Origin of the sequence: Vibrio sp. 1F169, assembly GCF_041439605.1 — a bacterium.
GTDB classification, from domain to species: Bacteria; Pseudomonadota; Gammaproteobacteria; order Enterobacterales; family Vibrionaceae; genus Vibrio; species Vibrio tasmaniensis_A.
Window position 1 is genome coordinate 1 of sequence record NZ_JBGOOI010000012.1, and the last position, 57,671, is coordinate 57,671.

Below are 57,671 nucleotides of genomic sequence, written 5' to 3' on the forward strand. Positions count from 1 at the left end.
AAAAAAGAGACATTTTAACTTTGCTAAAAAGTGACATTACAACTTTGCGCCTACACTCTTAGTGCGTATTATGTACGTTATGTTAAATTGAGTTTGGTGTTTATAAGGCAGGTATCTTTATGCGATGCCCTGCCTTTATGTTGTATCGGTACTCTCTGAATTCTACTGTGTATTTAACCAGAGTGGCTATTTACCATAAAATACCTAATAACCAGTGATAATAATCTTCGATTTTACCCCTGGCATTAGTTAGAGCTTAACCGCCAGCAAATTTAACTTTGTAGCCTTTCTTTTCAAGATGCGCTTTGAGCTTGTCACGAGCGTCGCCTTGAATCTCGATGTTGCCATCTTTTACTGAGCCGCCACAGCCACATACTTTTTTCAGTTCCGCAGCCATGAGTTTTAATGGTGCGTCATCTAGGTCTAAGCCTGTTACGATAGAAACGCCTTTACCTTTACGGCCTTTTGTTTCTTTTTGGATTCGAACAATACCATCGCCTTTAGGGCGCTGGATTTTCTCTTCTTCAGGTTTAATACGACCTGTTTCAGTTGAATATACTAGGCTCATAATTTTACTTCTTTTGCTGTGCTGCTTTTTGTTTTGCGAGTAAGAAAGCCTCTATATGACGCTGGATTGCAATCTTGCCACCTTTAATTAGGCGCCCGTTAAACATGCAATACCAAGCGTTAGGCTCACCGCTATCATTTTTAATTTGGTAACCATGGAAGTTTTCAGCTAAGCCACCACCAGACGCCCTCGACTTGTTTAACGCTGTGAATTCTTTCGGGTCAATAAGGGTCGCAGTATCAATCCACCAATCAATACTCTTTTTCACAGCAGGTAAATTACCTTGAATAATGTTGTTTTTTAGCTTGGCACGCCAAACGGTGTTGTTTGCATCCGCTGATTGTAGAGGAACGCCTCGGTAAACTGAATTTGCCATATCCATTGATCATCGTTTTGTTTTCATTACGTTAATCATAAGTATACTTCTAATGATATCAAGCATAATATGGCAAAAACACCTGTTGAGGTACGGTAATTTGAGAAAAAAAGTCCCTATTTTATCGGACTCTGTGATAATTAATTCATTTGTTGAAAAATTAAACAGCCACGCGACAATTGAAATTATAGATGAGTTAACAGGATATCAGTACTCTCGAAACTCCTTGTTGGGTATCTCCAGTGATTGGAATCGCTACCATGCATTCTGTACTAAAAATCGTATTAACACACTTCCAGCATCCATCACTGCTGTTCGGCGTTTTCTTGAGACTGAATCCAGTGAAAGAAAATTCGCGTCTTTGAAACGTTACACTGCAACACTTAGCTTGTTGCATACTGTGTTGAGCTTTGCTAACCCAATCAAGCATAGGCAAGTTCGTTTTACCCTGCTCCACTTGCAATCTCGAATGGCTGGCGACGCTAAACAAACCAATGCCATGACATCCGCACACCTCACAGAGTTAAACACGTTACTTTCCCATGAGAAATCGAGCTTAAAAGAGATCAGAGATATCGCGATTTATAATGTGATGTTCGAGTGTGCTTTAAAGCGGTCTGAACTAAAGGCGTTGTCGATGGATAATGTGGAGAGCGTTGAGAATGACTACCAGATTACAATAAAAGGTTCAGTGTATAGGCTATCGCGAGTAGCAAGCGCCGCACTTGAGCGTTGGTTTTCGTTTACCGGAACACAAGACGAGTTGCCTGTATTTCGTGCGATAGATAAACATGAAAATATCAGTCTGCAAGCTTTAGATGATTCGTCGATCTACAGAATATTGAGAAGAGCAAGTGACTTACTTCAATTGGCTGACAACCACCATTTCTCCGGGAACTCTATTCGTGTAGGTGCCGCACAAGAACTATCGAAACAAGGCCTTAAGGTGAGAGAAATTCAAGATTTTGGTCGTTGGCTCAGCCCTGCAATGCCTGCGCAATATGTGGGTTATTCGGGTACCTCTGAGAGTGAGAAGATGAAGTTTAAAGCACTAATCCCTTGGCAATGAGCTGATGGCTTTGTTAAGAGGCGGCTTGTTTATCTACGGTTTTTTTATAGGCAGATTGTTAAGTCAATCAACTGACTTTGCAAACCAAAAGCTTCCGACTTAAAAACAAATAGCGCCTTGGTAGATAAGCTCAAGTCGCTATTTGTTATCTAATGAGTTATATAAAACGGCTAAGATATTTTGGGTGAACTAAAAAATGCTTGTTCTCACGCAGTTTTCTAAGAACTGGCTGAATTTGTGGCCGTCATGTTCAACCATTTTTGGGAACATGGAAATTGGCGTCATACCTGGGAAGGTATTCACTTCGTTCAGGTAGATCTCATTGTCTTGTGTTAAGAAGAAATCGATACGAGACAAGTGACGAAGCTTCATCTGCGTGAATACCTTGCGGGCGCTGTCTGCAATCAATTCACGCTGTTCATCGGTTAAGTTAGTTGCTTCAACTTCAGTAATTGAGTGGCTGTCTGCACTGTACTTCTCTTCGTAAGAGTAAAATGCGCCATTAGGTGCAATCACCTCGCCTGGCTTGCTTATCTGTAGCTCGCCATCGATTTCATAAGCGGCAACTTCTAGCTCTCTTGGCACCACGGATTTCTCAATAAGCACTTGATCAGAGAAGGTAAATGCCTTGTTGATTGCTCCGCTTAATTCTTCTGCTTGATTGACTTGGTAACAGCCAACGGAAGATCCCTGACGAGCCGCTTTGACGAACACTTTCCCCCAACTTTCAAAGGCTTGTGTCGCCTGTGCATGAGCTAGTTCAGTGTTGTCGGATAAGAACAGATAAGGCGTATTTGGGATACCCAGAGCGTCGTACCAAAGTTTTGATGTGATTTTATTGAAGCTGTTGTTGCTTGCTTCAGAACCACAACCTAGGTACGGAATCTTAGCCATTTCAAACAGTGATTGAATGTCACCTGTTTCGCCCGGGAAACCATGAATACATGGAACAATGAAATCGACTTTTGATTCTAAGTTGTCGCCACGTAAGGTTTGATCGTTAATATCAAGATAAACCAACTCACCAGAATCAAGACACCAGCCTTCGTTTTTAATTTCAACTCTCACAACGTTAAAATCTGCAACGCTATTAAGTTGTTCAAAAAGGTAATTGGCTGAAACGATCGACACTTCATGCTCTGAAGATCCACCGCCGCAAAGTAGAAGGATGTTTGTGGTGTTCATGGGTAAATTCGGTCCTTGAAACTAGGAATACTGACTTCAATGATAAACAAAAGTCGAAATAGGTACAGTGTTTTGAATGCTAAAATCGTCATCTAAGGAGTGAGCGATTAACTATTAAACAAAACTAACCGTCATAAAACAAAAGAAGGAGCATTTGCTCCTTCTTTATGATTTAAAACTTAGTTTAACTTGTTAAGCGTTGGGTATTCAGAGTTCTTGATATCATCAATGCTCTTAACGAATGGCTTTAAGTTTTGAAAACTGCTCGGCAAAGATGAAATCGCCTTTTTAGCGTCTAAGCGTGTCGCGTAGTCACCGTAAAGTACAGTGAACCACTTCGTGCCGTTAACCATTTTGTAGTTTTCCCAAATTGGCTGGGAAGTGGTTGGTAGCATTTTTACAAAAGAATCGACTTTGGCTTGGCTGCCAACAGCAACAACTTGAACTGTGTAACCAAAGCGTTGGTTCATGTCTTGTTGCTTCTTGGTTGGAGCTGTAATTGTTGCAACCGGCTTAGCTCTAGTCGTGTGAGTGATTTTTTGTTCTACAGGTGTGGTTCTGACAACGTTGACCACGTTCTCTTCAACAACGGCAGTCTGCTCAGATTGAGATACAACTGGAGCTTCAACTTTAGCCGTTTTGAACTCTTCTTGATAGCTATCTGACGTTACATTGGTAACGTAGTTGTCAGATACACATGCAGCCAAGAGCAGTGGCAAAGTCACAATTGCAAGTTTTTTCATGGAAAGCTCTATATCCTTAATAATAATTACTATAAATCATGCCGATACGTCGGTTTAGAATCAAGTTAACTTTGAGATTATACACCATTAGTGGGTGACCTATTTCACAAACTTTATGCAGTGTCTGCTTATTCATCTTAATTCGGTGAATTTGCCATCAACCCGTGAATGAAAAGTAAGTTACGATGAACTTACGTGCATTGCTAGGATATGTCTATGAATCATCTTGATCCCCTACTTAAACCCCGTTCAATCGCTGTTGTTGGTGCATCTCAACGAGAAACGCGTGCAGGATATATCGTCATGAACAATCTGTTACACGGGGATTTTAAAGGTGCGGTGATGCCGGTAACACCAAAATACGATTCTGTCGCAGGCGTCCTCTCTTACAAAAACATCTTGTCGCTACCTATCGTGCCTGACCTTGCTATTTTGTGCACTAATGCGACACGCAATGTGGCTATTTTTGAAGAGTTGGCCGAGAAAGGTATCGCTTCCGTCATTGTGCTCTCCTCCGACATGCAACAGCAAAGTGATAGCGGTGAAACGTTTGATGAGAGATGTATTGCAATAGCCAAAGCAAACAATATTCGGGTACTTGGTTCCAATAGCTTGGGAGTTATTGTCCCGTGGTTAAATTTGAATGCCTCTTTTTCTCCGGTGACGGCGCTGCCAGGTAAAATCGCCTTTGTTTCTCAATCCGCTGCAGTGTGTACAACGATTCTAGATTGGGCGAACGATAAAGAGATCGGCTTCTCGGCGTTTATCTCGATAGGTAATGGCAGTGACATAGAATTCTCAGAGCTGTTGGATTATCTGAGTACCGACTCTCACACCGAAGCAATATTGCTTTATGTTGATAGTATTAAAGATGCGAGGCGCTTTATCTCTGCTGCGCGTGCTGCGTCACGTAATAGACGAATTCTAGTGTTAAAAGGCGGGCGAACCGCTAAAGGCCGGGCGGCGGCCATGCTACATACTGGCGGTGCCGATACGTTAGATATTATCTATGACTCAGCGATCCGACGCAGCGGCATGTTGCGAGTTAAGAACTTACATGAACTGTTTGCAGCGGTAGAGACTCTGACTCATTCAGTACCACTACGTGGAGAGCGCTTGGCTATTGTGACCAATGGGGGCGGCCCAGCGATCATGGCGGTGGATACCCTTTTTGACCGTGGTGGTAAACTTGCCGAGTTTTCTGAAGATACGCTAGAGAAACTCAATAAGGTTTTGCCATTGAGTTGGTCTCAGAGTAATCCAATCGATATTGTTGGTGACGCCGGTGAGCAACGTTATATCGATACGATAAACATCTTGTTAGATGGTGATGAAGCGGATGCGATTCTTATCATGCACAGCCCTTCTGCGATCGCACATTCAGCTAAAACAGCTGAACGAATTATTGAAGCCATTAAAAAGCATCCTCGCCACAAGCGATTTAACATTCTAACGAATTGGTCTGGTGAGCTAACAGCAAAGCCAGCACGAAAGTTGTTTACCGAAGCGGGTTTCCCAACCTATCGAACACCTGAAAGTTCAGTAGTCGCATTCATGCACTTGGTCGAGTACAGACGTAACCAACGTCAGTTAATGGAAACGCCAACCACGGCAGAAAAAGTCCATATTGAAGATCTAGCAGATGCAAAAAATTGGATAGAACGACAACTACTGGATAAAGACACAGTTAGCCTTGATACGCATCAAAATAGCCAATTTTTCAAGCACTTCAACCTAGATGTATTACCAACTTGGATAGCTTCTGACCCAAGTGAAGCGGTACATATTGCCGAAACGATTGGTTACCCAGTCGCAGTTAAACTACGTTCGCCAGACATTGCACATAAGTCGGACGTGCAAGGAGTCATGCTTAATTTAAGAAACAGCAATGAAGTCGCCAATGCGGCTCAGGCGATTCTCGATCGCTCTCAACTGTCGTTCCCTACTGCGCATATTCATGGCTTGTTAATTCAAGGAATGGCCAAACTCGCCGGCGGGCAGGAGCTACGTGTAAAAGTGACAACGGACGAAACCTTTGGTCCTATCATTTTACTTGGTCAAGGAGGTTCTGAATGGGATGAATCCATTGACGCTGCTGCAGCCTTTCCACCACTCAATATGACACTGGCGCGTTACTTGATCATTCGAGCGATAAAAAGCGGCAAGATTCGTCTGCAAAAACTACCTAACCCGATTGATATTGAAGGTCTCTCTGAATTGTTGGTGCGTATATCTCAGATGGTAGTAGATTGCCCTGAAATACATGATTTGGATATCCATCCAGTACTGGCCAACGGAGACAAGTTCACGATATTAGATGCCGATATCATCTTGAAAGCATACCAAGGCGATCCTCAAGAACGTCTTGCGATTCGCCCTTATCCAGTCGAATTGGAAGAGAATATCGTACTTAAGGACGGCACTGAGGTGTTGTTACGCCCGCTCCTTCCTGAAGACGAGCCGCTTCATGCTGATTTTATTCATCGTGTATCCAAAGAAGACCTTTACAAGCGTTTCTTTAGTGATGTGGGTGAATTCAATCATGAGGCGTTGGCTAACTTTACTCAGATTGACTTTGATAGAGAAATTGCATTTGTGGTCGTTCGAAAGGAACAAGGCGTACCCGCGATTATTGGCGTATCGAGAGCGCTGATTAACCCAGAGAACACCGATGCAGAGTTTGCTATTCTGATACGTTCCGATCTGAAAGGCGTCGGATTAGGTCGCATTTTGATGACTAAGGTTATTGACTACTGTCGTACAAAGCAGACCAAGCAGATGTCGGGTATGACGATGCCGACCAACCGAGGGATGCTGACACTAGCCCAGAAGTTGGGCTTCGAGCTAGATATCAGTTTTGAAGACGGCACTGCAGATATGGTGTTGCCGTTACTTTAACGCCCATGTTTTTTTTAGGTGTTGAATACACCAAGACTTGGCGTCGCCCATTTTGTTACGTCGCCAAGCCATTACGATGTCGATAAGCTGTGGTTCGGTACCCGAAATCTGTTGTAGAACGCCAGATTCAATCAAAGGTTTAGCTACACTATTCGGTAAGGTGCCGATCCCTAACCCTGCAGTTAGAGCCTCTACCTTGGCTGGGAAGCTTGTTACGGTTAAACGTGGCTGCTTTTCTAGAATATTGATGCTTAATGCAGGTTGGTCACGCGCTGTATCTGCAATTGCGATAACCCTGTAACTTTCTCTCGCCTTTTGGTCGAAATCACCAGAACGCTTATGAACGTAGTGATTTGATGCTGCAACCCATACCATTTCCATCTTACCGATAATGTCACTTTTCATATCGTTTGGTATGGTGTCAACCTTTGGGCACACCAATAAATCAGCTCGGCCGTCTGAAAGAGATTCCCAACATCCAGCTAGAATCTCTTCTTGTAATCGAACCCTAGTTTTACTTATTTTTCCGAGTTCATCGACTAATGGGAAGAAATTAGCAATCGGAATAATGCCATCAAAGGCAATCGTTAAATCCAACTCCCAGCCATTGGCAAGAATACTCGCGTCATTAACGAGCTGTTCAGTGGCACCAAGAATGATCCTTCCTTGCTCTAATATTAACTGCCCCGCTTCCGTGAAATTTGCACGGTGGCCTGAGCGATCAAAAATCATAATATCTAAGTCTTGTTCTAGCTTCTGGATTTGATAACTCAATGAAGAAGGTGCTCGGTCCATTTCATTAGCCGCTGCCGCGAAGCTTCCACGACGATCAATGGCATCTAATATGTGTAAGGCTTCAAGTGTTATTGGGCTATGCATAACTTTCCTACTTTGTAAGTGAGATCTTAATCACAAAAAGAGAAGCATTCACGTAGTGAATGGAACTGAAAAACTCTTTTTAATACATGTGTTTAATGACGCTAATTATGAATTAGTTGATAATATTGAAAATTATTTAAATGCAAATAATAGTAATTATCATTTAGATCCAATATCATCTTTCGCAAATCAAGATGATATTATGGAACTAAGGTAACTATCAGATGTATAAGCAATCCCTACTCTCTGCTTCAATCGTTTTAGCGCTTTCATCAACATCAGCCTTTGCTGAAGATTATGCCCTATTTGACGAGGTTGTTGTATCAGCAACGCGTACTGAACAAAACAAAGAAGACGTTTCAAGCTCAATTGAGTCTGTATCTGCAAAAGATATAGATAATCAAATGTCTAGCGACATAAAGCAAGCTCTTCAATACACGCCAGGAGTAGAAGCTCAAGGCGGTGGCCGTTTTGGTATTTCAGGCTTTAACATCCGCGGTGTTGAAGGTGATCGCGTTAAACTTATGGTAGATGGAGTTCAACAACCTACACCATATAACCCTGGCGCTTCTGAGCAACGTAAATATTCGAATGCGATCGAAGTCGATACATTAAGTGTCATAGAGGTGAATAAAGGCCCTGCTTCTACGCTTTACGGTTCAGATGCCATTGGTGGTGCAGTACTGCTAAGAACTAAAAATCCAGAGGATATGCTTAGAACTGACGGGGATGAAAACCGTTTTGGCATCAAATCTACCTATACATCTGCAGATGAACAGTTCAAGAACACAGTTTCTTGGGCGATGCGTAAAGATAAGTTAGAAACGATCGTTATGGCGACATACGCTCAAGGCCACGAGACAGAAACTCATTCATCAGGAAGCGAAGTTCAAGGTCCAGATCGTGGTGCAGAGAACCCAGCAGATACGGAATTAAGTAATATCCTAGCCAAAGCATTCTACAATGTATCAGATTCAAATAAGGTTGGTATTACGGTTGAGCATTACCAACGTCAATATGATGAAGATGAGCTAAACTACAATGGCTATCAGCTTATGCCGGGCTTTGTATATACTGATAATTACAACAAAGACACCAACAAACGTTTTCGTGCAACATTGGAACAACAGCTTAAGCTAAGCTCTTCAATTGCTGACTCTTTAGACTGGTCTCTAAGTTACCAAGACTCAAGTACTCTGAATAAAAACTACGATACAACTCGCTTCAACGGACGTCGACTTCGTGAGCGTGATGCTTCTGATGTAAACATGCAAGTTGATACACAGCTTTCTAAGCTAGTGAATATTGATGGTGCGGATCACGAATTCACATATGGTTTCACATACCTGAAGAATGACTTTGAGCTCGAAAACTACGACCATAAGTTTGACCGAGGCACTGTTACACCGGGTAGCACTGGTATCCCTGATGCAGAAATAACGCAATGGGGTGTGTTTGTTCAAGACCAAGCATTTTTCATGGAAGACAAGTTGATTGTAACTGGCGGTCTTCGTTATGACTCATTTGTTGCTGCCCCATCAACGGATGAAGGCTACAAGACTCAATATGAGAAGAATAAAGATGACGCCGTCACAGCTAAGCTAGGTTCAGTTTACCACATCAATGATAACCTATCGGTATTTGGTCAAGTTGGGCAAGGGTTTAAAGCACCTTCAGTTTACGACCTCTACTACTTCTATACTCGAGGTGCCATCATTGAAGCTAACCCTAACTTGAAAGCCGAAAGAAGTATCTCTTACGAGCTTGGTCTTCGTGGCAATAATGAACATGCTCGCTTTGAACTAAGCACTTTCTACACTGATTACTCTGATTTCATTAACCAGACGAAAACGGGCAAACAAGGCGGTAAAGACGTATACACCAAAGAGAACTTAGATAAAGTAACTATCTATGGTGCAGAGCTTTCTTCAACGATTAATCTAGACACTTTGTTAGACGCACCATTTGGTACCTACACTCGTTTAGCGGTCGCTTATGCTGATGGTGAAGATAAATCTACAGGTAAATCCATTGATTCAGTAGCACCACTAACGGGTACGCTAGGTCTTGGTATCGAACGCGAGACTTTCGGTTCAGCTTTAAATATTAAAATGGTTGCTGCGAAAGATGAGTGGAACTCTGATGACAACGTAAACGTGGCTGGATACACAGTTGTTGATTTGACTGCTTATTACCGCCCTGTCACGGATTTAACCTTGCGAGCGGGTCTATTCAACGCATTAGACAAAAAATATTGGCTGTACAATGACATGTCAGGCCGTGGGCACGATTCTAAGTTCAACACCGATATTAAGTCTCAGCCGGGTCGTAACTGGGGTATATCTGCAAACTACGAGTTCTAACTGGTTAGAAATCTAGTTCGTTGTAGAGCTAAGTTTATTGAGGACCTAGGTGATTAAAGATCTAGGTCGTTCCAAAATAAAGCCATACAAAAAAGACTGTAGAAATTAAAAAGCCAGCTTACGATAAGCTGGCTTTTGTTATTTCACTAAAAGTTGTATCAAAAAGGGGTAAAGTGAAATTATTTCTCTGCCATTTCTTTCTTAACCATTACTGCAGCAGCAATGATGAAAGTGATGATTAGGCCTAGTTCCATGATTAACTCCAAAGAAAATTAACATTAAACATATAATTCGCGAGCATGATAACAACAACCGATACAGAATGATACTTTTTAACCACCAAATCATTTTTTATTCGATTTAGATCAAAAAAGATGCCCTAGAGCATCTTTTTGTACGTTAACTATTCATGAAATCACTTAATTAACCAGGGAAACCATCAGGATTTGTTGATTGCCAGCGCCATGTATCTTCACTCATTTCAGCCAGTGTGCGTGTCGCATTCCACCCCAGTTCTTTCTGAGCTTTCGCTGGGTCGGCCCAACACTCTGCGATATCACCAGGACGACGCTCAACGAGTTTATAAGGTATCGCTTGGCCGCTCGCTTTCTCGAAGGCTTTAACCATATCTAATACACTTGAACCGTTGCCAGTACCTAGGTTATAGATGTGAAGACCGTTTTTACGCCCTACTTTCTCAAGTGCTGCAATGTGTCCATCAGACAGATCCATAACGTGGATGTAATCACGAACACCAGTGCCATCCTTTGTTGGGTAATCACTACCAAATACAGATAGGAATTCACGTCGGCCAACTGCAACTTGAGATACAAATGGCATTAGGTTGTTTGGAATACCACTTGGGTCTTCACCGAGTTCACCACTTGGGTGTGAACCTACGGGGTTAAAGTAACGTAATAACGTAATGCTCCAATCGGGGTTAGCCTTTTGGAAGTCAGTTAAGCACTCTTCAACCATGAGCTTGCTACGACCGTAAGGATTGGTTGCGCTTGTGGGAAAATCTTCTGTGATAGGAACACTAGCAGGATCGCCATAAACTGTTGCTGAAGAGCTGAATACTAATGTCTTTACGTCAGCGTCACGCATTGCATCGACAAGGACTAACGTGCCATTTACATTGTTGTCGTAGTATTCGAGAGGTTTGGCAACAGACTCGCCAACCGCTTTCAGGCCCGCAAAATGAATAACAGCTTCAATATTGTGTTTCTTCATAGTTTCAGTTAAAAGCGCTTTATCACGAATGTCACCTTCAATGAAATCAGGACGAACGCCAGATACTTTTTCGATACGTTCTAAAACGCTTGGTTTACTGTTGTATAAGTTATCGAAAAGCACAGGTGTCATACCTGCGTTAATCATCTGGATACTTGTGTGGCTACCAATGTAGCCCATGCCACCTGTAACTAAAACATTCATGTTTAGCGGACCTTTTAATTAAAAACACTCAACCTACCTCTTATGATACAACAGCTTAGGGTTGAGTCACAAACGCCTATGGCAGATACACCGCACGAGAGAACGAAAACTGACCTTTACCTTGAATTTCACTTAGACGTACACCTCAGCGCCAACCTTCAGAATTACATCAATGTCGCCATATGATTCATCACCTTACGTTTGCTCCCTAAACCGGAAACAAAATAGATGAAGCGCTGTTTGTCGAACACTTGTTTTTCAATTATCTTTAACCATAGTTTCTATACGTCATTGATGAAAGGAAGCATTTTTCACAATCCATTCTTTAGCGGGTTTGATACATGCCGTGACCTCATAGTAAATGCAGTTCTTGGTGTCGAAAATTTGAGTTAGGTCACTGTTTATTTATGGTATTTATAAGACCGTCATTACTCACCTCAACGTAAAGGGTTAGCACCACGTGACAACGAAGATTTTGCTTAATTGCGACATGGGAGAAAGTTTCGGCAATTGGAAGATGGGCGATGACGAGTCGGTCATGGAATGGGTCGATATGGCAAACATCGCTTGTGGCTTTCACGCGTCTGATCCGCACGTTATGTCTAAGACCATAAAACTGGCGCAGTACTATCACACCCAAATTGGTGCCCACCCTGGTTATCAAGATTTAGTTGGGTTTGGTCGCCGTTCTATTCCTCATACCATGGACGAGATCAGTGAGCTGGTTTGCTATCAAGTTGGCGCACTACAGGCTCTTTGCCGCTATCACCACACCTCTGTTGGTTATGTGAAACCTCATGGTGCCCTTTACAACGATATGATGGCGAACATTGATGTGTTTAATGCCGTTGCCCAAGCCGTTGCTGAATTTAACATCCCCCTAATGATCCTCTCTTCGTCAGACAATCAGCAGTATTTAGATATTGCTGACGATCATGACTTACCCCTCTTGTTTGAAGCGTTTGCTGACCGTGCATACTTGAATAATGGGCAGTTATCGCCGCGAACTCAAAAAGGCTCGGTTTACGTCAACCAAGACGACATCTACAACCAAGTCATGCAAATCATTAACTACGGTTCGGTTACGACCATTGAAGGTGAAAGACTGCCTATTGAAGCCGATACCATCTGTGTTCATGGTGATAACCCCCAATCCATCGCATTAATTAGAAAAATCAGACAAGACCTTAACGCTTTTAATTAGTATTGCGAAAGCTAGAAAGCGGTTAGCTAAAAGAAAGCGATAAGATAAGACCACAAAACAAGAAACCATGGCCAATTACCAAAGCTCATTACGCTGTGATTGGCACGAATGGTACTTTAAAGCGTATTTCTTCGTATCAGTATGGAAGCGAAATGAAGATGAACAAGATTGAATTCAATATCGACCCTGTCGCAGAGTGCAGTGTTCTCGTTACATTAACTTCAAGCGTGACGCAAAGTGTAGAGCACAGTTCAAGTGCAGATGATTCTCGATACATGGCCCACTTTTCTGAGGCCATTCGACAACATTTCGCGTCAGTATTAATGAACGTGACACCGGCTTATCACACAATATTGGTGGATTACCTACCTTATCGAATTTCAGAACATCAGCTCATTGAACAACTCAACTCTTTGTTGAGTCATGCTATTTCGTCCTTCTCTAGTGTTAGTAACACGCGTAACACTATCGAGCTTCCCGCTTATTACTCACCAGAAACAGCACTCGATTTAGACCGATATCAAGCCAAAGGCATGTCGCTCGACGATATTATTCAATATCACACCTCACAGACATACAGCGTCAGTGCGATTGGATTTACCCCTGGCTTTGCGTTTATGTCTGATGTGGTCAACGAGCTTGCTTTGCCTCGTCATTCAACCCCTCGCTTAAGAGTACCGAAAGGCAGCATCGCCATCGCGGATACGAAAACGGCGGTGTATCCTTCGGACTCACCGGGCGGTTGGAATATTATTGGCAATTGCCCGCTAGCACTGTTTGATCACAGCCAATTGAAGAACGCTGATACCACGCAAACGCCGCTGTCTCGACTTAATGTCGGTGACACAGTCCGTTTCATCGCGATTTCAAAACAAGAATTTGTTGAGCTTAGTTTTATGGAGATTAGTGGAGATGTCGCTAATGGTTAATACAATAGCTAAACCAACACTAACAGTGATTAAACCCGGCCCGTTGAGTTTGATTCAAGACTTCGGACGATTTGGTGTCGCTCATCTCGGGTTGACACAAGGTGGCCCTGTTGATGATTACTCGTATAGCTGGGCCAATCACCTGCTCGGAAACCCAGTCAACCAAGCAGTGTTGGAAATCACGCTTGGGCAATGCGCGTTACGAATCGATTTTGATTGTGAGATGGCATTATGTGGTGGCGATTTACAAGCGCAGCTCGATGGTAAACCACTGTCGAACTGGCGTACTTTTCAAGCTTTCTCAGGGCAAGTCCTCTCATTTGGTTTACCTAAAAATGGTCTAAGGGCGTATTTAGCCGTTAAGGGTGGCTTCGATGTTCCATCAACTCTTCATAGCTGTTCTACGGTGACTCGTGAAAAGATTGGTGGATTAACGCAAGATGGACAGCCATGCCAGCAAGGGCAACACATTGCTTTTACCCAACACCAACTCTCTCGCCCGTTTAAAGCGTTGAGTGTCACCTTCCGATACACGCCTAATTACAACCTACCAGTGAACCTGCGAGTGATTGAAGGCTATCAAAGCGAGCTGTTCTCAGAGTCAGCAAAAGCGACTTTGTATAACGTACAGTATCACGTTGACCAAAATTCTAATCGCATGGGTTATCGACTGAGTGGCGAATCGGTTGATTCACCTGATATTTCGCTATTGTCAGAAGGCATTGCCTTAGGTGCGATTCAAATCCCCCAAGATGGGCAACCTATCGTGTTGCTTAATGACAGACAGACCATTGGTGGCTATCCGAAGATTGGATGTGTTGCCAGAATCGATTTACCGCGCTTAGCACAAGCCAAACCTGGACATAAAGTCTCGTTTAGTAAAGGCGATCGCTTAGGATTACAAGATGTTTGGTGCCAATGGGCTCAGTTTTTCGGCTATTAGTTCTTGCTCTGTAGCTAAAAGTAATTGCCTAAAGATGTAGTTCGGTTGGTTTTCGGTATATTAGCTGGCGTTTGAATGAAGGTTCGGCTTACCTGTCAAAGTAAGCCGAATTGAAGATGTTTAGCGTAGTAGATTATGACTGAGTATTAAGCGTGATCTTGGCCTGATACCTTTGCAAGGGCTTCTGGGTATCCGCGTTCTTGTGTCAAATCTATCGCTTTATTCTCAATATTCTTTAGATTAAGTGACATTGTCACTGAGTGTGTATTTTCAATCGATACTGACTCTGCGACATCAAACCAATGCTCAGCGACCTTTTGCGCTGCCTCTAAGGTTGAAGATGCTTTGACTACTTCAAGTCGAGCATAGCGATCACCACAGAATGACACGTCTGAAGCTCTTAAGCTCGGATCGGTTCCCGGAATCTGCTGTGCACCGAACAAAGGCTTACCACCTACCAGTGCAGAGCTAAAACTTGGGATGAACTGAGACATATGCGTTATCGCAGCGCGAGTTCTTAATTCGAGCTGCTCTTCACTCCAACCTGATACGATTTTCTTAAGAAGCTTAGAAGGCAACTGAGGCTGTGATGAATCTGTTGATGATGAAACAAGCCCACCCTCAAATAGAGTAATCCCTTCTGTCATACCGTGAAGTTGGAATACACCATCAGCGTACGGTGTTAACTGAGCCATGCCTTGCGGTGTGCCTCTCGGGCCATGGAAGATAACCTCTGGCCACTCTTCCTTACATTCTTGCGAATACGGCCACTGCGTAACGTATGCGGCTTTGAACTCAACAAGCCTTTGTTGCTTAGAACCGACAAAGTCATCCACGATGCCCGTTTCAAAGCCACTTGCATTAATCAAGTAGTCGGTCGTTAGGTGACAGCTTTGGTTCTCAGCGTCTGTATAAGTCAAAGACCAACCTTGCTCTAACGATTCAACAGATTGTAATCGGCTGTTGGTTAACACGGTACAATTAGATTGTTGCCCCAAAGAGAGTTGAGCGGTTGCTGATAAGCGGAATACGCTCCAGCCATACTCTTGAACCATAGCAACAGGATACTTAAGGGTTTCTAGATCCGTATGTTTAGCGAAAGGAATACACCATTCATCAAGCGATGTTGGTTTCAGAGGCTGTGTTTGAGCAGCAAGTGCTAGTAACTCTTCTTTACTATACAGCTTGTAATACTCTTCCGGTTTACCAAGCACTTGGTTGCTTTTATCTTGATTAACAAGCTCAGCATAAGCGTTCTTGATTATCTTTAGGCGCGGAAGAAGATCCAACGGCTCTCCACCATCACTGTGTGGAACAGCGATAATTGTCGGACGAATATTGATCGTATGGGGAAACAAGCGGACGGTATCAATTGACTGAGTGAGCAACTGAAGACACTGCTCTACAGAAATATCTCGATACAAATTGCCACCAGCATGCAGATGGCAAATTGGTGGACCATTAACCAAACTCGGTCCTTTTTCCAAAATAGTGACCTTATAACCCAACTCACTAAAATGAATTGCGCTCGTCGTTCCGGCAATACCACCACCAACAATGGCAATAGAAGGCTGATTTGTATCCGTTTTGTTGTGGTTCATCGTGTTCTGTAGAATATGATTAACTGCCGCTATTCTACTTTTGTTCTGCTACGAATTAAAACACATTTTTATCAAGGTCTTAGATAGGCAGTATTTAATATCTATGTAAAAAACCTAAATAATCTCTTGACTCAATAACTCCAGATTGAGTTTTAAAGGTTATTATAACCGTCACATTTGTCCTAAGTGACGCCACATAAAGGCTGCCTCAGTACTCTTAAAACATAGATGTTAACTTATCCCTAAAGTTATCCACCGTTTTTGTGGATAACTGTTGATAACGTTCTTGCTAAGTTGCGCAAACCCTTTGTTTACAGGGACTGACCGCTGTTCATTAAATCGGCATTATTGCGCAATTAATTTTAAAAAATACTAAAAAAACGGGAAATTAAGGTGCGATGTTCGTAACTTGTGCTACGCATTGGTCAAATAAAAAGCGGTCTAAAGAGACGTCTTATAAATAGTGAACGACTAAGTATAAGTAATGTCACTTTTAGACCGTTTTAAGCATTTGTGAGATCTCGCTAGCGACTAGCCAAAATCCTTGTTTACTGGTGCCAACAAACGTTTGATTAAGCTATTCACTACCGCGGCCAATGTGATAAACGTCAGCACGGGTAGCGCTATCCACAGTATTGGGTGGAGTGAAGGTTCTAACTCAAAGCCAAAGTTCATTACCCCTGCAACACTGAGTTCAGAACCTAGCGCAGCAATTGAGCCAGCTACTAACGCCATCACCCCGTATTCACACCAAATAGTGTTAAGAATACGCTTCTTACTCGCGCCTAAGGTTCGGTACAAGCGTATCTCTTGTTGTCTTTGAGATAAGCTCAGTCGCAACAGAGTGAAGATAAGCAATAGCCCCGCCACTACACCTAACGCGGCAAGTACGGTTATCGACCAAACAATCTGTTTGAGCAACTCTTGGATCTTGCTACCCATTTTACGAATGTCCATCAAACTCACGGTCGGGTGATTTCGAGATAATTCGTTGAGCATTTGGTTGTGTTGCTCTTCTAATCTGAAGCTCACCAACCAAGTAGAAGGAATAGCGCTCAAAACATCGGGAGTAAAAATGAAATAGAAGTTTGGCTTCATTTCACGCCATTCTACTTTTCGGATGCTGTTCACCTTGGCAGAGACGTTCTGGCTGTTGATTGTGAATGAAAGATCATCGCCAATTTTCAAACCAAGTTGCTCTGCGACATCGGATTCCACAGATACGCCCTGCTCTTGTGTCCAGCTGCCTTCTAATACTTCATTGTACTCAGGCAGGCTATCTCCCCAAGTGAAGTTGATCTCACGACTTAGTGCATCTGTTTCTTCTGAGGTCTCGCTGTATTTCGCCGCCTCAACGCCGTTAATGGTTGTGAGCCTTCCTCGTATAATTGGAAACGCTTGAGTACGCTCTACTTCGTTTGCATCAATCGTCTCGAGATAACTGTCTTTCTCATAGCTCGCAATATTCAGCGCAAACGCATTTGGCGCGTTTTCAGGCAAAGTTTGCTGCCAATCTGACAACAAGTCACTTCTCACTAGCCATATGATCGATAACAGCATCAAAGACAGCGCTAAAGAACCAAATTGAATCCCTGTTGCTAATGGTGTGCGATTAATTCGGCTCAATGCCAAGCGCATAGATGTCGACGTCGGCAGTTGACCCACCAAACGCAGAACAAACGTACTGACAATCGCGAGTACTAAGAACAGGCAAGCGATACCCGCTAGAACTATCCATACCAACAGATTGTCACCGTACATCAGCATCATTGGAATAATAGGTACTAGCAACAACAGGTATTTCTTGTAGCTTTCATTAGACTGGTGACTTGATTGAATCACGCTGATTGCCGAAGTGCTTACCAAGCCAATTAACGGAATACCAAGAGCAGGCACACCAATGAGAATGCTTGATAAAATCGCCAAAATGACAGGTTCAATACCATAGCTAGGAAGTGGTGTTGGTAATAAGTCGCCCAGAGGTATACGAAGCAAAAATTCTAAGCCGATACCGATGGTAATTCCCAGTACTGCACCAATAACCACCAACAGAGACACCTGTATAGACAACCATTTAATGATCCATTGTTTGCTTGCCCCTAAACTCTTAAGCATCGCAATGGTTTTACGACGACTCGCAACATAATGTTGGCAAGTGAGTACCAAAGTGGTCGCAGCCATGATCACAACGATAGCAACCGTTAGCGATAAGTATTGAGTCGTACTTTCGAACATCTCGTTGGTACGACTGGCTGAGTCTTGTGTACGCCAGCGATCACTTGGTGTCAGTTCGATACTGTCTTGTGCTGCTTTGAGTTTCGATTCATCACCATTTAAAAACAATCTAAAGCTAACGCGGCTACCTGGTTGGATTGCGCCTGTCGCTTCAACATCATTATTGTGAATCAGAACAGCAGGCATTTGTTGGAAAGGGTTAAAACTCAGGCCCGGTTCTTGCGCGATACGCCCTGTAATTCTTAAATCGGCATCGCCAATAGTGACATTGTCACCAATTTCAACCTCTAGCTGCGCAAATATACGCTCATCAAGCCACAATTCACCCGGTTCAACATGATTGCTTACCGCGCTATCTGCTCCTTGCAGTATCATTTCGCCGCGTAAAGGATAATTGCTCTCTACGGCTTTAACGGTAACCAACTGCATCGAGTTATCACTGAATGCCATGGTTGAGAAGCGAGTTAACTGAGAGCTTTCTAACTGTTCAACCTGAGTCAGATCTAACAAAGGTTGTGGGATTGGGTTTGCCGATACAAATACACTGTCGGCGGTTAACGCATCTTTGCCCTGCTTTACGATCACTTGTTCCATACGCTCAGCTAAAGCTGAAAGCGCGAACACACAAGCTATAATGAGCGTTAGAGCGATGGATACCGGCCATAGCTGACCATGTCGAATCTCTTCGATACTCCATGAAAACAGTCGTTTGTTCAGTCCGTGTGATGAATTCAATTTACACTTCCTCTATGTGACCGACATGCATTTTCAAGGTTCGTTGGCAACGCTGTGCGAGCTTAGGGTCATGCGTGACGAGAACAAGCGTTGTACCGTGCGATGAATTAAGTTCGAACAACAGCTCGACGATTTTCGCTGCCGTTTGTTGGTCTAAGTTGCCTGTAGGTTCATCAGCAAAAAGGATTTTTGGCTTGATCATAAACGCGCGAGCTAAAGCGACTCTTTGTTGTTCACCGCCTGATAGCTGAGATGGCAGGTGATCAAGCCTGTCTTTCAAGCCCACTGATTCAAGCAAAGCCGTCGCGCGTTCGATGTCTTCGTCTTCACCTTTCAACAAACAAGGCAGCGTGACGTTTTGCAGGGCAGAAAGGCTTGGGATCAATAAGAAGCTTTGGAAAACAAACCCAACGGATTCACTGCGGATTTTGGCTCTCGCTTCGTCATCAAGCTGTGATAGAGGTTGGCCTAACAAACTGATTTCGCCAGAAGTTGGCACATCGAGTCCTGCAAGCAGTGTCATTAACGTGGATTTACCAGCACCTGAAGTACCGACGATCGCAACCGTTTCACCCTCACGAATATCGATATCAACATGCTCTAAGATTGTTAAATGTTCTTGATTAGTAGACACTGTCTTCGAAACAGCTTCTGCTTTAATGATGGATGTATGCATGACTCGACTAATTTCCTTTTTATTCTTAATTATATTTTCAACCGCTTCTTTGGCTCAAGATACCGAGTTAGATTCTAAGTTACTGGTGCTTGGTGATAGCTTGAGTGCTGGTTATAACATGGACATCAAACAGAGTTGGCCAAGCCTGTTACCAGACGCGTTAGCAAAGCATGACAAAACGGTAACCGTGGTCAACGGAAGTATTTCTGGTGACACAACTGGCAATGGCTTAGCTCGTTTACCACAATTGCTTGAAGAACACGCCCCAGACACTGTTCTTATCGAACTCGGTGCGAATGATGGTCTTCGTGGATTCCCACCTAAGCTGATGTCTGCGAATCTTGATCAAATCATTAAGCAGATAAAAGCTGCGGGCGCGAAACCTATTATGATGAAGATTAAAATCCCACCGAATTACGGTAAGCGTTACAACCAACAGTTTGAGTACGTTTTTGCAGCGCTTGCTGATCAACAAAACGTGCCACTTTTGCCGTTTTTCCTAGAGCATATCATCCTCAAACCGGAGTGGATGATGAACGATGGACTGCATCCAAAACCAGAAGCTCAGCCTTGGATTGCTGAATTTGTCGCCAAAGAATTATATCAGTATCTTTAGGTTTTAATGGTCTAGCTCAATAAATTTTACACAGCTTTACGTTAGCCTGAGTGCATATCACCGTTAACTGTAAGGTTATTTATGCTGATCGAACCTATTATCAAGGGTGTGGTAGCCAAAAGCGCTCACCCTCTAGGCTGTCAAGAAGCCGTAAAGCAACAAATCAAGTTTGTTAAGAGTACGCCGCAGATCAAAGATGGCCCTAAGCGAGTACTGATTATCGGTGCTTCCTCTGGCTTTGGACTTGCCGCTCGCATTGCCCTCACCTTTGGCGGTGCAAAAGCTGACACCATCGGCGTCTCATTCGAGCGCGGTCCTAACGAAAAATCCCTAGGCAGCGCTGGTTGGTACAACAACATTTATTTCAAGAAAGAAGCCGAACGAGAGCAACGCACTGCTATCAACATTGTTGGCGACGCATTTTCACAAGAAACACGTTCACAAGTTGTCGAAGCCATTGAAACCTACTTCGAAGGTGAAGTGGATCTAATTATCTATAGCTTAGCCGCTGGCGTAAGACCCAAACCAAATACCGAAGAATTCTGGCGCTCTGCCATTAAGCCAATCGGTGAAAGCGTGACTGGTACGACTATCTCACTAGAGCACGACAACTGGGTGACCAACACACTTGATGCTGCAACGGAAGAAGAAGCCGAAAGCACACTCAAAGTCATGGGCGGCGAAGATTGGGAACAGTGGATAGATGAGCTGATCAATGCTGAATCTATTGCCCCAGGTTGCAAAACCATTGCTTTTTCTTACGTTGGTCCAGAAGTCACGCACCCTATCTACTTAGACGGTACTTTGGGCCGCGCTAAAATAGACCTTCATCAAACAAGTCACGCACTTAACCTTGAACTAGCTAACTTTGGCGGTAATGCTTACGCGACCGTGTGTAAAGCATTAGTGACCAAAGCGAGTGTGTTCATTCCGGGGCTAAGCCCTTACCTACTCGCTTTATATAGAGTGATGAAAGAAAAAGAGACCCACGAAGGTTGTATCCAACAAATGCAACGCTTATTCAGCAGTAAGCTGTATGGACAAACCAAAGTACCACTTGATGGCGAGCGCCTAATTCGGATGGATGAATGGGAACTCGACCCAGAAACCCAAGCTCATGTGACTGAACTACTTGAAGCTATGGATGAAAACAACTTCCAATCAATCGGTGACTATCAAGGTTTTAAAGAAGAGTTTTTACAGTTGAACGGTTTTGCTCAACCATCGGTAGACTATAAAGAGAAACTTAACACTGATGATTTTATAAAGTTAAAGCCTTAATCGAAACTTATCTCATTACTGAGACCCAGATTCACATTTGAAAACCTCCGCAAAATTGCGGAGGTTTTTTTGTGCAACATTTCTTATACTTAGTTAATGTAATATTCACAGTTTATTTGGTTCATCTTAATTAACACAGGATGTGTTGATGCATTTAGCATAATTGACTCGGAGTCATATGAAGAAGATAAAAACGATAGACTTAGATATCCCTGACGATATGGCCTCCAGCTGGCAAAATATTGTCGACCTCTTAGCTCAAATCACTCAAGTGCCTGCTGCACTTATCATGCGTGTTCATACCAACTACATTGAAGTTTTCTCTACCAGCCACAGTCAGGATAACCCTTATAACAAAGGCGATTCTGAAACATTAGGAAATGGCCTTTACTGCGAAACAGTGATGGAGTCTCAGCAGCAGCTTTTAGTACCCAATGCGCTTGCCGATGCTGATTGGAAAAACAACCCCGACACAAAGCTTGGCTTAATCTCTTATTGTGGCATTCCGCTATTTTGGCCTAACGGCGAATTGTTCGGCACCATTTGTATCTTGGACTCGAAAGAAAATCACTACACGCCTACCTATATTAAGCTATTAGAAAGCTTTCGCACCTCTATAGAATCTCAATTAAAAACCTTGTTTCAACACGCTAAGCTCACTCAAATGAATCGTGACTTAAAAAGCCGAGTTGCGACTCGCACTAAAGATCTCGCGAGTCTTAATTATTCATTAAACCAAGAGATTGATAAGCGCAGAGCGGCAGAACAAGAGATCAATTTCCAAAAAAATCACGATCTCGGCACGGGTTTTTTGAACCGAAGTGCTTTTGAGTCGCGCTTAGATCAGAAGTTGTTGTCACAACAAAGGTTTACTGGTGGCTCACTCGCAGTAATCCATATTGGATTTACTAATGGCAGGCGCATTCAAGCTCGATATGGCTACAACGCGTTAGACCAAGTGCTTGTTGAATACCGACAACGCATCGACAGTATCTCTGATGTCGAGGTATTAACTGCGCGCCCTACTTCGGTTGACCTTGTGTTGGCGTTCAGCGTTAAAGATTTGCACCAACGTATCGAAGAACTATGCCAGACACTGGTAAAAGTCGGTCATTCAGAATTTGACATTGGTAGTGACAAAATTCATCTGCATGCCTTTATAGGGATTGCGATTACTGAGCACGACGATGGTGCTGACAGTATTATCCAAAAATCTTCAGAAGCGATGTTGGCATGTAAAGATTCCGGACAGAAGTTCGCTTACTATTCTCAGTCTCATGCTGAAGAACAAAGTCATATTAATAAGATTGAAGGTTATTTACTCCAAGCGGTTCGTAATGATGACCTTATGCTCTATTTTCAGCCTAAAGTATGCCCGTTGACTCATCGCTGGGTTGGTGCAGAGGCTCTACTGCGTTGGCGACACCCCGTTCTGGGAGACATATCTAACGAAACTTTAATACACATGGCCGAGCAAAACGGATTGATTTTCGAAGTGGGAAATTTTGCTCTGCGCAACGCTATAGAGCAAGCGAAAGAGTGGTCCGAATACGTTGAAGATTTCAAAATAGCCGTAAACGTATCTGCTATTCAATTGAAGAATGTTGATTTCGCAGACCAAATTATTCACCTGTTGGAAACCTATCACCTAGAACCTCATTTCTTAGAACTTGAAGTCACGGAAAGTTGCCTCATTGCAGATGAAGTCGTCGCGAAAAATACATTGGAATCGTTACACAATATTGGCGTTACATTGTCACTGGATGACTTTGGGACGGGCTATGCCTCATTTAGTTACCTTAAGAAATTCCCATTCGATACGATTAAAATTGATAAGAGCTTCATCGACCAAATGCTCAACTCACAGGAAGACTCGGAGATCGTTCGGTCCATAGTCCAAATCGCGAAAAAGCTCGACTTAAAAGTCACAATTGAAGGCATAGAATCGGAAGTTCAAGAGCAATTTATCATCAATGAAGGCTGTGATGTGGGACAAGGTTACCTTTATGGCAAGCCAATGCCGAGCCAAGAATTCGAACACAGCTTAATCAATCAAAACTATTTGGGGACAACTCGTTACGCTTAAGGCGAAAAAGAGCACTTTGTTTTGGATTTAGGCCTACTTTCTCTTTACTCTATAGGTGGTGATTTTTATAATCGCCGCCTTTCTGTTTTATCTTCCCTTTATATAGGCATTCCTCGTTATGGATCAGTTGACTGCAAAGCTTAAAAAGCTCGAAAAACAAAACTTCCGCGCATATCAACAAATTAAAGGTCAATACGACTTTGCTGATTTCGAATTACACATCGACCACGTTCAAGGTGACCCGTATGCATCATCTTCACGTTTTCGCGCAACACGCGCTTGGTCGTTAACAGGGTTAGATTGGCTTAAAGAAAAATCTTACGAATACCAAGTAGCAGCACGTGACTTCATTGCACGTAGCTTCTCTGAATTTGCTAAGCAAGAAGTGACCGTGTCTATCGCACTAACCGGCCAAACTGTTTTGGATAACACATCTGTGGTTTTCACCGAGCACGGTATCGAAATTCGTTTTCGTATCAACCTACCCGCTGATGGTCGTAGTATTCTTGCAAAGAAAGCAATCAACATCATTACATTCTATTTGCCTAAGTTTATTCGTCGCGCAACGCTTGAACGCGAACTCAATATTGAAGCGATGATTAAGCATTGTGAAGCTGTTGAAGACCAAGACGCATTGCGTGCTCAATTGGAAGAAAACAACCTAGCGGCATTCGTAGCAAATGGCAGCGTATTACCTCGTATTGCAGGTAACTGCGACCTGCCAATGAAAGGCGCGGTTCCTTTCCTAGCACCAGAGTCTTTAAGTGTGACGCTAAACGCGCCAAACCAAGGTGATGTGACTGGCCTAGGCATTCCAAAAGGTATCACGCTAATCGTTGGTGGTGGTTTCCATGGTAAATCTACGCTGTTGAACGCTGTTGAACGTTCTATCTACAACCATATTCCTGGTGACGGTCGTGAAGGTATCGTGACGGCGACTGATACGATGAAGATCCGCGCTGAAGATGGCCGCTGTGTTCACAACTTGAACCTATCAAATTACATCAACCATTTGCCGATGCAAAAAGACACATCTGATTTCAGTACACAAGATGCATCAGGTTCTACATCGCAAGCGGCTTGGCTACAAGAATCGATTGAAGCAGGCGTTCAAACACTACTTATTGATGAAGATACGTCAGCGACTAACTTCATGATTCGTGACGAACGTATGCAAGCGCTAGTATCAAAAGGTGCTGAGCCAATCACTCCACTTGTTGACCGTATTGGCCAACTACGTCAAGAAATGGATATCTCTACCATCGTTGTAATGGGTGGATCTGGCGATTACCTAGACGTGGCTGACACTGTGATTCAAATGCACGACTACCAAGCAGTAGACGTAACTGATAAAGCACAAGAAGTGATAGCTCAACACCCTACTCAACGAACTAACGAATGTGAGACCGCATTAGAAACGTTTGTTCCTCGCTCGTTAAACCGCGCTGCATTGATGAACATTCTTACTGACGGCAAATTCCGAGTTAACGCGAAAGGCAAAGAGTCACTGCGTTTTGGTAAGGAATTCGCGGACCTTTCTGCATTAGAGCAGTTAGAATCAACGTCAGAAGTGAACGCGATTGGTTGGGCCTGGTTCCAGTTTGCACAAACTCCAGGTTGGTCAAACAACCCAGCTAAAGAGTTTAGCGCTATCTTAAGCGATGAATGGCATGTGAACATGCCAAACTACGGTGACTTAGCGAAACCAAGAGTTTTAGATGTAATGGCTGCTCTAAACAGAATGCGTAAATCTCAGTTCAAACCTTCGAACTCGAACTCCAACTCCAACTCGAACTAATATGTCGCGTTAAGTTAACCTTATCTCGTATTACGGCTCTCATTTATGAGAGCCGTTTTTTTGCGTTCAATTCCTATATTTCTATCTGATTCGGCCACTCTTTACGTGACTACATTGTTGGTCAGCGCTTTAATCATAGAAATCCCAAAAATCATGACATAGCTTTTACAAAACTATGGCGATATTCAGATAAAGTTCCGACTCGATAGGTGTAACTAAATGTAACAGACTCTTGAGGCTTCAATGAATCATAAACGCGTTAAGATGCGTGACCATAAAATCGAAGTAAACCTATTCAAAAACCGTGTAATTGTGGCGTTTTGTGGGATCTTACTGTTCACTCTCGTCTTAGTCGCCAACCTGTACCGACTTCAAGTCGACAATTTTGAAAGCTATCAAACTCGTGCTGATGGCAACAGAATCAAAGTATTGCCTATCGCGCCTACTCGCGGGCTAATTTACGATCGTAATGGTGTGTTGCTTGCCGAGAACAAGCTTGTATTTAATCTAACGATGATTCCCGAGCAAACAGATGATGTCGATACCATGCTCGCCAAGTTAGACAAATACATCCCGCGTGATGTTGAGCAGATCGCTCGATTCAAAAAACGTTATCACAACACGCGCCGTTTCAAATCTGTCACTATATTAGAGAACCTAAGTGAAGAAGAGATTGCTAAGTTCTCAGTGCACCAGTACCAATTCCCCGGCTTATCGATTGATACGAACTTAAAGCGCTTTTACCCAAATGGAGAGGTGCTGACACATGTCTTAGGGTATGTGGCACACATCAATGATAGTGACCTAAAGAAGCTAGAAGAAAAAGGCATCGAAGCGAATTATCAAGCGACGACCATTATCGGTAAGCTCGGTGTCGAACGCTATTACGAAGATATCCTACACGGAACCAAAGGCTATCAAGAAGTTGAAGTAAACAGTCGTGGCCGTGTTGTTCGGACTATTGAGTACGTGCCGCCAGTTGCAGGCAAAGACATAGTATTAAATATTGACCTTGAACTGCAAAAATATGTATTTGAGCAACTTGATCACCGAACCGGAAGTGCGGTTATCCTCGATCCAAAAGACAACAGTGTACTGGCGATGGCATCTAGCCCAAGTTATGACCCTAATCTATTTGTCGACGGCATTTCGAGTAAGAACTACCGACGTCTATTGAATGACCCTGCTCACCCGTTGGTGAATCGCACCACACTGGGCGTTTACCCCCCAGCATCCACCATCAAACCATTTATGGCCGTTGCTGGATTACAAGAGCATGTTATATCAGAAAACACCATTCGTGATGATCACGGTTCATGGCAAATTCCCGGTTCCAAACGCAACTCTAAATCATGGCGAGACTGGAAACGCTGGGGTCACGGTCCTGTTGACGTAACTCAAGCGATTGAAGAGTCGGTGGATTCATTCTTCTATCAAACCGCCTTTGATTTAGGTATCGACCGCATCTCAAGTTGGATGAATCGCTTTGGTTTTGGTGAACCTACGGGCATCGATATCTATGAAGAAAGCAGCGCCAACATGCCAACTCGAGAATGGAAGATGATGCGTTATCGTACCCCTTGGTATCAAGGTGACACCGTCCCTATTGGTATTGGCCAAGGGTATTGGACATCCACGCCAATGCAACTTGCCAAAGCAACCTCGGTACTGGTTAACCATGGGAAGGTAATGCCACCTCATATCTTGAGAGCTACCTTAGATCACGGTGAAGATTTTGATACGCAAAAACTGGTTGAACCTGAGCCGATGCTGTCGATCACTGAAGTACCAGACGAGATATGGGATGTACCTATTAATGCGATGCGACTCGTAAACCACGGCAGTCGAGGTAGCGGCAGACGTGCATTTAAAGGAACTGACTACACTAGCGGCGGTAAATCGGGAACAGCCCAAGTATTTGATCTTGCAAAAGATCAGGTCTACAACTCCAAGAAACTGGCTCGGCATTTACTCGATCACGCGCTTTACACGGCATTCGCACCTTACGAACACCCTGAATATGTCGCGACTGTGGTCATCGAGCACGGTAATGGTGGTTCCAAGGTCGGTGCTCCTTATATCCGTAAAGTACTCGACTATGCATTCGAACATAAGAGTGGCGAAAGCAAAGATCACTCATAGCATAATAAATGAAGTAAGAACGACGCTTAACCTAGTTACAACGCCTAGCCTAGTAACAATACAAGCGTAATGACGACAAAGCCCCACTTGTGTCACTCACAACATGGGGCTTTTCAATTTTATATATAGGGCTTAAATTTCACTCTAAATAGTCAAAAAACAGCGCAGTAAAAGTTACGTCGATTATGAACTTCGTAATACATGCCACGCTTCACAAAGCGTCTGGAATTTTGCCGTATTGCCCTCGTCTCTATCGGGATGCCACCGCAACGCCAGCTGTCGCCAACGCTTTCTAATTTCCTTATGCGTTGCGTCTACAGGGAGATCAAATAACTTCAATGCACGGTTTTTATCTAAATTGAGCGTATCAGCGCCAACAAACTTTCTGTACCGAGTCCAAAACTCGTTCAGCAGCCTTTTGACTTCACCTTCATCCGCTTCATAGTAAGTCCAATTAGTGTAGTAGTCTCGAAGTGGGTCTTGGTGATCAATGCTGTGGTTATTTCCATGATAGCTTCCATTCATCAATTCAATATCCATAGCTTGAACTTGAAGCCAACCATCAGGGTGCAACGTTTCTTGGAGCTGATACAGCGCATTCATAATGAGAAAGTTCTTTTTAAATAACTCCTTCTCGGGGGCAGCATCTAATACAGGCATAAACCCAAGGTCGTTTAGATGAGCCGCCAGTGTGTGTACTTTCCATCCGCTTGGTTTTCGCTTAAGCACTTCCATAATGGGCCAAAGCAAAGGGTTCTCCATATGGCTATGAAAGCTTGCTCTCACACCTTGATTATTCGACATAGTTGGCTCATTTGCGTTATTAAGTTGTTAGCTTGTTAGCTTGTTAGCTTGTTAGCTTGTTAGGCATGATGAATTGCCCTAGGTCAGTGGGCTGACTTCTCTTAATTGAAAGCGATTTTCTACGATTTGTCGAGCTTAATGGAACACCACATTCAATTGCTTGGCTCAAGAGCCCGTTATCCATCAAAATTACGCAGCTAAGGTGACCAGTAATTGGCTATGATTGGTTTAGCTCTTTGGAAAAACAAAAAAAGGCCAGCAATTTTGCTGACCTCTGATATCTATACCAATTTTAGCACAAGGAACTAGTTAATTAGATAACACCAAGCTCTCTTAGACGTTCCATTAGGTATTCATTTGCGGTGTACTTCTCAGACAGTACAACTTCCGGTTTTGGGTGAAGGAATAGTGGCAAAGAGATACGAGATTTCTCTTGGCGTTCACCTGATGGATTAATTACACGGTGAGTTGTCGATGGGAAGTAACCACCTGATGCTTCTTGAAGCATGTCACCAATATTTATGATCATATTACCGAAGTCACATGGAACATCTAACCACTCGTCATTCTGAGCTTTAACTTGAAGGCCCGGTTCATTTGCTGCAGGAAGAACAGTCAGTAAGTTGATGTCTTCGTGAGCGGCTGCGCGGATAGCACCTGGCTCTTCATCGCCTTGCATTGGTGGGTAATGAAGAACGCGAAGCAGTGTTTGTTCGCTGCCATTAATCATTTCAGAAAGCGCGATTGAGAACTTCTCTTGTACTTCTTGAGGCGCATGTGCTTCAACCCAACCTAATAGTTCTTGAGCAAAAGCATTAGCACGTTGGTAGTAATCTAGAATCTGTTCTTTTAACTGTTCAGGAATCTGACCCCAAGGGTATACGTGAAAGTATTCTTTGATGTCTTTTACAGTGTGGCCCTTAGCAACTTCAGAAACTGAAGGTGGAAAATATCCATCTTGTGTTTCAACATTGAAGTGGAAGTTCTCTTTCTCTTCAGAAATGAAGAATTGGTACCAGTTCTCGTAAATTGACTCAACAAGCTCTTTTGGGATGGGGTGATTCTTAAGAACACCAAAACCCGTTTCACGTAGAGATCGAACAAATTGTTCTGCTGCGTCGTCAGCAAGGTAATCGACAGTTTCCAGTTTCATGACTTTTCTTTCTTGTTATGTAGTAATGCAATGATTTTAAGGATCGCTTTGTTGTAAATCAAACTTTTGTGAAACTCCGCCAACCGTTTGTCTAGATACTGGGCGATAACACTACTTTTCAACAAATCTAGTGATTAGAACACAATTGAACACTGTTCATTATTATGTAACTATACAAAAAACTTATAAAGGATCTGATGATGACAATTACGCCACTTGCTCAAAATAGACCTCTACTCTCACTAACTGCTGTCTATCTTGTTATCTTTCTCTTTTCAGCCTTTGCGCCATCTTCAAGAGCCGTTTGGATCGCTGAGATCGTCCCTGCTCTCGGTATTCTTATCGGGATATGGTGGCTATCCACCAAGCTCACCTTTTCTAAGACAGCTTATGCTCTGATGTTTATCTGGCTTATTTTGCACACGATAGGCGCAAAATATACCTTCTCAGAAGTGCCATTTGACTGGTTCAATAACCTTATCGGCTCTGAGCGCAATAACTTTGACCGAGTAGCCCATTTCTCTATTGGTCTTTATGCCTATCCACTCGCAGAGTATTTGATTCGTAAGAAATTGGCTCAGCCGATACTAGCCTGTTTCTTTGCCCTATTTGCGATCATGAGTGTAGCAGCTGGCTACGAGATTATAGAATGGTGGTATGCAGAAATTGCAGGTGGTGATGAAGGTATCGCGTTCCTTGGCTCACAAGGTGATATTTGGGATGCACAGAAAGACATGCTGTGTGATACAACGGGTGCCATTGTCTCGCTATTACTGTTGCAACTTCAAGGACGAGTTAGAGCTCATTAAGCTCTAACCTTTCTTCTGAATATAAAAAACAATGTCAAATGCCACACGCATGATGTGCTGCGGCATTTATTCTTCTCAACTACTTCATAGTTACCTTGCCACCCACAAATTTGTAGGCAGGCGTACCTCGAACCAAAGTATCTCGCGCAAATTCAATTCCGCATTCAGGGCACACACAAGGGTCTTTTGTGAAATCTTCAACGATCCGTTCCTTGAAACACTTTACGAGCGCTCCTTTGCCGCCTTTTCGATACTTGAAAAGTTGTGTCTTACATTTAGCGCAGAATATCTGAACCGTTTTGGTCGGTTGTTTTTTGTTTGGTTTAGCCATAGAAGTTAATGATTGAGCCCTTTATTTCTTAAGTTTAGGTGCGACAAGAACCAAGCTTATTCCAAGTAAGATAACAGTCGATGAGATAATAAATTGCATAGTAACAGGTTCAGATAACAACAAAACGCCACCAAGTGTCGCGATAACGGGAACAGAAAGCTGTGCAATGGATGCGACCACTGTATCCAGTTTTTTCACCACGTAATACCACAAACTATAACCCACACCAGAAGCCACTGAGCCCGACAATATTGCGTAAATCAAGCCTTGTTCTGTGATGGATATTTGCGATGCCACATTAGGGATGACAAGTAACAGGCTTACTAACACAAGGATCACTAACGAGCTAAATGCAAAGTTGCAAGTAGTGGATTGCAACGCGTTCGTGGATTTCTTACCCGCAAGTGTATAAATTCCCCAACCTACTCCAGCCAGAGCCATCAATATGATGGAGGTTATATCGGGCGAACTTGTCGAATCCGTCGGCATGAGTAAGTAAACGAGCCCAGAAACTGACAACAAACAACCACACCACTCTAACAATGACATTCTATTGCCAGCTAACAGGTGTGCGGCAATCATCGTAAATTGAACCGCGACAAACAGAACCAAAGCACCGAGACCTGCACCAAGCTCTAAGTAAGCAAACGAGAAACCAAACATATAAACGAGGAGTGACAATATTGATGTGAATTGAAACGGTAATTTGAGCTTTGTCTCTACCGACTTGTCGTTGTTTACTAGCTCCTCTCTAGACTTAGAGTGGGAAGACAAAGTTAATAAAATCAGAAGTGTAAGGGCACCCGATATGATACGAACGATCGAGAAACTCAAAGGATCAATGGTTTGATCCATCAAAGCCCAACGACACAACACTGAATTGGCAGCAAACGCCACCAGCGTTATAAATGTGATCATCACCGTTTGCATCGTGTTGTCCTAATCAAGTTATCTCTGGTCTTAGTCAACGTCCGGTTTTACCCAAACTTGGCTAAAGTCGAACCAACCGAGTGCATTACACTTTGCGTTCTGCAGCGTACCGCATTGATCTTTGTTAACGCCTAACCAACAGTGGAACATTGGAATCAATTGATTGCTTTGCACCAATTGTTTACCTAACTGTCTTGCTGGGAATTGCTCGAATTCGCCCGAGCGCCAACGATCGATCATGTGACACCATTGATCGAAGTCTTCTGCCGGGCTAGATTCATCGAGAAAGCTGTAATCCATCAACCAGCCCGCTAACGCGTCATCTCTATTGTTAGCGATACCCATTGGATTAATCCAAATATCGACATTATCGGCGTGTGGAGGATCGGTTTCGTAACCATAAAGTTCAACGTCGACGTCATATTGCTTCAACACTGTAACAATAGCCTTCGCAAGTGTTGGAAACATTGGGTGTTGGCATTGGTAAGCCAATCTAATGGTTGGTTTCGCATTCGCTGGTGGACAAACCGGCGTGTTCAACTTGATGTCATACCAACCGGGCTTTATCCCATAAGCGTGTAACACTCCCAAATCGATAACAGTTTCTTTCGGAATGTGTACAAACAGATCGGCCGCATTCAAAGTATTAGATAAAAATTGCGCCCATGCAGGATCTTGTGCGATGCCCTTTTTCCGATTCAACAGTAGATAGGTACAGCCGGGATCAAGTTCGACTTCGTCGCTATCGCCGCGATCCGCCATTACAGGCTTAGAAAGACTTGGGTAAACCATTGAAGAGTAAGCCTCATCAACAACCCAAACCTCAACACGATCAATCAATGGCCTAAAACCAAAATATCCGTTAAAAGCCGTTAGCACGAGTTGCTTCTCATCGTTCTTTTCAATGCGATAAGGGCCAGTACCAATCGGTCGAATATCGTAGTCTTCACCACGTAAAATCATCGGTAAGGTGACTTTGGCAACAGATTCAGTCAGAGCGAGTGGGAAGTGTTTATCTGGTCGCGTTAAAAAGACATCAACCACACAGTTTGCCGGAGAAGAGACTTCTTTTATATGTGAGAACATATTGAGAGGTTCGAGTGCTAGCAGCGTATCCACAACATGATTAGTTAACAAAGGCTCTCCGTTATGAAAACGGACTCCGGGTCTCAAGAAGAATCGCCATTGATAATCGCTGATTTTTTGCCATGAATGAGCAAGATCGGGCTGTAATTGATCGTTCTCATCCAAACGTGTTAACCCACTGAATACCTGACAGGTAATATGCTGCTCAGATCGTCGCATCGACTTTGTCGGGTTAAGCATAGAAAGCGGTCGGTAATAAGGCAAACGAATAACCTGCTCACCTTCCTGGTATTGCACACCCAAGTAATTTTGAATAACTTGAGTCAGCTTGGCTGCATTGTGATCAAGCACTGACAGCGCTTGTCCAATTTTACCTTCTTGTAAGTAGCGTCTTGCTAAGTTTTCACTGACATCGCAACGATTCTGCTTAAAAATAAGTTGAGATAACTTGCCTCGCCCAGCCGCAGGTAACCACTCAATCCATCCTTCTTCTTCAAGCTTATTGAGTACCATCCGGGCATTACGACGGGTACAACAAAGCACATCCGTGATGTCGTCGAGCTGAACATCAGAATCTTTACCATCGAAGTATTCAAACAGGGTTTCAAATTGAACGCGAAGTCTTGGGCTGCTCATAAAGAGGAAAACTTATTCAAAGGACATTGAATTCAGTTTCCCTATTTTAAGACTTAAAATCAATCTTACTGATGTGATTTTCTTGCGATTTATTAGGTATGGTGTCCTAAGATTTGATTCAAATAGAAGGTCTAAGTACTTTTGCAGTATACGATTACATCACATCGCAGCCGATTTCATTGGCAATATCTCGAAGCTGCTGTTCGTTGTCTAATTTAATCGACCACTTGCATTCAGAACCATTGGCTGAAATGACATTTGCCCCTTTTCCTATCAGTTGGATTGCATCAACTTGAGCTTGTAGCGTTACTCTGTGCTCACCATCCAAACGAACGACAAGCTCATGTGCGGTTGCGATGATTTTCCCACTTTTAAACGTTATGACCATGGATTTCTCGGACTATTTTTAAATACAGATTACTTCTTATAAATACAAACACAGCTAACTAATGCTTAGCCTATTATCGCTTATGTTTCTTCACGGCAATAGTTAAACGACTTGTACAGACTAAGCGTTGACGCTCATCAGTGATGTTTATCTGCCATACTTGGGTAGACACACCCAAGTGAATAGGCTCAGCAGTACCGACAACATGGCCATCGCGCATTGATCTAACGTGGTTTGCGTTGATATCTAGCCCAACGCAATAGTAGCCTTCTGGAACGCAAAAATTAGCAGCCAATGAGCCAAGCGTTTCTGCTAATACAACCGATGCGCCGCCATGGAGCATACCTAAAGGTTGGTGGGTAAAATGACAAACCGGCATGGTTGCCACCAAAGAGTTGTCGTTGACCTCGGTGTATACAATATTGAGGTGTTCAATTAAGGTATTTTTTGAGGTCGCGTTGAAGATCTCTAGGTCAACGGGCTTTTTCCAAATACTCATGTAGGGTCCTTAATTATTGGCTTTGTTACGCGTGTGCAGTTTTATCATCGTTAATAGGTTGATAAAACCAATAACGTTAGCATTACTGCTGGGATTATTACCGAAATAGTTATCTTACTGCTACTAGCTATTACACAAGTTGATGTTAACATGCATAAAAACCGAATACACAGAGGATATTGTATGACGTCATGGATGAAGTTTGCCTCGCTTCTTACACTCGCTGGGCTAAGTGCATGCAGCGCTTCCCCAACAGGCAGAAACCAATTACTGCTTTTTTCAGATAAAGATATGTCTCAGCTTGGAGCACAGTCTTTTGAACAAATGAAGAAAGAACAACCCATCAGCAAAGATGCAAAAACGAACGCTTATGTACAGTGCGTTGCAAACAGCATCACGCAATACATTCCTAAACAAGGTTTTAGTGAATGGGAAGTTGTTGTCTTTGACAGTGACCAAGTAAACGCATTCGCCCTACCAGGCGGAAAAATTGGCGTATATACCGGGTTACTTAAGGTAGCGGTTAATCAAGACCAACTCGCGACAGTTATCGGGCACGAAGTGGCGCACGTTTTAGCAGACCACAGTAACGAGCGCCTATCTCAGTCTCAAATCGCTAACACTGGTTTATCGGTTACTAGCATCGCATTAGGCGCATCAGAATACAGCCAATATCAAGGTATGACGATGGCTGCTTTAGGTTTAGGCGTTCAGTATGGCGTTATTCTACCGTATGGGCGAACTCAAGAGTCTGAAGCCGATGTTGTTGGCCTAGAGTATATGGCTAGAGCTGGATTCGATCCTAACCAAAGTGTCGACCTATGGCAAAACATGGCGAAGGCATCGGGTGGTAATCAGCCCCCAGAACTGCTTTCTACACACCCTTCGCACAGTACGCGTATCAAAGATCTGCAAGCGACGATCAAAACGCTTCCCCAATCGGGTTCTCCAAGACCAAATTGCAAAGCGTAATTTACATTTGTCTAGACGCTAAACTTCGAATACAAAAATGCCCTATCCATATTGGCTAGGGCATTTTTTTGTTTTGATTCTTGTTAAGTACCAAGAATTTGCAATGGTAGGCTTAATAGCTGATCACCAGTAGATGCAAAATACCAGATAACACCAATCAAACTACTCACTAAACCCACATACCAAACAAACGACACGACTTGACCGTATTTGTCTAATGGTAACAAGTGACTGTGGTGACGCCCTTTCCATTCGAACAGTATTTCCACACTACCCATAATCAATAAGAAACCAAACAAGGTAAGATTCAACTGATAACTCAGTACCACACCAGCAACAGCTGCTGCGATACACAATACAATACCAAGCACGCTGTTCATTGAGAAACTGATACTTTTCAGTACATGTCCGCCATCGAGAGGCAAAATTGGCAATAGATTAAACAAGTTCAATAGCGCGTTGAATGCCGCAAGCCCAGCAAAGAACATCTCGCCAGTGATCCAGTACAACACCATAAACACCAAAGACAATATCAATCCGAACAATGGCCCCATGATTGAGATAACTACATCTTGCCAGCGCGTATTGATCTTCTCATCGGATAACGCTAAACCACCAAGGAACGGTATCAAATAGATGCCTTTGGTCTTCATACCAAAGTATTTCATCGCTCTAATATGGCCGTATTCATGGAACATAAGGCAAGCGATTAGAGCCAAAGCAAATTGAATTGAAAACAGCCATGAATACGCAGCCAAGCTCGCTGAGGCAAGTACGACTTTGATTAGCTTGGCACTTTTTAATGCTTTCATACCAAGCGACACTAATCCAATTAAGCTAAAACGCTTCTCAGGTTTAGGTGCTACAACGGGAGTTTGTTGCTCGATGTCTTTAGTGTCTCGGTTACCTTCGGCAATCGTTTGACCATTGACGGAGGCTTTGTAGTACATCTCAAATGGCTGCCATTGAACTGACGCCTCGACGTGACACTGCAACGTATCTTCGCCAGATTGCAACATGAATGAGTGAGTTCGAGCATTATCTTGCTCTGAGGTCGCATCCAGTTGAGACACAAGTGTATTATCCCAGAACAGTTGTTGCCAACCAGCCATTGAACCTTCTAAACGAAGCGGTTTTCCAAGAAACTCTATCGCGAGTAATTCCAAACTTAAATTCCAATTTAATGCCATCGTAAATGAAACCGTATTATGCCGATTTAGCGATTAACGGTAAACACAAACGAAGTTGTTACATATTTAAGCAATTGAACACTATTTATTCCGATAATGCGCATAAACATTCTGGTCACACCTCCAACCACAAATAAAGCATTGATTGTATGCATATTATAAATGTTAAAGTCCCGCCCCGTAAAATTATAACTTCACAAAATGATAACTCATTCTTTGACTTTACATGAAACATGAATTTAACATGTCATTTACATTGGAGCATCACAAATAAGAATGCTCAGTGTGTTTTCAACAATAAGAATGAGATTTGATGCCCTAGGAGGGTCAAGGATGAAAACAATACAACGCTCTCTCGTTTCGCTTTCTGTGCTATTTGCATGTAATTCACTTGCGGCTGGTTTCCAAGTTGCGGAGCATTCTGCCTCAGGCCTTGGACGCGCATTTTCAGGTGAAGGTGCAGTTGCCGACAACGCGAGTGTACTTGCGAGAAACCCCGCTGCAATGACCCTATTTGATACAGCCCAATTTTCAGGCTCGGTTTCTGTCGTTGATCCAGAAGTAGACATTACTCAAAACAATGTTCCAGGTTCTGGCGGGCAAAGTCAGACATCTAAAGACGTCGCTCCCCTTCAGATTGTACCTGGTGCTTACTACATTAGCCCAATCAATGAGCAATGGGCTTGGGGCATTGGTATGTTTTCCAACTACGGTGTTGCTACCGATTACCCAGATGATATCTACGCGGGTGATCTAGCTGGTGATACATCACTAATGTCTGTCAATTTAAACCCAAACGTAGCGTATAGAATCGACGACCAATTCAGCATTGGTGCTGGCGTAAACCTTGTTTATGCAGAAGCTGAACTCAACCGACACCAAGGTGCTATTTCAAATGTTACTGGTGATCCTTCGTCGACGAAGTTAATCAGTATGACTGGCGAAACATTCGCATTTGGTTGGAATGTGGGTGGCTTATATGAATTGAATGAAAACAATCGATTTTCTATCGCTTATCGTTCGGAAGTTGACCTTGATTTTGACGATGGTGATTTCAAAGATTACACCGGTGGAATCGTACAAGGTAGCGCAACTGCAACGACTGGCCGCTTAAAAATTACCTTACCTTCAATTATTGAAATATCGGCTTTCCACCAACTGACCGATCAGTGGGCTATCCACTACGGTTGGCAACAAACGGGTTGGAGCAGTTTTAAAGAACTTAAAGCAACCAGTCCAGATTGTACAAATGGTGAGTGTTTCAAAAAGACGGAACACTACGAGGATAACAACCGCTACTCGTTGGGTGCGACTTATCAGTTGAATAAAGAGTGGACTCTAAGAGCGGGTCTTGCTTATGACGAACAAGCAGGCCAAACGACTTTAAGTATCCCAGACAGCGATCGTTACTGGTACAGCACAGGTTTGACTTACCAGTACAGCCCAGATCTTTCTATTGATGCTGGTTTTGCCCTTGTACAAAGCAAAGGTGGTGACTTCACTGAGACCAATAAATTGGGTCAAAAGCTTGAATTTTCAGGTGATGCAGTAGCTTACTTATCTGCAATTCAATTGAACTACACCTTTAACTAAACGGAATTCAAACATGAAAAAGTTATTTAGTGTTTCGCTGCTTGCTTCGGCGATATTTCTTGCAGGTTGTGGTGATGACTCTTCGAGTTCAGGTGCCTCAACTGCCGTTAAATATGAGCAGTACATTCAAGATTCACTGGCTCGCACAACGAGTATTAAGTTTCATCTAAGTGGTGCGAACAAAGCGGTTCCACTGCCAAGCTTTGCTTTGATGGACACGACGGATGGCACTCTCGGGTTACCAACGGGTGGTAAAGATTCGTTAACGAATCCAATTGCGGCAATGAACACAATGGATGGCTGGTCTACTTCGATGCCAATCATTATGAATTTCGAAGGTACCGGTCTTGCCGACGGTGTCGCGACTGGCGGCGTTTACATTCTAAAACTTAGCAGTTCACTCACATCCACAACACCACCAACGGTTACAGGCGTGTTGACTCTAGGTACGCACTTTAATGTGTTATCTAGCGCTGCAACGGATGCCTTTACTATTGTATTTAAAGATTCACTCGATGCTTCAAGCGAATACGTGTTGGCACTGTCGAATGAACTGGCCGATGTTAATGGCGACCCGGTAGGTATGTCGTCAAGCTACGCGGCTCTGAAATCAAGTTCAGTGACGTATACTGACGGCAGCTTAGCTCAAGCTCAGAAAGTAACTCAGGGTGTAGAGCAAATCTTTGCAGGGGCGAATGCCGCCGGCAAGGTTAGCCTTGATACCAAAGACATCATTTATTCGACGTGGTTTACCACCGAATCGGTTGGCGGCTCGCTTTTCGCAACAAAAGCAGCAACAGCGACTGGGTTGGCTTCTGCGAACCTAAATGGTGTATGGAAAGGCAGTGCAAACCCTAATTCGGTTGACCTAAAAGCCGCTTACACTATGTCGTTTCTTCCTGCAGTAACATTCAAAACAGCATTAGCAAATGACACTGATTTTGATAAATACATTGGTGGCGGCGACTCGACTAAGATTGCTAAAGCCAAATTTGCTATTGGGGCGATGTACGATGCATCAAGTGCAGATGTCAATGTAAGTCAAGGGTCGGTTAAGTTACCTCACTACTTAGAAACAAGCAGCAGCAAATGGAATACTCAGCCGTTTGAATCCGCTATGCCTAGCCTAGCTAAGGTTTCAAATGCTCTAAGTAATAGTGCAGAAAAGGCGAACATGGCCGCTCAGCTTATTGCTGCTGGTATTGATGCAAGTATATTAGCGACAAGTCAAACAGAGCAGCTTAAACTCATTGGTTTAAATTTGACTCTTAAAGATGGTTCAGCACTTGATAGCGAGCGAGTCATCACCAAATACTCACCTGTTCCTCAAGTTAAATCATTAGAAGACGTCGAACTCTTACTGTTTACGCCAAATGGTTCTGATCCTACTAATGTTGTGATCTACCAACACGGTATCACCTCAGCGAAAGAAAACGCTTATGCTTTCGCTTACAACCTTGCAAAAGCAGGTGTAGCTGTATTGGCGATTGACTTACCGCTCCATGGTACACGTAGTTTAGATGATACTCGTTCGGCAAACGCTGACGTGTTAGCTTATCTGAACTTGGCGAACTTACCCGTCGCTCGCGATAACGTGCGTCAAAGTGCGCTTGATGTTATGGGCTTACGCGCATCTTTAGCCGTTTCATTAAAAGCTGGGGCACTCACAACGTCTCCATTGAAGGCATTTAATCTAACTACTGGCTCACAAGTGAAGTTCTTAGGCCACTCGCTAGGTGGTATTGTTGGAACAACAGCAGTTGCAGCCTCTAACCGTACTCTCGGTAGTGTCGCAGCTAATTCGCTTTACTCATTCAGTTCAGCAGCAATTGAAAACTCAGGGGGACAAATATCTAACCTTCTGCTTGGTTCTACAGAGTTTGGCCCTCAAGTTAAGCACAGCGTTGCATTGAGCGCTTCAACTGAGTACGCAGGCTTCGCAACCGCTAACTGTGGAAGTCTTACTAGCAAACAGTGCTACACAACGTTTGAAGCAAACGCGACCGCTGCGCAAAAAGCTACCATGACGGCCGCTTTTCAGCAGTTCGCTTATGCTGCACAAACTGTGTTGGATACTGTGGATCCGTTTACCAATGCTTCTTACCTAGTTGCTTCTGGTTCACCTCTTTTGCCTATTTATATGGCTCAAGTGCAAGGTGACGATACAGTACCAAACTCTGTCGCAAACGCTCCGTTCGCGGGAACGACACCGTTAGCAACTAAGTTAGGCCTCAAGGTGGTTGATTCGAGTAACACAAGCCCTGATGGTGCGAAGGACTTTGTTAAGTTCAGCGATGTTGCTGCGCACAGTACGTTTGTAGTTCCGCAAGATAAGACGACACCGACACCTTTGGATGAAGATCATCATGTCAGTATGCAGGCACAAGCTGTAGATTTCCTAATTGACAACGCGCTAACTTCAGCATCAATAACAGGTTCCTTCTTAGAATAAAAAACGTTGCTACTAAACAAATGCCAGCCTAACCGCTGGCATTTTTGTTTCTGCGGCCAATCAACCTTCTCTAGCTAACCGTTTGCATACAACGTTAAAACACAAATGGTTGATCTCGGCTAAAATTAATCAAGACAGAATACCGTACGACCTCTTTCTTTATTGAAAATAAAGTGGATAATAGCCCCCGTAATTAATACCTAATAAATGTGAGTCCATTATGTCTTCTGAAGCTACTATGCTAGAACGCTGCCAATCTAAATGTGAACTATGTGGTTCTGATTCTTCTCTTACTGCGTACGCAGTGCCGCCACACAGCCACGTAACAGTGGATCACGGCATTATGGTATGTGACAAATGCCTTGGTGAGATTGACGAGCCTAAAGATATCAACCACTGGCGCTGCCTAAGCGACAGCATGTGGAGTCAAGAGGCACCAGTTCAAGTAACGGCATGGCGTCAACTTACTCGTCTGAACACTGAAAGCTGGGCTCAAGACGCACTAGACATGATGTACCTTGAAGAAGAAACATCAGTTTGGGCACAAATCGGCATGTCTGCTGATGACAAGCCTCTTGATGTGAACGGCGTTGAGCTTAAAAAAGGTGACGACGTAACAGTAATCAAAGACCTTCCAATCAAAGGTACTAACCAAGTGATTAAGCAAGGTACTGTTATCCGTGGCATCAGCGTTGGTGACGACCCTAAGCTTGTTTCTGGTAAAACAAACGGCGGTCAATCAATGTACGTAATCGCTGAGTTCTGCCGTAAGAAGTAATTCTTCTCTTAGCTGAACAAAATCTCAAAGGCGCTAATGAATAATTAGCGCCTTTTTAATATCTCAAATTTTCACGACTTAAAACTATCAATAAGTTGCTCGCGGTACTCTTTAATAACAGACACCAAAGAGCCTTTGATACCACTGACTTGCTTCGAGTGCGGGCACCACAAAGCGAATCCAAATTTGAATCCTTCCACCATTTGCGCAGAATGAATGGGCTCAATTGAATGTTTTGAAAACTCAGAGTCGGTAAAAAAAGCCTTAGGAAGAAGTGCCCATCCAAAACCCTCTTCAAGCATTTTGATCATTAACGAAAGCTGATCGATCTCTTCATAGTCAGAGCTCACGATAATCTTTTCAGACATACCTTCGTCAATCAGAGACTTCAATACGAACTGTTTAGAGTTCCTAAGTGCGACTAATACTTCGTCTTTATCGATATGTGAGAGTTCTCCCCCTTTTTGTCCGAATGGATAGAACTCAAAATGCCCAAGGAAAGTAGAATCAAAACTATGCATCGCTCGGCTATTGTGAGCATTCACAAGTCCAAAGTGATATTCCCCACTTTGTATTCCTTGTTTAATTTCGTTCTTATTCCTAACCAGAAAGTTCACTCGCATCATTGGGAAATCGTGCTTAAGTCGTTTTCGTATATCTACCAAAACACGTTGTGGAACGAAACTAGAATACGCGATTGTTATTTTCTCTAGCCCACCATAAGAGAGGCTCAACGCCACTTTGTCAAAAGTACGAGCTTGCTCAATCGTCTGTTTTGCGTAGTGATAAAGGAGGTGCCCGTCCTCCGTTGGTTCTACAGAGCGGCCGACCCTTTCAAAAAGATGCACAGCAAGGTGGTCTTCCAAATTTGTAATAACCTGGCCGACGGTCGTTCTGTGCTTGTTGAGTTTTACTGCTGCTTTGCTGAATGACCGTTGTTCATAAACGGTCACAAACGCGAGAAGTTGTTCAATACTAAAGTTCATTTTGATGTGCTTACTTTCTTAGTCATGCATATGAAATAGAAAAATATCTACTGCATCAGAATAATAATGATAAAAAGACGGAGCTAAATAGCTAATGATTTGTGCCTTTTGCTAACTCTTCTTTCTAGTATATACCTAAACCTACCTAAGTTTGATGGATCCGATCCTCTATATACGATTATTAACATTGCCATAGTTCCTTTATCGTGACCTTCTTCAAACGATAGAGACAGACCCATGAACACAATGCCACATGAACTCGTGTGGGGTGAGATCTACTTCCCTCCTTTGCTATTGGTTATCGCGTTAGCTTATGTATTGACGATATTGACTGGCTCAATCGCGACAAAACTTGGGCTACATAAATATGTCGCTTTTCCTGCAATTGCCGAATTAAGCCTAATCGTGATTTTCGTCGGCGTTATCGGTCAATTCATTACCATCTTCTGAGGAATTCACCTTGATTAAACGTTATCTCATCACGCTACTACTGGTCGTTGCCGCAAGCTCTGTGGTTTATAGCTATTACCAATCTTATTCGAGTAATCCCTGGACTCGAGATGGTCAGGTCAGCGCTTACATAGTTTCTATTACCCCTCGAGTCACCGGGCAAGTAACTAAAGTCCATATTGAAGACAACTCACAGGTAGTTAAAGGGGATCTACTGTTTGAGATCGACCCAAGTATTTATCAAGCGGCCTACAATAAAGCACTCGCGACACAGAAACAGGCTCGCGCGCTCTTAGCAAAAGCTAAAAACGAAGAGCAACGCGCGTTGAACTTAGAAAAAAGAACGCCTGGCGCGCTGCCAGTGCTGACCTTGAATAACCTGAACAACGCGGTTGAGACAAATGCAGCTAACGTTGCACTAGCAAAGGCCAATGTTGAAGAGGCACATTTAAATCTCAAATACACCAAGGTTTACGCTCCAACGAATGGCTTCATCACGAACTTAAACCTACGAGAAGGCTCTCAAGTCGTCGCTAATACACCGGTAGTTGCGCTGATCGATGAAGACAGTTTCTGGATCGAAGGCTATTTCAAAGAGACTGATCTTGTGAACGTTGCACCAAACGACAAAGCTATCGTCACGCTCATGACGCGCAATGATGTTCAATTAAAAGGCCATATTAAAAGCATTGGCTTTGGCATTGCGACACAAGATGGCAGTACTGGTAATGACCTTCTTCCCAACGTGAACCCAAATTTTCAATGGATTCGCCTCGCTCAGCGTATACCAATTAAAGTAGTACTCGATAACGTGCCTGAAGACTTGCAACTTCGTGTCGGCATGACAGCTTCAATCAAAATAATCAAATAGTTGGATGGCATTTATGTTCAGTGCATCGACCAAAGAAGCAATTAAGGCTTCTCTCGCGATTGTTATCTCTATCTGCCTTGCGTTGTGGTTTCAGTGGGAAAAACCCTATTGGGCGGCAATTGCGGTTGCTGTCATGGCATTGAACGAGAGTTTTGCCCATTCAATAAACAAAGGCCATAACCGATTAATGGGAACCTTGTTAGGGACGGGTTATGCCTTTTTCTTGATTGCGATGTTTTCGCAAGACCGCTTTCTGTTTTTGATGTTTTTCACTTTATTTCTCGGTACATGCATCTTCATGTCGAGTGATGAAAAGTACGGTTATGTCTTTTCTATAGGCTTTGCTGTCTGTTCCATCATCTCTTGTATGGGGGGATTCGATAACCAAATTACATTCTATTTTGCGGTGCTACGAATACAAGAAACTTTGCTAGGCGTTATCACCTTCTCGATTGTTTATCGTCTAATCTGGCCGGTAAACACTGAACAAAACTTCGAACAACGATTTGAAACAAGCAGAGAAACGCTGATAACAGCAATGAGCGATACCAATAACCTTGATATAGAAGCCTTAGAGTCCAATACCGCTAATATTAAAAAGCTTTATCAACTGTTGGATTTACCGCTCACTGGCAGTTATCACCTAAAGCAAAATATCCAAGCGTGGCGTTTACGTGTCCGTGAAATTGCTCATATTCAAGATCGTCTGCTTGAACTCGCCTCGGATGAACTTACTCAACCTATTGATTGGCCAATTCTCACAGAAAAACTGGAAAAACTAGAGTTAATGGCGCCACACTTGTCATTGATTGATGATGTGCCGTTTGTGAAGAGTGAGAAGAAAAACGTTTCTTGGCACCATGAGCACCGTACCTTTGTTCAACACCTGGATGAAGATGGGAGAAAAGTCTTACAAGGAGTCTCGATGTTCGTCACGTCGCTACTGGTTTGGATATATCTACCTGTGCCGGGCGGTTTTATTTTTCCGATGATTGCAGGCGTATTTTCTTCCATGTTACCGACGATGCCACCAAGTGTTATCAAAGATGCGTTTTTCGGGGTGATAGGCACTGGTACCGTTATTTTACTTCAATACATCTTTATCATGCCGATGATGACTGAGTTGTGGCAATTAGCACTGTTCTATTTCATTAATAGCATGGTGATATGGAAAGTGTTCGCAACGCCTAAACTGATGGTGCACCGAATACTTGGCATTAACCTGCTGGTCGTACTGACGTCTGGCGCGCTTAATCTAACACCGGTTTATCAGATTCAAACACCATTACTGATGTTAACCACACTGCTCGTCATTTTGATGATCGGCAAATTATTTACTGACCTCTTTAGAGTCAAGAGTGTCGTTTAATCTCGTTACGCGGATTTGCTAAACTTAGGGCTAAAAATAAAAAAGGCGCAATTAAGCGCCTTTAGAAATTCTATTTTTACTGACTCAATATCAGTTATTTCTCAACCAAACATCTTGGTTTTTAGGTGCTTTCTTCTTTTTCTTCTTGCCTGTACCAGCCGGTGGCGCAACCGGTTTTAATGCAGCAACAAGTGCAGCGGTTGCTTCTTCATCCACTTCAAAGCCTTCGATTTGCTCACGCTCAAGACGAATTTTGTTCTTCTTCTCGATGATTGTGAAGTGATGGTAGTCTTCGTGATCGATCAAAGATAATGCTAAACCAACCTCACCTGCACGACCGCTTCGGCCAATACGGTGCATGTAGTCTGATGGACTACGTGGTAAATCAAAGTTGATAACTACAGGAAGCTTTTCAATATCCAGACCACGAGCTGCGATGTCTGTCGCGATCAGAACGTCAATCTCGCCAGATTTAAAATCTTCTAGGATACGAGTACGTGAACCCTGACCTTTATCACCGTGGAATACTTCCGCAATGATACCGCGCTTGTATAGCTTGTCTGCTAAATGTTCACAGCTGTTCTTCGCATTCACGAAGATCAGAGCTTGGCGCCATTCGTGTTGCTGAATCAGGTGCGCTAACAAAGCTGTCTTACGACCTTTCTCTACTTCGAATACTCGCTGAACTAGCGTGCTCGCATTGGCACTTTGAAGTTGGACTTCAATTGGGTCGTTCAGTAATTCGTGAGTCAACGTTTTAACTTGCTCAGGGAAAGTCGCAGAGAACAACAGAGTTTGCTTCTTGCTTGGCAGCAGCTTCAAGATCGCGTCGAGCTCTTCTGTAAAGCCAAGGCTCAACATTCGGTCAGCTTCATCAAGCACTAACGTTTTTACTTTATCGAGTTTGATAGCGTTGCTTGAGATCAGATCAAGCAAACGACCCGGTGTTGCCACCAAGATGTCTGTGCCGCCACGTAACGCTTGCATCTGAGTGTTCACCGATACACCACCGAATACACAAACAGTTTTGATTGCACCGTTGAAATGTACTGCGTAAGACTTAACGCTATCGGCAACTTGCTTAGCAAGCTCACGTGTAGGAACCAAGATAAGGCCGGAAACATAGTTACCTTTGCCTGAACGACGGTCTAGAGGTGCATCTTCATGGATTTGTTGTAACAGTGGAAGTGCAAAGGCTGCGGTTTTACCTGAACCTGTATTTGCGCCTGCAATTAGGTCGCGTCCTGCTAACACACTTGGAATAACTTGCGCTTGGATAGGCGTTGGCTGTTGGTATTCAAGCTCGGTAAGACGAGCCATCAAAGGAGAGATTAAGCCAAGATCAGAGAAGTTGGTTGGTGTTGTGGTGTTAGTCATTAATTGCAGGAACTCAAAGCTAAAATAATAGCGCGCTATATTAACGTATTTCAGCAGTATTACGTAACTAAATCGCCCCTTTCTCTCGTGTTTTAGCAATGAGCCCCACTACAACACATCCAGTATCAAGCTATGGCAAGTTTAATTCAGCCACCCTGCTACCGTTTGTTCCGGTGTATACGAGTTAGGTTCGGTTAACCACACGGCTACAGCATCTGGCGTTGCGACTAATGGATCAAAATCGACATTGAATTGCCATTCAGACTCACCACGTCGATAGCCGTCATAAACCACGACAAAATCGTGCTCAAGTTTCTTACCTCTGTTCTCGCCCGCTTTAACGCTGGTGACTTCGTTCATCGCCAACAAGGTAATATGAGCGACATAATCACCTTTGCCTTCGTAATGCACGCTGAACGTATCGCCTTTATGGTTCACTGTTAATTTAGGATTAATTTGTTGTTGGAGCGATGGCAAGGTTCTGTCTAGCCAATTAAAGTAACCACGCCACTCTTTTCCATCGACGATAAAGCCCGGGGTATAAACACCACTTGTTACCCCATAAGCTTTGTACAAGCGTTGCTTCTGACTGAATGCCTTGCTCGCGAACTTATCTCCCCACCCTAGGTAGTCCCAGTAATCGACGTGATAGGCGAGAGGAATGACTTGTGTCCAAAGATTAGGGTCGTCTTCAAAAGTACTAAGGTAGGCATCAGCAGGCGGACAACTTGAACAACCTTCAGAGGTGAACAGTTCGATAACCTGCGCAGGTTGACCTTCATTACTCCAGGTTTGTGCAATCGACACAGAAGAGTAAAAGCCGATCGGTAAGGCAAGTAAACAGAGTTTAATCAATGGTGAGTTGCAGCTGGCGTGTGACATACCGTGATCCTTGTACGAAGCGAATTTACTGGCGCTCAAATACAGACCGTTATGCCTAAGTCTTTCTTTCAGGTGATGAGTTTTCAGGTGCTTAGTTTATTTTAAATGCTTAGTTTCTTTGAGATACACAGCTTATTGCAGATACAAAAACGCCAGCTTCAGAAGCTGGCGTTTTCTTAAAATTCTATATTTTTACATGTTAACGCGGAGATTAACGGTTGATACCGATATCGCGTTGCATGTGACCAGATAGGTCGCTTGAGTAGTAACTACGTGGAGAGTTGTCTACAAAAAGAATATCGAAAATGTGTGCAATCAATCCTTTGAAGTTAACCGAGTAGGTCTTCTTATCCATAGAGTTAGGAACAGCGATAGTATTCATTTGCATTGCTTGAGCCATGATTGCCTCTCTATAAATTTGTTTAAGTGGTTCGTTCTGATGACAAGAATAATAGGTGATTTTTTACACGTTAAAAAATGACTAAATTTGGGCATTCAGATTAGTTTTTCTAATAAAACAAACCATTAACAACGCATGAAAATACATATTCACAAATGGTGACTATAAATTCACAATGGCGTTAAAATCATGCATTTAGTACAAATACCCTTCAAATCATAGTGGCCAATGTCACAGAAATTTTACATAAATAATTTTTCCACTTCATCGACCACATACCGATTATAAACTTTTCGATAAGTTATATTTGTTTCTAATTCACTTGTTCAATGTCTGGCTTCTTAGCATAAATCGACGCTATAACCGCAACCGTCATGGTAGAAATCAGCACCGCCAACGACCAATACGTCGGTATAGCCCATTCGCTATCAACCAGTAGCATTTTTACACCAATAAAGACCATGATGAATGCCAGCGCAGGCTTCAAGTAAATGAACTTATCCATCATGCCTTGCAGTACAAAGTACAAAGAACGGAGACCAAGTAACGCAAATACGTTTGCAGCAAGTACTAAGAAAGGTTCTTGTGTTACCGCAAAGATCGCAGGAATAGAATCCAATGCAAACATCACATCCATAACTGCAATCGCACCGATCACCAACATCATTGGAGTGAATGCCCATTTAGCACCCTGTTTAACCATTAATGCAGGGCCATGGAAATCTTCGGTTACCGGCATCACTTTACGAAGTAGCTTTTCAGGCAGTGTATTCACGCTTTCCTCTTCGCCCTTGTCTAACGCCAGTTTAATACCAGTACCAATCAAGAACGCAGCGAACACGTAAAGTACCCAGTGGTATTCCGCCAATAGCTGTGCGCCTAGTGCGATCATAATTGCACGAAGTACCAATGCACCAATTACGCCCCAAAGAAGCGCACGTGGTCTTAGATGCTCAGGAACTTGGTATTGAGCAAAGATCATCGCGAAAACAAATAGGTTGTCTACACTGAGTGATTTTTCTAGCAAGTAACCCGTAATGAATGACACGGTTGCTTTTTGCGCTGTGTAGTCACTATTTGGTGCATAAATGTCCCAGAATAAGTAAATAGAACCAGCAAACAAAAATGCAAGTACAAACCAAAAAACGCTCCAGATTGCCGCTTTTTTAATTGTGACGTTCCCACCACGAGTCTGATAGATATCAATAGAGACGAGAATCACTGTTAGCAGGAAAAAACCCGCATAAGTCGTCATGATTGGCGATGAAAAAAAGGATTCACTATTTGTAGATAATAGAGATTGAGTTGAGTTCATTATTCCTCCGGGCGGAAGAACTTTACAAAGACCTTCCGCAAACAAAACATATCAAGTTCCACGACGGATCTTGATTGTGATTGCGTTGGTCTCGTTGAAGTGAAATATGGGATTTCACCTTTACATACCGGATAGGCTCTTAGCCTAACGAGATGACGACATGTAAACTTGCGCTAACTACTCCCCAAACGCGTGGATAATATTCCCCTATTTGTGTTTCGTCTATTAAAATTTGCACTAGAAATACAAAAAAGGAGCAAATGCTCCTTTCTTATTGATGCCACCCTGTCAAATAGATACTCGAATTGATTCTAAGAATAAATCCGCTAACCAAATTCACGATGGCACTGCGTAGTTACACTGCAAAACGATCAAGTAATAATTCTGCGTAAATTACTATCTTGCGTAAATTACAATCCTGCAGTCGGTATCAAATACACTAACGCAGACCAAACCGATACCCAACCAACCACCGCTACTGCATCTAACCAATCTTTCTTATCCATGCTTATCTCCACAAGAAGTGTGACCTGCAGGAATAAAGCATAAACAATGCCAAATTTATAAACAGCTAGAACTAATAATGTTAAGTGCAAGCATTGACGCTGGCTATCTAAAACACTCCATGCAATTCAGCGGTTCATTGTGTTTAAGAGATTCTGGGTATTCTTGCAAGAACTCAATAAAACAGTCTGCCATAGAATCGGTCGTCACCACGCCATCACCTATCATATCTAAGACGGCGTTATAGCCCTCTTTTCCTTTCATGGTGTAGGCTGACGACGCGCCTCGGTAAATTCGGTCGCGAGACACAGGCTGCCAACCGGATGTTTCAGAGTGTATTTCTAGATGATGAATCCTATGTCCTAAGGGTGCTTCTTTGTGATAACAAAATCTCAAGTTATGAGTATAAGGAAAGCTACCTGAACCCGTGCCCACAACACCATTATCGAGCGCGTTGTTAATTGCCCCTTCGAGCATGCCTGCGATCGTTTCACCTTTTACGTCATACACACCAATGGGTACGGCAAACGGTAGTAGTTTTCCGGCAATATCGGCAACGGATACATCACCACTATTGAGTGAATTTCGCACTCCACCAGAGTTGTGAATCGCAAATTCAACCTGATGCCCTTTTTTGTTCATTAGGTAGTGAAATGATTGAGCAACCAAGGGCGCAAGCTGACTTGGACCTTTCTCATCCGGGATCCGAATATGGCGCAGTGTTGTGTCTGCATGAGCAATCACTTGTTGCTGAAGCTTTCGAACTCTCGGCTGGTATTTATCCGTCAGAATGCTCTGCAGCTCAGGATCTTTCTTACACACTGCAATATTAGGGTGATTATTCAAAAACTCACACGCCATATCATGAGCGTCGTCTTGCCCTACTTCACTTAGCTTTGCATCTATAAACAGTCGACGGCCTAACAGCAGTTCGTTTTTACCGTTAAAGTGAGTCACTTTGCCTTCAGCATCGAACTCGATTTCGCAGTGTCCTAAGCTCATGGCGTGGAAACCCGCTTGCACAACATAGGTGTCACCGACTTTCACACCGTAGTCATCGTCTTTGACTAAGCCAATATCAGAGAAATCACCTTGTAAGCGATGACTATGGCCACCAACAATGACGCCAATACCTGTTACGTTGGCTGCTAACTCTAAATCAGCTTCGTAACCAAGATGGCTAAGTAACACAATCTTGTTGATACCAGCTTTATGAATCTGCTCAATGGTCGCTTTTGCTGTTTCTAAAGCATTTTCAAATGGTGTATCGATATCTGGATTAGCAATGCCTGCCATCTTGTCGATGCTTAAGCCGAATATTGCAACCTTCTCGCTATCAAACTCTTTCGTTATAAAAGAAGCACTTCGCGTTGCAGTCAGATAAGGCTTAACAATTTCGTTGTCCGCTAAGGTATGAGTTTTATTGATATCCTCATTCGATAGATTCCAGTTACCGGCCAACAGTGGGAATTTGATTCTTTTAGCGAAAATCGCAACGGGCTCATTACCCATGTCTAGCTCGTGATTGCCGAGCGTCATGGCATCTATATTAAGGGCGTTCAACAAATCGGCGTTGGCTTTTCCCTTGAATAAAGAAAAGTACAAAGTGCCCTGGAAGCAGTCACCAGCATGCAGGAACAGGGTTCCAACCTTCTGACGCTGGGCATCTTGTTCTATTTGTTTGAAGCGTGTTGAAATTCGAGCAAAGCCACCAGTACTGACATAAGGTTCAATGATGTGGTTGTTCATTTTAAGTGATAGCTGTAACGAGGTTGGTTCAAAGTATGAGTGGGTGTCGTTGATGTGTGCCAACACTATTTTTGTCGGCTTATTCTTTTTAGTCATATTTTCTTCTCTCTTTGTCCCTTCATACTAGGTCGAGAATCATGACAGAATCGTGAATTTTATGAAACTGCACTGCAAAAAAATACTCGAGATAGATCGAAAATCTCATTTTGCACCGTATAAATAAACAACGGGTTTTGTGACAGGTGAGCATACCAGATTTGTGTTTTTCGATTATGATTAAAGATATCTGTTAGCTTTCAAACAATTAGCAGAGCCTTCCGTTAGGAGTAAGCCTATGCAACTAGAAAGAATCGAGATTTCTGGCTTTCGAGGTATTAAGCGCATGTCTCTTGCGTTTGATGAGCTAACCACGCTTATTGGTGAAAATACTTGGGGTAAGTCTTCATTATTGGATGCCCTTTCCGTCGTTCTCCCTTCAGACGGAGTTCCATATCACTTCGAAATGACCGATTTCCATGTCGATTACTCAGTTTCACATCCACAGTCTCAACACCTTCAAATTGTTCTCGCGTTAAAAGCCAACGATAAAAGTGAGCTAAATGCAGGACGTTATCGCAAACTCAAGCCGGTGTGGGTTCAAGACGAGTTTGGTGTTTTTCGTATCTATTATCGAATCAGTGCCACGTTAGAACAGTATGAAACGACAACACACTATGCATTTTTGGGGTTGGACGGAAACCCTCTCAAGCTTCATCACTCAGAAAAGCTCGCTCAAGAATTAATGACGTTACACCCTGTAATTCGTTTAAGAGATGCAAGACACTTCGATCGCCCTTTCAACGGCAACTCACTTAACCATAATGCTCACCTACCAGCCAATGTTCATGCTAGCAACGGTCACGCTAATAATGTGAACGGAAATAGTAACGGCCAGAGTCAAACAACCAATGGTAATGGCAGCAATGGAAACGGCAATAACGGAAATGGGCGTCAGGCAAGGATAGAAAAGCGCATCGACAACACCTGCCGTCGCCTTATGGCAATACCCGGACATGTTAATAAAGGTGAAATGCGCAGTAGTCTTGAGTCGATGCAAAGCTTAATAGAACACTACTTCTCATTTAAGAGTGTCTCACGTAAAAATCCGAGAAAACCGCGTGATGGGTTACTTTACTCAGCTGGTGCGAACGACAAGAGCATTCATCAATTGGTCGAAGAGACCAAAAACAAACAAACTCGCTTATTATTCATGGGGTTGCTTAATGCCTATTTGCAAGCAAAAGGGCCAAATGACTTAAGAAGATGTGCTCGCCCTCTTTTGATCCTTGAAGATCCAGAAGGTCGATTGCACCCAACGCACTTGGCAAGGGCTTGGAGCTTGATGCAAAAGCTGCCCATGCAAAAAATCCTGACCACCAACAGTGGCGATCTACTTGCTGCTGTGCCGCTTCAATCGATTCGTCGTTTAGTACGTCAGTCAGATAAAACCATTGCCAACCAACTCAATGTGAACCACTTCAGCAAAGATGAACTTCGTCGAATTGGTTTTCATATTCGTTTTCACCGGTCCGGCGCTCTGTACGCTCGCTGCTGGTTGTTAGTAGAAGGTGAAACCGAAGTCTGGTTGTTTAACGAGTTAGCCAACCAATGTGGGTATAACCTTGCTGCGGAAGGCGTTCAAATTATTGAGTTCGCGCAGTCTGGTCTTAAAGCGCTCATTAAAGTAGCGCAAGAGTTTGGTATCGATTGGCATGTAGTAACTGATGGTGATGCAGCCGGAAAAAAATATGCGGCGACTGTGCTATCTAAACTTGGTAATGATCAAGAACGACATCGCCTCACAGAACTGCCTGATAGAGACATCGAGCACTACTTGTACATGAATGGGTTTGAGAACTTTTTCAGAGACATGGTTAAGATTCCTTATGATCACCCTATTCCAGCGAAAAAAGTTGTGGCTAAAGTTCTCAAGAAACACGCAAAACCAGACCTGGCTTTAGCGATCGTGTCTCATTGTGAGAATCAAGGACAAGACTGTATTCCATTGTTGTTGAGATGGACTTTGAAACGCGTGATCACCATGGCAAACGGAAATACCTAGCTTCTTGCTTATCTGATAAGTGCTATTAGTTCTTCTGTTGATAATTTCTTGAATTGATTAAGAAACCAAAAAAGGCACACCAAGTGGTGTGCCTGTATAAATCGATATACAAATTAATTGGGGGTTATCTTGCAAGAGTTCACAGTGACTAAACTAAGGTTAGGTTAACGAATTAAGGTTAGGTTAACGAATTAAGCCTTGGCTTGTTTAGCGTGTTGTTCAACCGCTTCCGAAGATTGAGTCGATTTTTCGTGAAGCCAAAGCCCCGTTGCTTTCATCAAGTATCCAAAGACACCACCAAGCAGTAAAGATGGCACGACAAGTTGCCAATCGCCGCCTGCTGCAAACGTCGCGCAGCAACCAATGAAGGTTCCTGGGATATAACCTAGCCACGCTTGTTTGGCTTGAATACACATAAAGAAAGCGACAACAGCGGTAATCATATAGCCTAATATCTCTAACCCTGCGAAGGTTGAGCTTTCGATAATCACCATTGCCCAGAATACACCTGTCATGTTGGTCAGTAAGCTGCCTGCTAGTCCTTTAACACCGCCCGTTGGCGAAGCAAAATAACTTGTGCAACCTAAGAAACCGGCCCATGACAGCAAGCCGAAAGAGATAGCTATCCATCCCCATAGACCTGACAAAATACCTGTTGTTAATGAAATCGCGACTAATGTACTCATACTATTTCTAAAGCCTAATTACGAAATTCATCGCACCGGATTTAGCCTCACTTAAAATCAAGTAAGCATATTATGGGAAGAACGCCTTCTTTTAGCCGATCATGATCACATTAATAATGTACACGAATGTGCATTTATCACCAGATAGAGACCGGAATCGCTTATTCAACACATTGGGTTATAAGGGGCTGTTAACCTTTCGAGCTTTATTTTGCAGCTCTTGTGGGAAATTTATACAAGGCAGAGGCTTTGATGTGTAGTTAGCCTACATGAAAAGGCGATAACGCAGTAGAAATGAACCACAAGGACTGCCCGAAGGGTTCGGTTAAAATCGCTTTATGCTTTGTTGAAGAATATTTGCTTAAAATGACTAGGCTACATACTCTTCGCCGCGCCTAAAACGATTTTACCTCGAACAAAACTTAACCACGAAAGGTCAACAGCCCCTAGCCTTTATCAAATTACCGCTATAGAACCGACGGCTTACCTTTCATCATGCGCTTGCCTTCTCGCTTAATACATTCAGCAAGTGGGTTTTCTGCCATATCCGCACGCCAAATAAACGAAAGCGTACGTTCCATTTCAAGCTCAGGAACATTCAAAGTAACGAGCTGGCCAGATTCAACAAACTGCTCGACATCGAGATAAGGTAAACACGTTAAATATGGGCCGTTTGCTACCAAACTTCTTAAAACAGGAACGTGTTCATATTCTCGCCAAACATCAAGATCACCAATTAAATGATGAATAGAGCTATCAAAAACTTTGCGAGTACCTGAGCCATGTTCACGCAATACCCACTTCGCTTGTTCTAGTTGCGCCAAACTGACACGTTCACGCTTTGCAAATGGGTGATGAGCCGATGCAACCACCGTTAAATGGTCGGTACACCACACTTCTTGATGAACTCGGTTATCGTCGCAGCGACCTTCGATAACGCCAAGGTCATATTGGTAATCTAATACGCCATCTATAACCGCATCGGTACTTTGTACACCAAGCGAGATTCGCATCTCAGGAAAGTCGTTATCAATAATACTGATGAGGTCTGGAACCAGGTGTTCTGCCGGGGTTTGGCTCGCACCGAGTTTGAGCTCTCCACTCAATAAATGCTGCTCGTAAAACCCCATTTCAATTTGCTGTGCATCTTGCAGTAAACGCTTCGCTTTTGGCCTAAGCCACATGCCCCAATGAGTGAGCGCCATTTGCTTGCCCTGCCTTTCAAACAAAGGCCTGCCGAGCATTTTTTCCAACTGTGCAAGAGACATACTTGTCGCCGACTGAGTCAATGCAAGCCTATCAGCTGCCTGACTTACGCTTCCCGAATCTGCTACCGCGTCAAAGACGGCGAGCTGCTTTAATGAATAACGCAAAATCTATCCTTAATTCTTTTAATAACTTATGTCCTGCTGCTCGTTTTTGTTAAGCCGATGAGCAATCAATTTCATTCTACGCCTAACCAAATCTATATCAATATTTTTGATGTGGTTTCTAAAAATTATCAATTTTACCTCTACCCCTCAACCCCCTAATCTGGAATGGCAGGACACAACGAGCCCTGCAAAACATTACTGATTAACCATTACGGATTAACCAAGTCATTAACACTAGGAATTACACATGACGGATTGTTCAAGGGGGGGATATGGCAACCAGCACTTCTGAAAATCAGCAACTGTTCTCGCCAACAGAAATGATGGCGGAAGCCGAGAAATTTGCATTAAGCAAAGCAAATAAAACCAGCAGCATGACATTGAGTTTGGCAATCATGGCTGGCGCATTCATCGGGCTTGCTTTTTTATTCTACATCACGGTGACCACAGGTAGCGCTGATGCAGGATGGGGATTAAGTCGCTTAGCCGGTGGTCTTGCATTCAGCATGGGGTTAATCCTGATTGTTATTTGTGGTGGCGAGCTATTTACCAGTTCGGTGTTATCAAGCATTTCATGGGCTAATAAGCAGATAACCTTCACCAAGATGTTGTCTATCTGGGGCAAGGTATATGTAGGCAACTTTATCGGTGCCATGTTCCTACTGGCTTTGGTAAGTGCAGCAGGCTTATATCAACTGGATGGTGGGCAATGGGGCTTAAACGCTCTAAACATTGCTCAACACAAGCTACACCACAGCCCTGTTCAAGCTTTCGCTTTGGGTGTGCTTTGTAACTTACTAGTGTGTTTAGCAATTTGGTTAACGTTCAGCTCAGCTAACGCCATGACTAAAGCAATGATGACCGTATTACCCGTTGCAATGTTCGTTAGCTCAGGCTTTGAACACTGTGTGGCGAATATGTTCATGGTTCCATTAGGCATCACAATTCAAGCATTCGCACCAGAGAGTTTTTGGATGCAAATTGGCGCAACATCAGCCCAGTATGCAGACCTGAACATCATGAAATTTGTCACTGCAAACTTAATACCAGTGACATTCGGCAACATTGTAGGTGGTGCGGTATTGGTCGGCTTAGCCAATTGGAGTATCTACCGTCGCCCGCAGCTTAAAGCGGCAAAAATTACAGCAATAACTCAAACAACAGAAATTACGTCAGTTAAGGAAACCACTATGAACACTACAACTACTATCAAGCAAATCATGAACACTCAACCAATTACACTGAGCGTAGAAATGCCTACTTCAGTGGCGATTGATTCACTTTTAGATGCTCAACTTGTTAGCGCTCCTGTTTGCGATGTTGAAGGCCGCCTAGTAGGTATCCTCTCTGTTCACGACGTAATGGTTGACCTTTGGTGCCAAGACTACATTCCGACTAAAGGTCAGAAAGTGGTAGACCTAATGAGCCGTGACGTAGTGGCTATTGATGCAAACGACAAACTGGTCGATGTTGCTGAGTTCCTATGTATCGATAAAGAACAACTGTACCCGACAACAAGCATGGGCTATGCCACTCGCCTGACCTCTCTTTCTTTAGAAGAGCGTGCAAAAGCGATGAAAGTAAGCCAACCACATATGCTTCCAGTGCTAGAAAATGGCGTAATGGTCGGTGTGATGACTCGTACTGAAGTTATGCAAGCACTACGTCCAATCTATGGCGACCGCCTAAACGTGGTTCCAAAGGCTGAACTAGAAACGGCTTAACTAGCGACTGTTTACAAAGCAAGCGTTTCATTAGAAACAAAGTAACGAATCGTAGGCTGAACTATTAGGGATTAGTCGTTCAGCTAGATAACTCAGTCATTGCAACGTTGACTGGCAGAGGTAAATGGTGGCTTAAGACGCAGTAAAAGGTTTGACACAAAACAGACCTAAACGCGTGGCCATTTACCTCAATAAAAAAGGCGCAAAGTGAAAACTTTGCGCCTTTCTCTATATTCTAGCTGCTTTGCTACTTTCCATATTACTAAATAACCGGCTAACGCTGCCCTATCTCGTATCGACTAGGATTTTGATCTTTCTAAAATATGTTGATAGCGATTATTGATAGCTAGATTACTTCTTTACACCTTCGACATGCAGATCCATGTCTACATAGCTTGAAGCGCCCATTACTGGGATATTGAAGTCAGCAAGCTCTAGACGAGTTGTACCAACGAAACCAGCACGCTCACCGCCCCATGGGTCTTGACCAGCACCGATG

47 protein-coding genes (1 of these 47 running past the window's edge) are annotated in these 57,671 nt (G+C 43.3%); 21 read left to right on the top strand and 26 right to left on the bottom strand.

Features of this window, described 5'->3' with window-relative positions; all coding sequences use genetic code 11:
- Positions 1-256 precede the first annotated feature (256 nt).
- Positions 257-568: a stress response translation initiation inhibitor YciH gene (yciH, locus tag ACED53_RS07295; RefSeq protein ID WP_012600635.1), complete on the bottom strand. Its 312-nt coding sequence runs from the start codon at positions 566-568 to the stop codon at positions 257-259.
- Between the two features lie 4 nt (positions 569-572).
- Complete coding sequence (locus ACED53_RS07300) at positions 573-944, bottom strand: DUF3319 domain-containing protein (protein WP_029222765.1); 372 nt, start codon at positions 942-944, stop codon at positions 573-575.
- A gap of 100 nt (positions 945-1,044) precedes the next feature.
- On the opposite strand from ACED53_RS07300, the gene ACED53_RS07305 reads away from it, so the two are divergent.
- On the top strand, positions 1,045-2,013 hold the full coding sequence (locus ACED53_RS07305; protein WP_017100557.1) for a tyrosine-type recombinase/integrase: 969 nt from the start codon (positions 1,045-1,047) through the stop codon (positions 2,011-2,013).
- Positions 2,014-2,202: 189 nt separating this feature from the next.
- Here the strand turns inward: ACED53_RS07305 and ACED53_RS07310 are convergent, their stop codons facing one another.
- Complete coding sequence (locus tag ACED53_RS07310) at positions 2,203-3,198, bottom strand: D-alanine--D-alanine ligase (RefSeq protein WP_017100556.1); 996 nt, start codon at positions 3,196-3,198, stop codon at positions 2,203-2,205.
- 179 nt (positions 3,199-3,377) lie between these two features.
- Positions 3,378-3,941 carry an SPOR domain-containing protein gene (locus ACED53_RS07315; RefSeq protein ID WP_009845372.1) on the bottom strand — a complete coding sequence of 188 codons (564 nt, stop codon included), beginning with the start codon at positions 3,939-3,941 and terminating at the stop codon, positions 3,378-3,380.
- Positions 3,942-4,157: 216 nt separating this feature from the next.
- On the opposite strand from ACED53_RS07315, the gene ACED53_RS07320 reads away from it, so the two are divergent.
- Positions 4,158-6,839, top strand: a complete 2,682-nt coding sequence (locus tag ACED53_RS07320; RefSeq protein ID WP_017100555.1) for a bifunctional acetate--CoA ligase family protein/GNAT family N-acetyltransferase — start codon at positions 4,158-4,160, stop codon at positions 6,837-6,839.
- Here ACED53_RS07320 and ACED53_RS07325 read toward each other — a convergent pair.
- Positions 6,831-7,718 (bottom strand): LysR family transcriptional regulator, encoded by an 888-nt coding sequence (locus ACED53_RS07325; protein ID WP_017100554.1) that lies wholly within the window; start codon positions 7,716-7,718, stop codon positions 6,831-6,833. The two genes, ACED53_RS07320 and ACED53_RS07325, sit on opposite strands and share 9 nt — an antisense overlap.
- 224 nt (positions 7,719-7,942) lie before the next feature.
- Here ACED53_RS07325 and ACED53_RS07330 point away from each other — a divergent pair, with 224 nt between their 5' ends.
- Complete coding sequence (locus ACED53_RS07330; RefSeq protein ID WP_017100553.1) at positions 7,943-10,081, top strand: TonB-dependent hemoglobin/transferrin/lactoferrin family receptor; 2,139 nt, start codon at positions 7,943-7,945, stop codon at positions 10,079-10,081.
- A 423-nt stretch (positions 10,082-10,504) separates the two neighbouring features.
- On the opposite strand, the gene galE is transcribed toward ACED53_RS07330, so the two are convergent.
- Positions 10,505-11,518: a UDP-glucose 4-epimerase GalE gene (galE, locus tag ACED53_RS07335; RefSeq protein WP_017100552.1), complete on the bottom strand. Its 1,014-nt coding sequence runs from the start codon at positions 11,516-11,518 to the stop codon at positions 10,505-10,507.
- 460 nt (positions 11,519-11,978) lie between these two features.
- Between galE and ACED53_RS07340 the strand changes: the two genes are divergently transcribed.
- The 3 genes from ACED53_RS07340 (at position 11,979) to ACED53_RS07350 (ending at position 14,594) form a co-directional block, all read left to right on the top strand.
- Positions 11,979-12,722 carry a 5-oxoprolinase subunit PxpA gene (locus ACED53_RS07340; RefSeq protein ID WP_029223943.1) on the top strand — a complete coding sequence of 248 codons (744 nt, stop codon included), beginning with the start codon at positions 11,979-11,981 and terminating at the stop codon, positions 12,720-12,722.
- 152 nt (positions 12,723-12,874) lie between these two features.
- Complete coding sequence (locus tag ACED53_RS07345; RefSeq protein ID WP_017100551.1) at positions 12,875-13,651, top strand: allophanate hydrolase subunit 1; 777 nt, start codon at positions 12,875-12,877, stop codon at positions 13,649-13,651.
- Positions 13,644-14,594, top strand: a complete 951-nt coding sequence (locus tag ACED53_RS07350; RefSeq protein ID WP_029222767.1) for a biotin-dependent carboxyltransferase family protein — start codon at positions 13,644-13,646, stop codon at positions 14,592-14,594. The genes ACED53_RS07345 and ACED53_RS07350 overlap by 8 nt, the downstream gene beginning before the upstream one ends.
- A gap of 146 nt (positions 14,595-14,740) precedes the next feature.
- Here ACED53_RS07350 and ACED53_RS07355 read toward each other — a convergent pair whose 3' ends face one another.
- The 3 genes from ACED53_RS07355 to ACED53_RS07365 form a co-directional block, all read right to left on the bottom strand.
- Positions 14,741-16,195, bottom strand: a complete 1,455-nt coding sequence (locus ACED53_RS07355; RefSeq protein WP_017100549.1) for an FAD-dependent oxidoreductase — start codon at positions 16,193-16,195, stop codon at positions 14,741-14,743.
- A gap of 531 nt (positions 16,196-16,726) precedes the next feature.
- Positions 16,727-19,165, bottom strand: a complete 2,439-nt coding sequence (locus ACED53_RS07360; RefSeq protein WP_017100548.1) for an ABC transporter permease — start codon at positions 19,163-19,165, stop codon at positions 16,727-16,729.
- A 1-nt stretch (position 19,166) separates the two neighbouring features.
- Complete coding sequence (locus ACED53_RS07365) at positions 19,167-19,841, bottom strand: ABC transporter ATP-binding protein (RefSeq protein WP_009845334.1); 675 nt, start codon at positions 19,839-19,841, stop codon at positions 19,167-19,169.
- Here ACED53_RS07365 and ACED53_RS07370 point away from each other — a divergent pair.
- The 5 genes from ACED53_RS07370 to mrdA all read left to right on the top strand — a co-directional run bounded on the left by ACED53_RS07370 (position 19,840) and on the right by mrdA (position 27,764).
- On the top strand, positions 19,840-20,457 hold the full coding sequence (locus tag ACED53_RS07370) for an arylesterase (RefSeq protein WP_009845333.1): 618 nt from the start codon (positions 19,840-19,842) through the stop codon (positions 20,455-20,457). The genes ACED53_RS07365 and ACED53_RS07370 overlap by 2 nt on opposite strands.
- 81 nt (positions 20,458-20,538) lie before the next feature.
- Positions 20,539-21,738 carry an enoyl-ACP reductase FabV gene (fabV, locus tag ACED53_RS07375; RefSeq protein ID WP_102579886.1) on the top strand — a complete coding sequence of 400 codons (1,200 nt, stop codon included), beginning with the start codon at positions 20,539-20,541 and terminating at the stop codon, positions 21,736-21,738.
- 178 nt (positions 21,739-21,916) lie between these two features.
- Positions 21,917-23,824, top strand: coding sequence for a GGDEF and EAL domain-containing protein (locus ACED53_RS07380; RefSeq protein WP_017100546.1), 1,908 nt, complete (start codon positions 21,917-21,919; stop codon positions 23,822-23,824).
- Positions 23,825-23,942: 118 nt separating this feature from the next.
- Complete coding sequence (locus tag ACED53_RS07385; RefSeq protein WP_102579885.1) at positions 23,943-25,622, top strand: ABC-ATPase domain-containing protein; 1,680 nt, start codon at positions 23,943-23,945, stop codon at positions 25,620-25,622.
- Between the two features lie 243 nt (positions 25,623-25,865).
- Positions 25,866-27,764 carry a penicillin-binding protein 2 gene (gene mrdA / locus ACED53_RS07390; protein ID WP_017100544.1) on the top strand — a complete coding sequence of 633 codons (1,899 nt, stop codon included), beginning with the start codon at positions 25,866-25,868 and terminating at the stop codon, positions 27,762-27,764.
- Positions 27,765-27,947: 183 nt separating this feature from the next.
- On the opposite strand, the gene ACED53_RS07395 is transcribed toward mrdA, so the two are convergent.
- Together ACED53_RS07395 and ACED53_RS07400 are read right to left on the bottom strand one after the other, a co-directional pair.
- Positions 27,948-28,568 carry a DNA-J related domain-containing protein gene (locus tag ACED53_RS07395; protein ID WP_017100543.1) on the bottom strand — a complete coding sequence of 207 codons (621 nt, stop codon included), beginning with the start codon at positions 28,566-28,568 and terminating at the stop codon, positions 27,948-27,950.
- Between the two features lie 313 nt (positions 28,569-28,881).
- Positions 28,882-29,721, bottom strand: a complete 840-nt coding sequence (locus ACED53_RS07400) for an isopenicillin N synthase family oxygenase (protein WP_009845327.1) — start codon at positions 29,719-29,721, stop codon at positions 28,882-28,884.
- 200 nt (positions 29,722-29,921) lie between these two features.
- On the opposite strand from ACED53_RS07400, the gene ACED53_RS07405 reads away from it, so the two are divergent.
- A complete protein-coding gene (locus ACED53_RS07405) occupies positions 29,922-30,530 on the top strand; it encodes a DUF2238 domain-containing protein (protein WP_009845326.1) in 609 nt (202 codons plus the stop codon).
- A 79-nt stretch (positions 30,531-30,609) separates the two neighbouring features.
- On the opposite strand, the gene ACED53_RS07410 is transcribed toward ACED53_RS07405, so the two are convergent.
- The 5 genes from ACED53_RS07410 to ACED53_RS07430 all read right to left on the bottom strand — a co-directional run bounded on the left by ACED53_RS07410 (position 30,610) and on the right by ACED53_RS07430 (position 34,400).
- Positions 30,610-30,861: a hypothetical protein gene (locus ACED53_RS07410; RefSeq protein ID WP_009845325.1), complete on the bottom strand. Its 252-nt coding sequence runs from the start codon at positions 30,859-30,861 to the stop codon at positions 30,610-30,612.
- 21 nt (positions 30,862-30,882) lie between these two features.
- A complete protein-coding gene (locus ACED53_RS07415; protein ID WP_017100541.1) occupies positions 30,883-31,791 on the bottom strand; it encodes a DMT family transporter in 909 nt (302 codons plus the stop codon).
- A gap of 30 nt (positions 31,792-31,821) precedes the next feature.
- On the bottom strand, positions 31,822-33,513 hold the full coding sequence (locus ACED53_RS07420) for an SgrR family transcriptional regulator (RefSeq protein WP_017100540.1): 1,692 nt from the start codon (positions 33,511-33,513) through the stop codon (positions 31,822-31,824).
- Between the two features lie 154 nt (positions 33,514-33,667).
- Positions 33,668-33,901, bottom strand: coding sequence for a DUF3389 domain-containing protein (locus tag ACED53_RS07425; protein ID WP_009845322.1), 234 nt, complete (start codon positions 33,899-33,901; stop codon positions 33,668-33,670).
- A gap of 73 nt (positions 33,902-33,974) precedes the next feature.
- Complete coding sequence (locus ACED53_RS07430) at positions 33,975-34,400, bottom strand: hotdog fold thioesterase (RefSeq protein ID WP_009845321.1); 426 nt, start codon at positions 34,398-34,400, stop codon at positions 33,975-33,977.
- 183 nt (positions 34,401-34,583) lie between these two features.
- Here ACED53_RS07430 and ACED53_RS07435 point away from each other — a divergent pair, with 183 nt between their 5' ends.
- Positions 34,584-35,372 (top strand): M48 family metallopeptidase, encoded by a 789-nt coding sequence (locus ACED53_RS07435; protein ID WP_012600658.1) that lies wholly within the window; start codon positions 34,584-34,586, stop codon positions 35,370-35,372.
- Between the two features lie 83 nt (positions 35,373-35,455).
- Here ACED53_RS07435 and ACED53_RS07440 read toward each other — a convergent pair whose 3' ends face one another.
- The gene (locus tag ACED53_RS07440) at positions 35,456-36,538 is read right to left on the bottom strand and encodes a site-2 protease family protein (RefSeq protein WP_029225428.1); all 1,083 of its coding nucleotides are present in this window, start codon (positions 36,536-36,538) and stop codon (positions 35,456-35,458) included.
- 357 nt (positions 36,539-36,895) lie between these two features.
- Between ACED53_RS07440 and ACED53_RS07445 the strand changes: the two genes are divergently transcribed.
- The 3 genes from ACED53_RS07445 to ACED53_RS07455 all read left to right on the top strand — a co-directional run bounded on the left by ACED53_RS07445 (position 36,896) and on the right by ACED53_RS07455 (position 41,385).
- Positions 36,896-38,155, top strand: a complete 1,260-nt coding sequence (locus ACED53_RS07445; protein ID WP_017100538.1) for an outer membrane protein transport protein — start codon at positions 36,896-36,898, stop codon at positions 38,153-38,155.
- Between the two features lie 13 nt (positions 38,156-38,168).
- Complete coding sequence (locus ACED53_RS07450) at positions 38,169-40,607, top strand: VolA/Pla-1 family phospholipase (protein ID WP_017100537.1); 2,439 nt, start codon at positions 38,169-38,171, stop codon at positions 40,605-40,607.
- A 220-nt stretch (positions 40,608-40,827) separates the two neighbouring features.
- Entirely contained in the window at positions 40,828-41,385 is a 558-nt protein-coding gene (locus tag ACED53_RS07455; RefSeq protein WP_009845316.1) for a PhnA domain-containing protein, read from the top strand.
- 71 nt (positions 41,386-41,456) lie between these two features.
- Here the strand turns inward: ACED53_RS07455 and ACED53_RS07460 are convergent, their stop codons facing one another.
- On the bottom strand, positions 41,457-42,371 hold the full coding sequence (locus tag ACED53_RS07460) for a LysR family transcriptional regulator (protein ID WP_017100536.1): 915 nt from the start codon (positions 42,369-42,371) through the stop codon (positions 41,457-41,459).
- Between the two features lie 237 nt (positions 42,372-42,608).
- Here ACED53_RS07460 and ACED53_RS07465 point away from each other — a divergent pair, with 237 nt between their 5' ends.
- Genes ACED53_RS07465 through ACED53_RS07475 form a run of 3 tightly spaced genes read left to right on the top strand, consistent with a single transcriptional unit; the run spans position 42,609 to position 45,061 of the window.
- Positions 42,609-42,821 (top strand): DUF1656 domain-containing protein, encoded by a 213-nt coding sequence (locus tag ACED53_RS07465; RefSeq protein ID WP_004730923.1) that lies wholly within the window; start codon positions 42,609-42,611, stop codon positions 42,819-42,821.
- Positions 42,822-42,831: 10 nt separating this feature from the next.
- Positions 42,832-43,692 (top strand): HlyD family secretion protein, encoded by an 861-nt coding sequence (locus ACED53_RS07470; RefSeq protein ID WP_017100535.1) that lies wholly within the window; start codon positions 42,832-42,834, stop codon positions 43,690-43,692.
- Between the two features lie 13 nt (positions 43,693-43,705).
- Positions 43,706-45,061: an FUSC family protein gene (locus ACED53_RS07475; protein WP_017102150.1), complete on the top strand. Its 1,356-nt coding sequence runs from the start codon at positions 43,706-43,708 to the stop codon at positions 45,059-45,061.
- A 90-nt stretch (positions 45,062-45,151) separates the two neighbouring features.
- On the opposite strand, the gene ACED53_RS07480 is transcribed toward ACED53_RS07475, so the two are convergent.
- The 5 genes from ACED53_RS07480 to ACED53_RS07500 all read right to left on the bottom strand — a co-directional run bounded on the left by ACED53_RS07480 (position 45,152) and on the right by ACED53_RS07500 (position 51,384).
- Positions 45,152-46,438, bottom strand: coding sequence for a DEAD/DEAH box helicase (locus ACED53_RS07480; protein WP_029222771.1), 1,287 nt, complete (start codon positions 46,436-46,438; stop codon positions 45,152-45,154).
- Positions 46,439-46,579: 141 nt separating this feature from the next.
- Positions 46,580-47,320: a DUF1223 domain-containing protein gene (locus ACED53_RS07485; RefSeq protein WP_029222772.1), complete on the bottom strand. Its 741-nt coding sequence runs from the start codon at positions 47,318-47,320 to the stop codon at positions 46,580-46,582.
- A 211-nt stretch (positions 47,321-47,531) separates the two neighbouring features.
- Positions 47,532-47,720, bottom strand: coding sequence for a hypothetical protein (locus ACED53_RS07490; RefSeq protein ID WP_009845310.1), 189 nt, complete (start codon positions 47,718-47,720; stop codon positions 47,532-47,534).
- A 313-nt stretch (positions 47,721-48,033) separates the two neighbouring features.
- Entirely contained in the window at positions 48,034-49,035 is a 1,002-nt protein-coding gene (locus ACED53_RS07495) for a TerC/Alx family metal homeostasis membrane protein (protein ID WP_029222773.1), read from the bottom strand.
- A gap of 609 nt (positions 49,036-49,644) precedes the next feature.
- Complete coding sequence (locus ACED53_RS07500) at positions 49,645-51,384, bottom strand: bifunctional UDP-sugar hydrolase/5'-nucleotidase (RefSeq protein WP_029222774.1); 1,740 nt, start codon at positions 51,382-51,384, stop codon at positions 49,645-49,647.
- Between the two features lie 238 nt (positions 51,385-51,622).
- On the opposite strand from ACED53_RS07500, the gene ACED53_RS07505 reads away from it, so the two are divergent.
- On the top strand, positions 51,623-53,389 hold the full coding sequence (locus tag ACED53_RS07505; protein WP_017100531.1) for an ATP-dependent endonuclease: 1,767 nt from the start codon (positions 51,623-51,625) through the stop codon (positions 53,387-53,389).
- Between the two features lie 191 nt (positions 53,390-53,580).
- On the opposite strand, the gene ACED53_RS07510 is transcribed toward ACED53_RS07505, so the two are convergent.
- Both ACED53_RS07510 and ACED53_RS07515 read right to left on the bottom strand, forming a co-directional pair.
- Positions 53,581-54,075: a DUF1097 domain-containing protein gene (locus ACED53_RS07510; RefSeq protein ID WP_012600670.1), complete on the bottom strand. Its 495-nt coding sequence runs from the start codon at positions 54,073-54,075 to the stop codon at positions 53,581-53,583.
- A gap of 467 nt (positions 54,076-54,542) precedes the next feature.
- Entirely contained in the window at positions 54,543-55,448 is a 906-nt protein-coding gene (locus ACED53_RS07515) for a LysR substrate-binding domain-containing protein (RefSeq protein WP_009845304.1), read from the bottom strand.
- A 272-nt stretch (positions 55,449-55,720) separates the two neighbouring features.
- Between ACED53_RS07515 and focA the strand changes: the two genes are divergently transcribed.
- Positions 55,721-57,172, top strand: coding sequence for a formate transporter FocA (gene focA, locus ACED53_RS07520; protein ID WP_009845303.1), 1,452 nt, complete (start codon positions 55,721-55,723; stop codon positions 57,170-57,172).
- Between the two features lie 351 nt (positions 57,173-57,523).
- Here focA and ACED53_RS07525 read toward each other — a convergent pair whose 3' ends face one another.
- Positions 57,524-57,671, bottom strand: partial view of a YceI family protein gene (locus tag ACED53_RS07525; RefSeq protein WP_029222775.1) — the final stretch only. The gene runs 422 nt beyond the window's last position; 148 of the gene's 570 nt are visible here — the last part of the coding sequence; its start codon lies beyond the right edge, outside the window; it ends in the stop codon at positions 57,524-57,526.

Coding starts and splice junctions, on each gene's coding strand:
- ACED53_RS07435 (WP_012600658.1), top strand. CDS start 34,584: ATGACGTCATGGATGAAGTTTGCCTCGCTTCTTACACTCGCTGGGCTA.
- galE (WP_017100552.1), bottom strand. CDS start 11,518: ATGAATGTTTTAGTTACAGGTGGCATGGGCTACATTGGTAGCCACACA.
- ACED53_RS07415 (WP_017100541.1), bottom strand. CDS start 31,791: ATGCAAACGGTGATGATCACATTTATAACGCTGGTGGCGTTTGCTGCC.
- ACED53_RS07445 (WP_017100538.1), top strand. CDS start 36,896: ATGAAAACAATACAACGCTCTCTCGTTTCGCTTTCTGTGCTATTTGCA.
- ACED53_RS07490 (WP_009845310.1), bottom strand. CDS start 47,720: ATGGCTCAAGCAATGCAAATGAATACTATCGCTGTTCCTAACTCTATG.
- ACED53_RS07315 (WP_009845372.1), bottom strand. CDS start 3,941: ATGAAAAAACTTGCAATTGTGACTTTGCCACTGCTCTTGGCTGCATGT.
- focA (WP_009845303.1), top strand. CDS start 55,721: ATGGCAACCAGCACTTCTGAAAATCAGCAACTGTTCTCGCCAACAGAA.
- ACED53_RS07400 (WP_009845327.1), bottom strand. CDS start 29,721: ATGAAACTGGAAACTGTCGATTACCTTGCTGACGACGCAGCAGAACAA.
- ACED53_RS07370 (WP_009845333.1), top strand. CDS start 19,840: ATGACTCGACTAATTTCCTTTTTATTCTTAATTATATTTTCAACCGCT.
- ACED53_RS07380 (WP_017100546.1), top strand. CDS start 21,917: ATGAAGAAGATAAAAACGATAGACTTAGATATCCCTGACGATATGGCC.
- ACED53_RS07450 (WP_017100537.1), top strand. CDS start 38,169: ATGAAAAAGTTATTTAGTGTTTCGCTGCTTGCTTCGGCGATATTTCTT.
- ACED53_RS07365 (WP_009845334.1), bottom strand. CDS start 19,841: ATGCATACATCCATCATTAAAGCAGAAGCTGTTTCGAAGACAGTGTCT.
- ACED53_RS07480 (WP_029222771.1), bottom strand. CDS start 46,438: ATGACTAACACCACAACACCAACCAACTTCTCTGATCTTGGCTTAATC.
- ACED53_RS07300 (WP_029222765.1), bottom strand. CDS start 944: ATGGCAAATTCAGTTTACCGAGGCGTTCCTCTACAATCAGCGGATGCA.
- ACED53_RS07395 (WP_017100543.1), bottom strand. CDS start 28,568: ATGTCGAATAATCAAGGTGTGAGAGCAAGCTTTCATAGCCATATGGAG.
- ACED53_RS07505 (WP_017100531.1), top strand. CDS start 51,623: ATGCAACTAGAAAGAATCGAGATTTCTGGCTTTCGAGGTATTAAGCGC.
- ACED53_RS07430 (WP_009845321.1), bottom strand. CDS start 34,400: ATGAGTATTTGGAAAAAGCCCGTTGACCTAGAGATCTTCAACGCGACC.
- ACED53_RS07465 (WP_004730923.1), top strand. CDS start 42,609: ATGAACACAATGCCACATGAACTCGTGTGGGGTGAGATCTACTTCCCT.
- ACED53_RS07455 (WP_009845316.1), top strand. CDS start 40,828: ATGTCTTCTGAAGCTACTATGCTAGAACGCTGCCAATCTAAATGTGAA.
- ACED53_RS07330 (WP_017100553.1), top strand. CDS start 7,943: ATGTATAAGCAATCCCTACTCTCTGCTTCAATCGTTTTAGCGCTTTCA.
- ACED53_RS07475 (WP_017102150.1), top strand. CDS start 43,706: ATGTTCAGTGCATCGACCAAAGAAGCAATTAAGGCTTCTCTCGCGATT.
- yciH (WP_012600635.1), bottom strand. CDS start 568: ATGAGCCTAGTATATTCAACTGAAACAGGTCGTATTAAACCTGAAGAA.
- ACED53_RS07350 (WP_029222767.1), top strand. CDS start 13,644: ATGGTTAATACAATAGCTAAACCAACACTAACAGTGATTAAACCCGGC.
- mrdA (WP_017100544.1), top strand. CDS start 25,866: ATGAATCATAAACGCGTTAAGATGCGTGACCATAAAATCGAAGTAAAC.
- ACED53_RS07325 (WP_017100554.1), bottom strand. CDS start 7,718: ATGCATAGCCCAATAACACTTGAAGCCTTACACATATTAGATGCCATT.
- fabV (WP_102579886.1), top strand. CDS start 20,539: ATGCTGATCGAACCTATTATCAAGGGTGTGGTAGCCAAAAGCGCTCAC.
- ACED53_RS07460 (WP_017100536.1), bottom strand. CDS start 42,371: ATGAACTTTAGTATTGAACAACTTCTCGCGTTTGTGACCGTTTATGAA.
- ACED53_RS07420 (WP_017100540.1), bottom strand. CDS start 33,513: ATGAGCAGCCCAAGACTTCGCGTTCAATTTGAAACCCTGTTTGAATAC.
- ACED53_RS07310 (WP_017100556.1), bottom strand. CDS start 3,198: ATGAACACCACAAACATCCTTCTACTTTGCGGCGGTGGATCTTCAGAG.
- ACED53_RS07495 (WP_029222773.1), bottom strand. CDS start 49,035: ATGAACTCAACTCAATCTCTATTATCTACAAATAGTGAATCCTTTTTT.
- ACED53_RS07510 (WP_012600670.1), bottom strand. CDS start 54,075: ATGAGTACATTAGTCGCGATTTCATTAACAACAGGTATTTTGTCAGGT.
- ACED53_RS07355 (WP_017100549.1), bottom strand. CDS start 16,195: ATGAACCACAACAAAACGGATACAAATCAGCCTTCTATTGCCATTGTT.
- ACED53_RS07385 (WP_102579885.1), top strand. CDS start 23,943: ATGGATCAGTTGACTGCAAAGCTTAAAAAGCTCGAAAAACAAAACTTC.
- ACED53_RS07425 (WP_009845322.1), bottom strand. CDS start 33,901: ATGGTCATAACGTTTAAAAGTGGGAAAATCATCGCAACCGCACATGAG.
- ACED53_RS07405 (WP_009845326.1), top strand. CDS start 29,922: ATGACAATTACGCCACTTGCTCAAAATAGACCTCTACTCTCACTAACT.
- ACED53_RS07345 (WP_017100551.1), top strand. CDS start 12,875: ATGAAGATGAACAAGATTGAATTCAATATCGACCCTGTCGCAGAGTGC.
- ACED53_RS07320 (WP_017100555.1), top strand. CDS start 4,158: ATGAATCATCTTGATCCCCTACTTAAACCCCGTTCAATCGCTGTTGTT.
- ACED53_RS07500 (WP_029222774.1), bottom strand. CDS start 51,384: ATGACTAAAAAGAATAAGCCGACAAAAATAGTGTTGGCACACATCAAC.
- ACED53_RS07410 (WP_009845325.1), bottom strand. CDS start 30,861: ATGGCTAAACCAAACAAAAAACAACCGACCAAAACGGTTCAGATATTC.
- ACED53_RS07485 (WP_029222772.1), bottom strand. CDS start 47,320: ATGTCACACGCCAGCTGCAACTCACCATTGATTAAACTCTGTTTACTT.